Genomic DNA, 54,839 nt, shown 5'->3' with positions numbered 1-54,839 from the left:
AGAGGATACACCTGTTCCCATTCCGAACACAGAAGTTAAGCTCTTTAGCGCTGATGGTACTTGGTGGGCAACTGCCTGGGAGAGTAAGACGTAGCCACGTAATCTTTTTTTGTGCAAATTATTATTTAACTAAACTCATATTTATTTAAAAAAATTATAATATATTGTCAAAATAAGAAGGAAATTTATAATAAATGTAGAATATATTATAATGAAATAATTATTTAGTTAAAAATATAGTTACTTTATATAATAAAAAATAAAAGTATTATAGGTTCTTAAAGTAAGATTAATAGGGAAAGAGGTTAAAAGCCTCTGCAGCCCCCGCTACTGTAAAGCTGACGAAATTTCAACTTAACCACTATGACTTAGTCATGGGAAGGTAAAATAGTAGGATGAAGCTAAGCCAGGAGACCTGCCTAATAATATTCAAGTGATTTCTTCGGGGAGGAGAATAATTCTTATGATACTTATATATAATTAGTATTGATAAAGAAAGTCTAATCCCAAGGTTAGGCTTTTTAGAGTTGTTAAAAAATAAAATTATCTTATGGATATTATTTATTTTTGATTCATAGAATATGGTTTGTATAGTAGGAGGAGAGAGTAAAATGCTTTTAATTGACAAATATGCATATACAAATAACTTAACAAATGTAAATCCTAAGATAAAAACTGGAGTAGGACTATTTTTTTTAATTGCATCGATGATAACAAAAAATATTCTATTTTTAATAGCTATAATGATGTTAATGAGCATATCTGTAGTTTGTATAGCTAAAATTGATATTAAGAGTTATATAAAATTACTGAGGATTCCTATGTATTTTTTAATTATGGGAATAATAGTAAATTTAATTAACATATCGTTTGATTCAAGTGCTTTAATTTATAGCTTAAATATTGCAAATATATATGTAGGTATATCGAAAGAATCGTTAATTACATCAACATATTTACTATTTAGATCTATTTCTTGTTTAATGTGTGTGTATTTTTTTATATTAACAACACCGTTTAATCAAATTATATATTTATTAAAAAATCTTCATATATCAGATACAGTAATAGAGTTAACAATGCTAGTTTATAGATTTATATTTATATTTTTAGAGGAAGTAGAAGATATTAGAAAATCACAACAATTAAGATTTGGATATATAAATTTAAAAACCTCATATAAATCAATTGGTCTTCTTGGAAACATGTTGTTTAAAAGAATGATGAAAAGATATGATGATATGTGTATATCTTTAGATATGAAACTATATGATGGTAAATTTCACATAGTAGGTGATGAGAATGTTTAAAATTAGTAATTTAAATTATCAATATGAAAAAAAATCTTTAGCTTTGTCTAATATTAATATGGATTTTTCAAAAGGAAATATAATCGGAATAATAGGATCTAATGGTTCTGGAAAATCAACATTATTTATGAATTTAATGGGGATATTACAACCTACATCTGGAGATATATTATTTAAGGATAAGGAAATTAAATATACTAAGAAGGGCTTGTATGCTCTTAGAAAAGATGTTGGAATAGTGTTTCAAGATCCAGAAAAACAAATTTTTTATTCAAGAGTATATGATGATATCGCATTTTCTTTAAGAAATATTGGAATAGAAGAAAAAATAATAAAAGAAAAAGTAAAAGAAGCCTTAACGGCAGTTAATGGAATAGAATTTATAAATAAACCTGTACATTTTCTAAGTTATGGACAGAAAAAAAGAGTAGCCATAGCATCAGTAATAGCTATGGAAAACGAAATTGTTCTACTAGATGAACCAACAGCAGGGTTAGATCCAATTAGTACAAAATTAATTATAGATATAATTAAAAATCTAAAAGATAAAGGTGTAAAAATAGTTATATCAAGTCATGATATGAATCTAATATATGAAATATGCGATTATATATATGTTTTAAATAAAGGTGAGATAACAGACTATGGATTAACAGAGGATGTATTTATTAATGAAGATAAAATTGATAAAGCAGGGCTAGAATTACCTTGGTTAGTAAAGCTTCATAAAAACATGAAGCTACCTTTATTTAGGAGTGAGGATGACTTATATCAATATTGGAATAGTAGTAATTTAAATAGTAATAATTAATAAAAATGATTAAGATATAAAATATATAGTTATAAACTATTATTTTATATCTTTTTTTAATTACTGATAAGTTATATACTATAGACTAGTGATGATATATTTAAAATTTATTTGTATATATATGTTAGATTTCTATTATATTGGAAAAAATTATAATATAGCTTTCTTAAATTTGAATAAATCTTTGATATAGATTAATATAGAGTATATCACTGTTAATAGGAGGAAAAATATGAATTTAGATACATTAAATCCGGCCCAGAGAGAAGCGGTAGAGAAAACGGAAGGTCCGGTTCTTATATTAGCTGGAGCAGGATCGGGAAAGACTAGAGTTTTAACAACAAGAATTGCACATTTGATAGAAGACAAAGGAGTACAAGCCTCTAATATATTAGCAATAACATTTACTAATAAAGCAGCAAATGAAATGAGAGAAAGAGTAGAAGAGACATTAGGTTCTGATACTAAGGATATGTGGATAAGTACTTTCCATTCTTGCTGTGTTCGTATACTTAGAAAAGATATAAATAGAATTGGATATAACAGAAGTTTTGTTATATATGATAGTTCAGACCAGGTTACTTTAGTAAAGGACTGTTTAAAAGAACTAAACTTAAGCGATAAAGTATTTGAACCAAAGGTTGTTATAAGCGTAATATCAGGCGCTAAGGATAAGCTATATAATCCTAAACAATTTAAGGCAATGAACTTATCAGACAATAGAATGAGTAAAATAGCTGACATATATGCACTGTATCAAGACCGTTTAAAAAGAAATAGTGCATTAGACTTTGATGATTTAATATATAAAACTGTAGAAGTTTTAAAAGAAGACAAAGAAGTACTAGATTTTTATAGAAGCAGATTTAAGTATATAATGGTTGATGAGTATCAAGATACAAGTAAAGCTCAATATGAACTTATAAAAATCTTAGCTAGAGAGCATCAAAATATATGCGTTGTTGGAGACGATGATCAAAGTATATATGGTTGGAGAGGTGCAGATATAAGAAACATACTTGAATTTGAAAAAGATTATGATGATGTACATGTAGTTAAATTAGAACAAAACTATAGATCGACTCAAGTTATATTAGATGCTGCAAATACTGTGATATCTAATAATATAGAAAGAAAAAGAAAAAGCCTTTGGAGTGAGAAAAAAGAAGGCGATTTAATAAAAATACAATTATGTGAAAATGAAATAGATGAATCTGATTTTGTTTCAGATATGATAGCAAAAATACGCAGAGAGCAAAATAGATCTTATAAGGATTTTGCAATACTTTATAGAGCAAATGCACAAGCTCGTCCAATTGAAGATGCTTTAAATAGAAGCCAGACTCCATATAATATATATGGTGGAACTAAGTTTTATGAAAGAAAAGAAATAAAAGACTTAGTAGCGTATTTAAGAATAATTCAAAATCCTCAAGATGATATATCTTTAAAGAGGGTAATAAATGTTCCAAGAAGAGGTATAGGTCTTAGAACTATAGAAAAGATAGAAGATAGAGCTAGTTTAAAGCAAGAAAGTATATATTCAGTACTTATAGATATAGAAACAAATTCAGATATATCAACTAAAGCAAGAAACAGTATAAGTGGGTTTGTTGATATAATAGGAACATTAAGAACAATAAAAGAAGTATATCCTGTTAGTAAGTTAATAGAAAAGGTATTAGAGACTACTGGATATTTAGATGAATTATCTAAAGATAAAAACGAAGAAGCTCAAGATAGGATAGACAACTTAAAAGAATTTATATCTATAGCTTTAGAGTTTGAACAAAATAGTGAAGAACAAGATTTACAAAGTTTCTTAACTGGAGTTGCACTTACATCTGAAACTAGTAGTGATGAAGAAAATGACAAAGTATCTCTTATGACAATTCATACATCAAAAGGATTAGAGTTCCCTGTTGTATTCTTAATAGGTATGGAAGAAGGTTTATTCCCTATATCTAGGGCAATAAGATCTATGAAGGATTCTGATATAGAAGAAGAAAGAAGACTTTGTTATGTTGGTATAACAAGAGCAAAAGACACATTGTATATGAATTTAACTAAAAAAAGAACTTTATATGGTAAAACTAATCCATCTATAGCATCTAGATTTATGGAAGAATTGCCTAAAGAGTGTATAGAGAAACTTAATAAAGTTGAAAAGGAGTTAAGTTATTCAAAGGCAAATTATAATGTATTAGATAAGTATAAACAAAAATACATGAAAAATGTTAATAAGTCAGCAGTAGCTCATAATGTAAATGCAACAATTAAAGATTCTAAAAAGGAAACTAATATAGATGATATAAAACCAGGAACAAGAGTGCATCATCCTAAATTTGGAGTGGGTACTGTTGTAGGTATGATGGGTACAGAGGTTACAATAGCATTTGTACAGCAAGGTATAAAGAAAATAAATAAAGAATATACAACATTAGATATATTATAAAATTAACTTTTGATATTAAATATTGTGGCTAGAAGTTATCAACAAAATATAGCTTTTAGTCACAGTTATAATAAAAAAATTAAAAAATAGAGGGGGCTACACCATGGAACAAAATAAATTTGCAAAAAATCTTATAGATTTTATTTATGAAAGTCCAACATCTTTTCAAGCTGTAGAAACATCAAAAAATCTTTTATTACAAAATGGATTTAAAGAACTTCAATTAAACGAAAAGTGGAAGATAGATGTAAATGGGAAATACTATATAACTAAAAACTCATCAGCAATAGTTGCGTTTGAAGTTAACTCTAATAATATAGACAAAGAAGGATTTAGAATAATTGGATCTCATTCAGATTCGCCTACATTTAGAATAAAGCCAAATGCAGAGATGTCTGTAGAAGATACATATTTAAAATTAAACACAGAATGCTACGGAGGCCCTATACTAAATACATGGTTAGATAGACCGTTAGGAATAGCTGGAAGAGTAGTACTAAAAAGTGATAACATATTAAATCCTATAGAGAAAACTATAAATATAAATAAACCAGTTTGTATAATACCAAACATAGCAATACATATGAACAGAACTATAAATGAAGGATATGCACTAAACAAGCAAAAGGATATGCTACCTTTAGTTGGTCTTTTAAATGATAGTTTAGAAAAAGATAATTTTTTATTAAATCAAATATCAGAAAAATTAAATGTAGAAGTAGAAGACATAATAGATTTTGATTTATTCTTATATGAATTTGAAAAAGGAAGTTTAATAGGTCCTAATGAAGAATTTATATCAACTGGAAGATTAGATAATTTAGCTATGACTCATGCTAGTTTACATGCTCTTATAAATGCAAAAGGTAATAAAGGTGTAAATTTAGTATCTGTATTTGATAATGAAGAAGTAGGAAGCTCAACTAAGCAAGGAGCAGATTCAAATATGCTATTAAATATATTAGAAAAAATATGTTTATCTTTAGGAAAATCAAGAGAAGAATTCTTTAATGCAATGTATTCTTCATTTATAATATCAGCGGATTTAGCACATGCAGTTCATCCTAATATGGTTGATAAGCATGATCCAACAAGTAGACCAGTCATGGGAAAAGGTCCAGTTATAAAAATAAATGCAAATCAAGCTTATACAAGTGATGCTCATTCTATATCTATCTATAAATCTATTTGTAAAGAAGCTAATGTTAAATATCAAGAGTTTGTAAATAGATCAGATGAAAGAGGAGGAAGTACTATAGGACCGATATCTTCTACTCATATAGACATACCTTCTGTAGATGTAGGAAGCCCTATACTTGCAATGCATTCTATAAGAGAATTAGGAAGTGTAGAGGACCATTATAGTATTTATCAAACATTTAATAAGTTTTATGAAATATAGATAGGAGATGAGATTGTGAGAATAGGACTATGTCTTTCTGGCGGAGGTGCTAAAGGTTCATACCAAGCCGGAGTTATAAAAGGTCTTTATGACAGAGGAATAAATAAATTTGAAGCTATAACAGGAACATCTATAGGTGCTATAAATGGATATTACATATTCACAGGAAATGTTGACAACCTAGAGAGAATGTGGACAAATATAGAAACTAGTTCTGAAAATAATATTGAAATAGTGGATAATACTGTGGATAATTCGTCTGTAATTGATGAATTAAAGCAACTTATTAATAAAAATACACAGGAAATAGATTTCCATGTGAACTATATAGACATAAAAGATAAAAATGTTAGTGAAAAAGTAGTTAATGTACTTAATGTAGATAAAGAAGAAGGTTTAAATGCAGTTAAGTACAGTGCTTTGCTACCATGTAATCCAAATGCAACGCTACCTTTTAAGAAGCAATTTAATAAAGATATAAGTGAAGGTTTATATGATGGATATAGCCTTGATGGTGGGTTAGTTAATAACACTTTAATAGAACCATTGCTTAAAAAAGATGTGGATAAAATTATAATTATATCCACAGTTCATGATTATGTTTTACCAGAAGAAATAAAAAGTAAATATAACATAGATAATATAATAATTGCTAGACCTAAAACTATATTTGGTAAAAATGATACTTTAAGATTTGAGAAAGAGTTTTGTAATAATATATTTAAAGAAGGATATGAAATAGGAAAATCTTTAAATATATAACTTTAAATTATCTATATTTAATAAAAAACGAATATTTTGCTTTGAAAAATTACAATTATATCAAAATCGTTGAATAAACTGCTAAATGTTAGTATAATATAAAGGTTCTTTAAACTGAGAAAATAATATATGGAGTTGATATAAATTATGGCAACTAAGAGAATCGCAGTATTAGGTGGTCCTAGATGTGGAAAAACTACATTAATACAACATTTATATGTAGAAATGAAAATAGCAGGATTAAATGTAGGATATGCATTAGAATATTCAACAGAATATTTGAAAGATAAAGGAATGATAGAAACTATATCAGAGCAATATGGAATCTATTTAGGTCAGAAAAAAATAGAAGATGAATTAGAAGTATTTGATTATGCTCTTACAGATTACGCTACTTTTGTACCTTATATATATGGAAGATTTATGTTAGGGAATAAAGCTAGAAGTAAAAAAGAAATACAAATACTTAAAGATTTATACTGCTTAGCAATAGAAGATATACAAAATTATGATATGATAGTGTATGTACCAAGAGAATTTGGATATATACAAGATGGGGTAAGATGGCAAGATGAAGATATAGCTATTCAAATAGATGAATCTATATTAAATTTCTTAAAATCAGAAAATGTTAATTATGTGGAAGTTAAAGGTTCAACAAAAGAAAGATCTAAACAAATCCTAGATTTATTAGATGTTGAATATGAACAAGCAGCACAATTAGTTAATGAAGCAAAATAATTATATATTAATTTAAAATAAGGAAGGTATATCAAAATGGAAACTAAAAACCCAATAGTAACTATAGAAATGGAAAACGGAAAGAAAATGGTAGCAGAGTTATATCCTCATATAGCTCCTAACACAGTAAAGAACTTTGTAACATTAATAAACGAAGGATTCTACAATGGAATAGCATTCCACAGAGTTATAGAAGGATTCATGATACAAGGTGGATGCCCTAATGGAAATGGAATGGGTGGACCAGGACATTCTATAAAGGGAGAATTCAGTGGAAATGGATTCACTAACAACTTAAAGCATGAACCAGGTGTATTATCTATGGCTAGAACTATGGCTCCTAACTCAGCTGGATCTCAATTCTTCTTAATGCACAAGAATTCTCCACATTTAGATGGACAATACGCTGGATTTGGTAGAGTTATAGAAGGAATGGATGTAGTTAATGAAATAGCTACAACACCAACTGGTAGAGGTGATGTACCTAAGACTCCACAAGTTATGAAAAACGTAACAGTTGAAACTTTCGGAGTAGATTACTCAGACGTAGAAAAAATGTAATTTAATTTAAACACCCTATAGAGTAGACTATTTTGTAGTCACTTTATAGGGTGTTTTTTGTTAAATGAAAACATTATATACTAATATAATGTTTTATGTTAAAATTTAAATAAATGAATCGAGAATTGAAGAACAAAATAGCTAGGGAATATAAGTTTTGGCTTACTTACTCCTTTGTTTTTAGTAGTACTAAAAGCAAGGAGCATTTTTTATGTAAAGAAGAGGGGGATTTTATGTATAGAGTGGTTATATGTGAAGATGAGGATAATCAAAGGGAGATTTTAAAAGATTTTATATGTAAATCTTTTAAAGATATATCAGATCAAATAGAGATATTAGAATTTAGTTCAGGGGAAGAGTTGTTAGCACATCAAAACTTAGACGGAATTGATATTTTCTTTTTAGATATTCAAATGGATAAATTAACAGGTATGGATGTGGCTAAAAAAATAAGAGAAAGTAATGATACGTCTGAAATTATATTTATAACATCATTATTAGAGTATGTACAAGAAGGCTATAAAGTTAGAGCCTATAGATATTTACTAAAACCTGTAAAATATGAGGATTTAAAAGAAAATATTCTAAGTTGTGTATCTGATATTATAAAAAAAAGAGAAAATTTTATAATCATAGAGCACAAAGGCATTACAAATAAGATACCTGTTAGCACTATTACATATATAGATATTATAAAACGAGATATAACAATACATACAACTCAAGGGGCATATCATACAATAAGCAGTTTATCTAAAATAGAAAAGGAACTTGAAAAATATAATTTTTTTAGATGTCATAAAAGCTATCTAATTAATGTTGGCTATATACAGTTTATATCTAAAAATTCAGTGACAGTGAATTGTGAAGAAATACCTGTTACTAAATATAAAATGAACAATTTAAAAACTAAGTTAACAAACACGCTAGGGGCGATAATATGTTAGATACACATTTATTTAGGATGATTTTGATGACAGTATCAGCGATAATAGAATGTTGTGTATTAAAAATTGTATTAGATGAAATAAGTAAGCTTAGGAGTAGTAAGATATTCTCAAATATTTCATTATTAATTATTTTTGGTATAGTTATTATAATGAAATTTAGTAATGTTAATTTGGTTTTAAGCTTGATTATATGTATAGCAATTATGTATATATATTGTATATATAACTATGATATAAGCATATTAAAAGGTTTATTTGCAAGTTTAGGTTATTGGCTTACAGTAAAGGGTTTTGATATTTTAAGTTCTAAATTAATATATCTTATATCTAATAAATTGGTCCTATTTAGAGAAATGAATGAATTAAAGCTATTTTACGACAATATAATGATGTTGGAACTAGTTATTTTATCCAAGTTATTTTTAATATCAATAATACCTATAATTAAATCTCTAAATGTAGATTCAGAAAAGACCAAAAAAGACTACATATATAGCACCATAATTATATTAGTTAATATAGTATGTATAATAACTTTTTTTGGATTCATATTACATGCATATTCTCTTATAACTAACTTTACATTAGATGTTATTATTGTTAGTGTTTCAGCTATGATATTTTTATCAAATATATTATTGATAAGTCTAACAAATAGAATAATAAATGACAATAGATTAAGAGCTGAAAATAAAGCTATAAGACAAAATATAGACAATCAGTATAAGTATTATTTAAGCATAAAAGAATCACAGTTAAAAGTTAGAAAATTATATCATGATATGAAGAATCATATGATATGTATAGAGAATATTTATGGAAATAATAGTTATACAAAAGAGATAAATAGTAAGTTAGAAGAATGTAATTATATATATAATACTGGTAATATGATTTTAGATGTTATTTTAAATGATAAAAAAAATATTTGTGATAAAGAGAATATTAATTTATTTGTAGATATAAATTTTTCTAAGTGTGATTTTATAGATGTATCAGATGTGTGTAGTATATTTTCAAATATGATAGATAATGCAATACAAGCATGTAATAAAATCGATGATGAAAAAATAAATAAAAACATTAAAATTAGAGGTACTATTGTAAATAGAATTTTTGTAATACAATGTGAAAATACAAAAACTAATATAATAAAATTTAAAGGAAAATTTATTATAACAGATAAAAAGGATTCATTTTTACATGGGATTGGAATAAATAGTATAAAAAATTCAGTAAAAATATATAATGGAAATTTAGAAATAGATACATCTGTTAATAAATTTATAATGACTATATATATACCTTTGATCGAAAAAATGACCTGTTAGAACATTAAAATGACCTGTTGTGACAACTATATTGAAAAAAATTATATAAAATGTTATTTTTTAAGCACAGAATTCTTGAGAGGGATATAAATATCCAACTCAGTGCTTAGAAGATAACATTTTTTATTGTTATTAAATTTAAAATAAAGGGGAATTAGTATGCCAATATTAAAAACACAAAGTTTAACTAAGATATATGGAAAAGATGAAACAGAAGTAAAAGCACTAAATAACATAAACCTAGAAATAAACAAGGGGGAATTTGTTGTAATAGTAGGAAAAAGTGGAAGTGGCAAAAGTACATTACTGCATATAATGGCAGGGCTTGAAACTCCAACAAGTGGAGATATAATTATAGACAATATAAATATTTCATCTCTTGATGAAAAACAAAGATCACTTTTGCGTAAAGAGAAAATAGGCCTAATATTTCAATCATACAACTTAATACCTGTATTAACTGTTGAAGAAAATATAAAACTACCAACAATAAATACAAATAACAAAGATGATATATATGTTAATGAACTAATGGAACTACTTAGTATAACAGATAGAAAAACACATCTACCAAGTCAATTATCAGGTGGTCAGCAACAAAGGGTAGCAATAGGAAGAGCACTTGTAAACAAGCCAGCAATTATATTTGCAGATGAGCCTACGGGTAATCTAGATACAAAAACAGAAGGTGAAGTTTTAAATCTCTTAAAAGAATCTCAAAAAAAATATAATCAAACAATAATAATGATAACTCACAATATGGAGATTGCAAAATATGCAGATAAGATTATAAAAATCGAAGATGGATTTATAAGAGAGTAGGTGAAATTGTGAAACTTAATGATATAGTAAAAAGATATATTTTTGAAAATAAGAAAAACACATTGTTAATAATAACAAGTATTATAATTTCAACTGCTTTATTTTTAGTAATGAACATAATAAGTGAAGATGCTAGAAGTTTGATGGTTGACCAATCTAAAAAAGAGTTAGGCGCAAAACATGCATCATATGCTGACCCAACTAATAAAGAATTAGAATATATAGAAAACAACCCTAATATAGACAAAATTGGAAAATCAATGCTCCTAGGGCTTCATGATATAGGAAAGGGGCAAACGTTACAAATATTATGGGATGATAAAGCTGCTAAAGAAATAAATACTCCAGACATATTGAAAAATGGAAAATTTCCAATTAGTGAAAATGACATTGCAGTAGATACATGGTATATTGAGCAAAATAATATAAAGGATCCAATAGGTAAAATTATAAAGTTAAAGTATAGTAGACCAGATGAGAAGGGACATGAGTTATATAATGGAGAAAAAGAGTTTAAGATAGTAGGCGTTTTTAAAAATAATCCCATTTCAAAAGCTCAAGGAATGTCTATAGGGGTTATAAGCAAAGAATGTGCTATTAAAAATATACCTCTTGAGGATAAATACAATCAAGCTATACTGGTATTTAAAGAAGAAAAAAATATACCAAAACAAGTTGAAAAGCTTGTTAAAGATGGAAATTTAGATAAAGATAATTTCCACTTAAACAATCCATTAATACTAGCAATGTCTGATAGTTTGAGTTTGAAAATACCGTATATTATAGTTAATATGGTACTTGCTTTAGCTACCATATTATTGATTTACAATATCTTTTATATATTGGTATATAATAGAACTAAAGATTTTGGAACATTAAGGGCATTAGGCTTTGTACCGTCTGACGTTTCTAAAATAATGATTTTAGAGGTATTTATATATTCAATTATAAGTATTCCGATTGGATTAATAGTAGGTGGATTAATAGCTGATTTGTGTAGTGAATATGTTATAGGTGTAATATATGATATTAATTATGTAAATTCAATTAAAAGTAATAGTTATATAAGTACATATTTAACTTCTATGATATTAAGTATATTAACAATAATAATATCAGTAGCCAAGCCACTTATAATAACATCTAAAATTGATCCTATGATTTGTATGAGAAGAAATGAAGAAAAGATTAAAATAAACCAAAAATCATTTATAAATAAAATTATGACTAGATTTTTCAAGGATTATGGAAACATAGCATCAAAAAATATTCAAAGAAATAAAAAACGTACTAGCCTAGCTATAGCATCAATGACGCTAGTAATTTTTTTAATGGCAACGGTATATACAAAGTCTACTAGTAATTTCTTGAATGATGGTGGAATGAGGTTGTGGATTCCAGGAGATTATTCTATTCAAAACATTGATACATCATCTGTTGATGAAAATGAAAAAAGCTATGATTCAAAAATATTAAAAGAGATAGAAAGTATAGATGGCGTTAAAAAAGTAAATACATTGAGAGATAAACATTTTAATATAAAAACAGATGATAATAATATAAATAAAAAATCAGACTACTGGAAAAGTGAGAAGCATATTCTTGAACAAAATGCTGAAATAAGAAATGGCGTAAAATTGTACAAAAATAGCTTTGAAGTTTTAGGTATTGAAGATAATGAGATATTAGATGATGTATTGACACAAGGAAAAGAAAATTTAAGTAAATTAAATAAAGAACCATATATATATATAGATAATCAAACATGTGAATCAATTAATATAAAAATGGGAGATAAAGTTAATATAAACTTTGATACTGTAGATTCTAAAACAGGGAATTTTGCAAAATCAATTTCTAAAAAGTTTATTGTTGGAGGTATTCTAAAAAATTTACCTATATTTTCTCAAGGTGGAGGATCAAGCTTTGGTGCTGTTATGTCAGCAAATCAAATGAATAAATTTACTGGAGTTTCATCATATGAAAGATTTGATATATGGACTAGTAAACTTGCCAATGATAAAAAAGTTGAAAGTGAATTAAATAAAATAATAGATAAATCAGGGAAAGGTATCTTAATACCATATAAAAGTGAGGCGGCTGGACTTGAAAAAAGTGATAATCAAAAAACTATGGTTATGACATTAGTTGTTGGGGTTATAGTTATATTATCTCTATTCAATTGCTGCAACACTATAGTTACTAGTATAAATAGCAGAAGCAGAGAATTTGCACTATTTAGAGGTATAGGAATATCAAAAGATGAAATAAAAAAAATTGTTAAGTTAGAAGGTTTAATATATATAGCTGTTAGCTTTGTGATAGCTGTAGTTCCGACCTTAATAACAAGAGCTATAATAATAAAAGACTTTGAAAATATTAATTTGATAAGTCTAAAATTTGTAGGGGCAATTGTTCTAATTATAGCATTCTTAATAGTTATAACTATGATAACAACAGTAAAGACCTTAAAACAAATACAAAATGAAGATTTTATAGAACAGATAAAAACGTTAGAATAAATCTAAATAAAAGTGTATGTAACTTAATAATCCACCGTTTTATGAAAGTATGGTGTTTTGAGAGGAGCTAAATAAAATAATTATTTAGCTCCTCTTTCATTGTAACAATAAATAACTATTTTTCATATAAATAATATATTAGATCTATTTATTATAAAAAAGAAGGTAGATGATATATGTGAAAAAAGTAATAGCTATAATACAAGCTAGAGTTGGTTCAACAAGGTTGCCTAACAAGGTACTAAAGAATATACAGGGCAAAACTATTTTAAATCATGTTATAGAAAGAGTGTCTAAATCTAAATATATAGATGAAATAATAGTAGCTACTACAGATTTAAAAAGAGATGATGAAATAATTAAAGAGTGCAAGAGGCTAAGGGTGAAAAATTTTAGAGGAAGTGAAGATGATGTTTTATCAAGATATTATTATAGTGCAAAAAAATATGGGGCAGATATAATAATTAGAATAACTTCAGATTGCCCTCTTATAGACCCTGTAGTAATAGATGAATTGGTAAAGTTTTATATAGAAAATGACTATGAAGTAGTGACTAACGCTATAGAAAGAACTTACCCAAGAGGATTAGATACTGAGGTATTTTCATTTAATTTATTAGAAGATGCATTTTACAATGCAAAAGAAAAATATCAACGAGAACATGTTACTCCATACATATATGAAAAAAGTAAATTTACATTTAATTATAAAAATATAGAAGATTATTCAAAATATAGAATTACAGTAGATACAAAAGAAGACTTTGAATTAATAGAAGCTATATACAAAGAATTATATAAAGGAGAGCATAATTTTTATATGAGTGAAATAATAAAGTTATTAGAAAATAATAATACTTTAGTCAATATAAATAGCAATATTAAACAAAAATCTATTAAGTGAAAATAAAAAATTAAGAGTAGGTGAAAAATGATTATTGGAATAAGAGCGGATGGTAGCAAATCAAAAGGAATGGGTCATATAATGAGATGCATTGCCATTGCAACGGAATTTGAAAATAGAGATATTGATATTATATTTATAACGAAAGAAGATAAAAGTGTAAAAGATATTTTGATAAATAACAAGATAAAGAATGTAACTATAAACTCAAATGATTTAGATGATGAGATTGAAGAAGTAGTAAGTATAATAAAAAAATATAATATAAATTATATAATGACAGATTCGTATTGGCTTAATTATAAATATTTATTAGAACTAAGAATGAATGTAGAGAAACTTATATGCATAGATGATAATAATATATGCACATACCCAAGCAATTTTATAATAAATGGAAATATATATGCACAGGATTTAAATTATGATGTGATTTATAAAGATACCAAGTTATTATTAGGAAGTAAATATACTATACTCAGAGAAGAATTTAGAAACAATAATGAGTATAAAATTATAAAAAAAAGTGTAGAAAATATATTAATAACAATGGGCGGTTCTGATATAAATAATTTCACTCCTATAGTTATAGAATCATTAATAGATTTAAATTTAAAATTAAATGTTATCATAGGACCCTCATTTAGCGATATAAGCGAGTTAGAAAATATATATTCAAATAATCCAAAAGTAAATTTCATAAATAATCCTAAAAATTTAAAAGAAATAATGATAAAGTGTGATATTGCTATATGTGCAGCAGGATCAACTTCATATGAATTAGCATCTCTAGGCATACCAACTATACTAATACAACAAGCTAAAAATCAAGCTAACATATGCTCTAAAATGAGCGAACTAGGGATAGCAATATCTTTAGGGGATTTTTCTGATATTACAAAAGAAATGATATCAAAAGAGGTAATCAGCTTAATTGAAAATTATGACTTAAGAATAAAAATGAATAGTATTTCGAAAAAGCATATATTTAAAGATGGTATTAAAAACATAGTGGATGAAATATTAAATAATTTTGAATTTAAATAATAACTAGATGGAGGAATATATGAATATTGATAATATAAAGCTAGATGAAGATAATAGATGTTTTATAATAGCAGAACTATCAGCTAATCATGGAAATAATATAAATATAGCCAAGCGTACTATAAAAGCTGCTAAAGAAAGTGGTGCAGATGCCATAAAGATACAGACCTATACGCCTGATACTATGACAATAGATTGTGATAATGAGTATTTCAAAATAAATCAAGGTACTATATGGGATGGAAGGTATTTATATGATTTATATAAAGAAGCTTATACACCTTGGGAATGGCATATGGAATTAAAAGAGTATGCAAATAATATTGGATTAGTATTTTTTTCAACACCATTTGATAAAAGTGCAGTAGATTTTTTAGAAACTATGAATGTTCCTGCATATAAGGTAGCTTCTTTTGAGATTACTGACATACCTTTAATAGAGTATATAGCATCAAAACAAAGACCTGTAATTATATCTACGGGGATAGCAACTATAGATGATATACAGGAAGCTATAGATGCGTGTAGAAGAATGAACAATAACAATATAGTTTTATTAAAGTGTACATCATCATACCCAGCTAAACTAGAAGATTCAAACTTAAAAACAATAGAAGATTTAAAAGAAAAATTTAATGTGATAGTTGGGTTATCAGATCATAGTATAGATATAGAAGTTTCTTTAGCTGCAATAGCTTTAGGTGCTAAGGTAATTGAAAAGCATTTTATTTTAGATAGAGATATAGGAGGACCTGATTCGTTATTTTCATTAGAACCTAATCAGTTTAGAGAGATGGTAGAGGGAGTTAGAAAAATAGAAAGAGCTATAGGTAAGGTAGATTATGAGTTAGATGAAAAGAAAATTAAAAATAGAGAGCTATCGAGGTCATTATTTATAGTAGAAGATATGGAACCAGGAGATACATTTACAAGTGACAATATAAGATCTATAAGACCTGGATTTGGATTACATCCAAAATACTACAATCAAGTAATAGGTAAAACAGTAAACGATAGGGTTAAAAGAGGAACACCTTTAAGTTTTGACTTAATAAATCAATAAATATAAAAGAGGGTGATAGATAAGCAATGATAAGTTTAAGAGATGCTAATAAAGGTGATTGTGATTTATTATTTAGTTGGGTAAATGATGAGACCGTTAGAAAAAATTCTTTAAACACAAGTATAGTTGACTTAGATAGTCATATAAAATGGTTTAATTCTAAGATAGAAAGTAGTAATTGTAAGATGTTTATAATAGTAAAAGATGATATAGAAGTAGGTCAAATAAGAATAGATATAGATGGCAATATAGGTACAATAAATTATAGTATAGATTGTAGATATAGAAAAATGGGGATAGGTGAATTTGCACTAAATGAAATAAAAAATAAACTTCCAAAATTAAAATTATCAGGTACTGTGAAAAAAGAAAATATTGCTTCAATAAGAGCTTTTCAAAAAGCTAATTATAAACAATATGATAGTGGTGATATTATTAAGTTTTTATGGAATTAAAAATAGAGGAACTATATGTTCCTCTATTTTAGTATAAATATAATTACATATTTTTAATAGCAGTAGTTAAATTAGGAACTAACTGTTTTTTTCTAGAAACAACACCTTCAGCAAATACACCTTGGGCTGCATCTACATTAAATGCATCAGCTACTAATTTATCATCAGCTTTGTATATTAAGTAAGAACCTTCTTTGATTATATCTGTTATAGCAAGGATTAACATATCATAGTCAGTAGAATTTATATAAGCTAAGAATTCGTCTTTTTTAGCAAATATAGAATCTATGTCTAGAGTAAATACTTGTCCTATACCAACTCTCTTTGAGCTCATATTAAATTCTTTAAAGTCCATATTAACTATTTCTTCTATACTGTATTCATCTAAAGATGTACCAGTTTTAAACATTTCCATAGCATAGCTTTCCATATCAACTTTAGCTATTTTACTTAATTCTTCACAAGCTATTTTATCCATGTTTGTAGTAGTTGGAGATTTAAATAATAATGTATCTGATAATATAGCAGATAATAAAAGACCAGCTATATGATAAGGTACTTCAATATTGTTTTCTTTGTACATTTGGTATATTACAGTACAACTACATCCAACAGGCATAACTCTAAATGATATAGGTAAGTCAGTAGCTATACCACCTATTTTATGATGATCAACTATTTCAACTATATTAGCTTGTTCTATACCATCTGCACTTTGAGCGTACTCATTGTGATCAACTAAAACAACATTTTTCTTAGTTGGGTTTAAAAGATGTATTCTAGAAACTAATCCTAAGAATTTATTATTGCTATCTACAACAGGATAAGCTCTAAAGTTTGTGCTTAGCATAGATTCTTTAATATCATCAGCATAATCATTTTCGTTGAAAGTAACTAAATTATCTGTAGCAACTAAATTGCTTATATAGTTGCATTGGTTTATTATATTAGAAGCTTTATAAGTATCTAATTTAACAGAAATTATAGACACTCCATTTTGCTTAGCAACAGTTAATAAGTCTTCACTTATCTTAGTGTCTCCAGTTAAAACTAAAAGCTTAACTTTAGTATCTATAGCATATTCTATTATGTCATATCTATCCCCAACTATTGCGATATCTCCTTCGTTAAGTATATCCATAACGCTATCCATACCGAATGATAAAGTTACTACTCTACCTTTTATATCATCGTTACAATTTACAAGTACTGAACCATCAAGGCTTTTGCATATATTAGATATAGATGTATGAATAGTATTGAAATGTTGGTGAAGAAGACTTTTAGCTATTTCTTGCATAGTAATTATTCCTACAAATGTATTATCTTCAGATACTATAGGTAATGTTTTTACTTGCATTCTTTCCATAAGGTTGTAAGCCTCTAATATAGAAGCATTAGCTGTTAAAGCTTCAACTTTATCGTATCCTAAATCTTTAACTTGAATTTTAACATCTTTTAATATTTGAGGTGCGTCAACTTTAAAGTAGTCAAGCGCATACTGAGCCTCTTTTCTTATATCTCCTAAAGCGTAAGGTATTGCATTTTCACCTAATTGATTTTTTAGGTGAGCAAGTGAAATTGAAGAGCATATTGAATCTGTATCTGGATTCTTATGCCCGAAAACTAATAACGTCATGTTTTAATACTCCTTTCATGAAAAAACTTATATTTAAATTAATAATAGTCTAAGAATATATTGATTAAGTGCAAGTAAAATATCACATTTAAAATTTAATATGTAATATTTTACTTACTATTATAAATATATTTGTTAATAACACAAAAATATTATATCAAAAGGGGGGGCAAATTTGTGGCAAAAAGCAAAAAAAATTAAGAAAATAGTTATATTGCTATTTATTTTGATAGTAGTTACAACAGGTTCATATTTTATATATAAGTTTAAAACTAATCAAAACATATATAAAGATAATACCAAGGTAATGGATACTATAAGTCAGGTCCTTAATTTAAGTACAGTAAAATACAGTTATAGTAATGTAGTTACAGTGAAAAAAGATAAAAGTATAAATGATATTAAAATACCATTTACAGAAAAATCGTTTATTATAAAGTACAATGGCGTAATAAATGGGGGAGTAAAGCCAGAAGATATAAATATATCTAAAAATACAGGAGATAAGATTTTTATAGAAATAGAGAGATGTGAAATATTAGACCATTATATAGATGACGATAATATATATGTGTATGATGTAAAGAGTTCAATATTTAATAAACTAGAGATTCAAGATGTGTTAGAAGACATAAGTAAATATAAAAAAGAATATGAAGAAAAAGCCCTAAAAGAAGGTTTGATGGATGAAATAAAAAATAGCACAAAATCAAGTATAAAAAATATGCTAAAAAATATGGGATATAAAGAAATAGTTATAACATTTAAATAAAGGTTGATAGCATAAATATAAAAATGTATTTAAATTAAAACAAAAAAAGGTTTTAAATTATGAAAAGTATAATTTTAAAATCTTTTTTTATGCCTTGGTATATTGTATACAATATTGACTAAAATTTAACTATGTATTTTGAAAATTAAAATACGCACATAAACAAAGTTTTAAATTATATTAAAAGACTTAAAAACAAGGTAATTAAGGACGGAATAAAATAAAAACGTTTTCATAAATTTGAATAGATAAAAAAATAACAAAAAATATTGACACATTTAGACAGTTGAGGTATTATCTAAATATAGAAAGTTTGTTAAATAACTAACGCAATTTAATATAAATTATAATTATTGGGAGGAACAACACATGAGTAAAGATGCAAAAAAAGCTAAAGAAGTAGAAATGAAACAAGAATTCAGTGTAGAAAACATGATCAATGATTTAGTAGCAAAAGCTAACGTAGCAAAAGAAGCTATGTTAAAGTTAGACCAAGAAGCAATTGATAAAATAGTAGGGGCTATGGCTAAAGCAGGTCTTGATAAACATATAGAGCTTGCTCAAATGGCAATAGATGAAACTCAAAGAGGAATATTTGAAGATAAAGTAACTAAAAATATATTCGCGACAGAATATGTTTATAATAGTATAAAATATACAAAAACAGTTGGAGTTATAGAAGAAAACGAAGAAGAAGCATATATGATGGTTGCAGAACCAATAGGTGTTGTAGCTGGAGTTACTCCTGTTACTAATCCAACTTCAACAGCAATGTTTAAATCATTAATATCAATAAAAGGAAGAAATCCAATAATATTCAGTTTCCATCCATCAGCTCAAAAATGTTCAGCAGAGGCTGCTAGAATATTAAGAGATGCAGCTATTCAAGCAGGTGCTCCAGAAAGTTGTATCCAATGGATAGAAGTACCATCATTAGAAGCTTCAAGTGCACTTATGAATAACAAAGGAGTTTCTTTAATATTAGCAACTGGAGGTCCTGGAATGGTTAAGACAGCTTACTCAGCAGGAAAACCAGCACTAGGAGTTGGAGCAGGTAACGTACCTTGTTTCATAGAAAAAACTGCAGATATTAAACAAGCTGTAAATGATTTAATATTATCTAAAACATTTGATAACGGAATGATATGTGCTTCAGAGCAAGCAGTTATAGTAGAAGAAGGTATATATGATGAAGTAGTTGGTTTAATGAAAGGATATAACTGTTACTTTGTAAATGCAAAGGAAAAAACATTATTAGAAAAAACAGTTATAAATCCAGAAACTAATTCATTAAATCCTAACATAGTTGGACAAAGTCCATACAAAATAGCACAAATGGCAGGATTTGAAGTTCCTAAAGATGCTAAAATGTTAGTCGCTGAAATAGGTGGAGTAGGACATGATCATCCACTATCTAAAGAAAAATTAAGTCCAGTACTTGCTTGTATAAAAGTTAAGGATGCTAAAGAAGGGGTACAAAGATGTGTAGATATGACTGAGTTTGGCGGATTAGGTCACTCAGCTGTTATACATTCAAATGATGATGCTGTAATATTAGAATTCAGTAATAGAGTAAGAACAGGAAGATTATTAGTAAATGCTCCATCAACTCATGGTGCAATAGGAGATATATATAACGTAAATACTCCATCATTAACTTTAGGATGCGGATCTATGGGTAACAACTCAACAACAGATAATGTATCAGCTGTAAACTTAATAAACGTTAAGAAAGTTACTAAGAGGAGAGTTAATATGCAATGGTTTAAAGTACCTGAAAGAATATATCATGAAGCTGGTTCAATACAATACTTAGAAAAGTTACCAAACGTTGAAAGAGTAATGATAGTAACTGACAGAATGATGGTTCAATTAGGATATGTTGAAAAATTAGAATATCACTTAAGAAAAAGAAGAAACCCAGTTATGATAGATGTGTTTGCTGATGTAGAACCAGATCCATCTGTAGATACAGTATTAAATGGTGCTGAAGCTATGAGAAAATTCAAGCCAGACACTATAATATCTTTAGGTGGAGGATCTGCAATGGATGCTGCTAAAGGTATGTGGTTATTCTATGAAAACCCAGAAGCAGACTTTGAAGATTTAAGACTTAAGTTTATGGATATAAGAAAAAGAATATTTAAGTTCCCTAAATTAGGAAAACAAGCTAAAATGGTAGCTGTACCAACTACTTCAGGAACTGGATCAGAAGTTACATCTTTCGCAGTTATAACTGATAAAGTAAACAATGTTAAATATCCTTTAGCTGATTATGAGTTAACTCCAGACGTAGCTATAATAGACCCAAGTTTTGTAATGTCTGTACCAGCAGCAGTTACTGCAGATACAGGATTAGATGTATTAACTCATGCTATAGAAGCTTATGTTTCTGTAATGGCAACTGATTATACAGATGCATTGGCTATGAAAGCTGTGCAAATGGTATTTGATTACTTACCAAAATCATATAAAGGGGCTAATACTGCAGAAGGTAAAGAAGCTAGAGAAAAAATGCACAATGCTTCATGTATGGCTGGTATGGCATTTGCCAATTCTTTCTTAGGAGTAAACCACTCGTTAGCTCATAAGTTAGGATCAGAGTTCCATATACCTCATGGTAGAGCAAATGCAATATTATTACCACATGTAATAGAGTACAATGCGGCTATGCCAAGTAAGTTTGCTGCATTCCCAAGATACAAATCATTTGTAGCTGACAAAAAATATGCAGAAATAGCTAAGGTGTTAGGGTTAAAAGCTAATACTACAGAAGAAGGCGTTAAGAGTTTAGCACAAGCTGTTAGAAGCTTAATGAAAGAAGTAAATGTACCAATGACTATAAAAGATTGCGGAATAGAAGAAAACACTTATTTTGCAGCAATAGAAAAATTAGCATTAGATGCATTTGATGATCAATGTACAGGAGCTAATCCAAGATTACCATTAGTATCTGAGTTAAAAGAAATATACACAACAATATATGGACAAAGAAAAGAAAAATAAGTTATATAAATATTCAGAAAATTGTGTTGACTATGAATTTAAAGCGTAATATAATTAAAATATAAATAAATATAATTAAGGGGCCTATTAAGGCCCCCTTCTTATTACGAAAAACTATAATGCTGATTTATATATAGATACTTTTTCAAGGTTATTTTTTATATTTATTGTGCAATCAGTATAATCAACTTCAAAGTTTGCAAAAGCTGAAAATAAATCTATGTCTCTCATTAAATGTATTGTCATTGTATGGGTTTGTTTATTTAACCTTAATATAATAGACCTAACAAAAGGAAATTGGATTCTAGAGCTAAATAAGTTTGACCCGCTATTATCTATATCTAAGCTACGATAGTTTATATCTATAAATAAATCTAAATCGTCATCCTCTTCTCTTATTATTCTATGTTCAAAATCTGTATCTAAATTTAAATTACCTACTGTTATCATTTATATACCCCATTTCACAATTGATATTTATATTAAGTTATTATAACCTATAAGATAATTATTAACTAGGATTATAAATTAAACGTAAAAAGAGCTTTCGTTGGGGGAACGAAAGCTCAAATTGGGGGAGATTGAGTTAAATATTTAATTTTATATTACTATTATGGGCAGACAAATTAATTTTATACATTTAATTTTGAAAACTATTATAAAAAAATATATTGTTATAAAATAAATGGATTGGATATATTAATTATCCAACCCATTTATATTTAAAATTATTTTCTTTTGATTATAAACTTAGAACCTAGGTATTTTTTTATATCATCATCAGATGAAAAATCATCTATAAGAATTTCTTTACCAGTTTCTTCGAATACTACTAAAACTTCACAGTCACCTTGTAAGAAGAACTTTCTAACAGTTTCTTCTCTAACTTCTCTGACTTTAGTTATGTTTTTTTTAGTTTTCTCATAATCTTTAGTAAAATAACTATCCATCATATTTATTATCTTTGTATATCTATTCATAAAATTTGCCTCCTGTAATTAATCGTAAAAAATGTGTTATAATAATTGTTTGTATTAACTTAATAATTATAACAAGGAGTAATAATAATGACTAGTATAAAAAAGAAAGATATTTTAAATTGTATAGATTATTGTAAACAAAACAAGTTATTTGATAAATTAAATAAAGTATATTCAAATGTACCAAGTGGAGACTGTGCAGGGTGTGGGAACTGTTGTATGGAGTCTGTTGGAATAAATTTAATTGAATTTATAAATATATTTGAATATTTAAATGAGAATAAAGAATTAAGAAAAAAATCTTTAAGTAACGTTATAGATTATTATTTTTTAGAATTTACTAAAAAAAGTGCATGCCCATTTAAAGATGAAGACAATAGATGTTTAATATATGAAGTAAGACCACTAAATTGTCGGTTATTTGGACATTGGAAAAAAGAAGACTATAATAAAAATTTATCCAATGTGACTCAAAGAAATATAGAATACAATAAAATAGTAAAGTCAAAATATGGATTTGATATAAGTAATGAAGTTGTTAATTATAAAATCAAATATTGTGAAGATTTTATTCCTCAAAATGATTACTTAAGTAAATCTGATAGGTTAGGATTTGCAGATGAATTGATGACATTGGATTCAAATATATATTCTAAAGGTATCATCGATATAGAATTTAAAGATAGAGGTATAGTTGAATACTTTATAGACTATTTTTTCAATGAAGATGTATCATATAGTATAAAAATAAGAGTAACCAAAGATGAGGATGTAAGAGAGATAGCTATTAATAGATTAAAAAAAATATTATTATAATTAGGTGATTATATGGATTTAATAAATATAAAGGGAAATACTTTTTATATAAAAGGTGGAACAAATACAGGTGTATATATATATAATGATAATACAGCGTTAATTATAGATCCAGGATTAAGTGGTCTTAGGCCTAAAAGAATAATAAATATATTAGAAAATGATAATATTAACTTGAAATTTATTATAAATACTCATGAACATAATGACCATTATGGTGCATGTAATCAATTCAGAGAGTTTTATAAAGATGTGAATATATTATGCTCGCAGTATGCAAAATTATATATAGAACATCCAAGCTTATTTTCTAAATACATCATAGGTGGAAAAAGTAATGAATTTATGGATGAAAGATTGAGAAGTAAGTGTTTAGAACAAACATATATAGATGAAGTATTAAATGAGGGAATCGTAAATTTAAACAATGAAGATTTTAAAGTGATAGATTTTAAAGGACATACACCTGGTAGTATAGGTATCTTAACTAAAGATAAAGTATTGTTTGTAGGAGACTTGCTAATAGGTTTAAATATGTTTGAAAAATATGATTTTCTGTTTTTGTATGACTTAAAAGAATACATAAATTCTTTAGACAAGCTTAGAAATATAGATTTTGAATATATAGTAGCTAGTCATAGTAAAGATTTGATTACTAAAAAAGAAAGTGAAAAAATTATAAAAAATCATGAGGCTGCTGTATATAAATATGTCAATCAAATAAAAGAAGAACTAAATACTCCTATGGGTGTAGAGGTGTTGTTAAAAAATATAATATTAAAAAATAGCTTAAAGTGCAATTATAAAGAATATCACTTCTTTAAATCGTCACTTATTTCCGTAATTAGCTATTTAGCAAGTTTACAAGAAATCGATTATATATTATCACAAGGAGAATTGCTTTATTATACCAAAAGAAAATGAATTATGTTAAAATAGATATGACTGTAAAAATAGAACAAAGGGTGAGTGAGATGGAATACGAAAAATGGGATGAAGTATTAGCTCCTTATGACCATGCTGTTGAAGAGTTAAAGGTGAAATTTAAAAATATAAGAAAAGAATTTATGGCAAAGGGAGAATATTCTCCAATCGAATTTGTAACAGGAAGAACTAAAAAAATAGCATCTATAATATCAAAGTCACAGAGACTTAATATTGTAGATATTGAATCTGAAATGGAAGATATAGCTGGGATAAGAATAATGTGCCAGTTTGTTGAAGATATATACACTATAATAGAGCTTATCGAAAATAGAACAGATATGTCGATTGTTTACTCAAAAGACTATATACAAAATTTTAAGGATAGTGGATATAGAAGTTATCACGTTATAATTAAATACCCTATAAACTCAATCGCAGGTTCAAAAGAAATTTTATGTGAAATACAGATAAGAACACTTGCTATGAACTTTTGGGCAACAATAGAGCATTCTTTAAAATATAAATATGAACACTATATACCAGAAGATCTAGCAGTTAGATTAAGAAGAGCAGCTGATGCAGCATTCTTATTAGATCAAGAGATGAGTGAAATAAGAGAAGATATAATGAAAGCTCAAGTTATGTGCCAAGTGAAATCTGTGACAGTAAGAGACGTACTAAATAAAATACAAGAACTATATAATTTGGGAGAGACACATAAAGCGCTTGTATATCAAAGAAGATTAGATAAAATAGATAATGAAAGAGATATAGCAGAAATAATACATCTTAAAAGAGAAATAGATAATTTATTACAACAATATAATAGTAATAATAAAAATGATTAGACAGTTATCCATACTATTGGGTAACTTTCTTTTTTAAATTATAGAAAATAATATTAAAATAAAGACATAAAAGAAAGGAATATATATATGAGTTTATATGCAATAGGAGATTTACATTTTTCAACGGCGGTTAATAAACCTATGAATGTATTTGGAGACAATTGGACAGGCCATGAATCTAAAATAATAGAAAGTTGGGAAAGTAATGTAGTAGATGATGATTTAGTATTAGTTCTAGGAGATACTTCTTGGGGTATAAACTTAAGTGAAGCAAAAGAAGATTTAGACATAATAAATAAACTTCCAGGAAAAAAAGTATTTATAAAAGGAAATCATGATTATTGGTGGACTACAGTAACTGGATTAAATAAATTATATGATAATATGAATTTTTTACAAACTAATTTTTATGAATATAAAGATTATGCTATTTGTGGTGGAAGAGGTTGGATGTGTCCAAATGATGTTAAGTTTGATGAAAATGATGCAAAGATATACAAAAGAGAAGAAAATAGATTGAGATTATCGTTAGAATCAGCTCGTAAAAAAGGATACACTAAGTTAATAGTAATAACTCATTATCCACCGACTAATGACAGACTTGAAGAGTCGCTATTTACTAAACTATTTGAAGAATATAATGTAGAAAAAGTAATATATGGCCATTTACATGGAAAAGAATCTTTTAAAATGGGATTGAAAGGGTTTAGAAATGGAGTAGAGTATATATTAGCTTCATGTGATTATATAGATTTTAAATTAAATAAAATATTGGATTAATAAGTTATAAAGTTGTAAATACTATAAACTAAATGGTTAAAAAAGGTACATTGGGGCATTTTGTTTTAATATACAAAAGAAGGAGATGTTTATTAATGAGATGGATATTAGTATTCTTATTTCTATACCTTATTCCCTTGATAGCTTTATTTAGGAATTATAGTAACTTTAAAAGATCTTGTATATATAGTAGTATTTATGTTGTATTAGTAAGTACAATAGTTATAACTAATATTTATATGAGTGGATTAAATAAAATTAAAGAAGCGATGTATTATCATAATTATGTATCTGAAGAAAGTGATGATAATAGCTATGCATCTAATTTTAGTGAAAATCCTAATCCAAAAAATAAAGAAGATATATATCAAGACAAGGATGAAAATAAGATAGTAGATGATCAAGAACAGTTTAGTCAAGATGATAAATCAGAAATAAAAGAAGTTAATGAAAATAGTATAGATAATGTAGAAGAAACAGAGATTAATCAAAAAAATGATAAAGAAATAATATTTGAATTTAAAAAACAAATCTATGATATAGAAACAGTAGCACTAATGCCAATGAGAGATTGTATGCCTTATACTAAAAATATATCACAGAACATAAAAAATTTATCTAACATAAAAAAAGATTTAGAATATGCACATGAAAAATGTGAAGAAGTTATATCCATGTACAAAAAAATGGAGATACCAACTCTTTTTAAGGATGAATACATTAAAGAATTAGATAATGCAAGAAATGATGTTAAAAAAGCATATGAGTTAAGATCTATGGCAATGGAGTCAGCAATTCAATTGGTAGATACTAAAAACCCTAAATATGTAGGTAAAATAACTCAATATCTAGATTTATCAGATAAGCAAATATCATCATTTAAAGAAAGAATAAGTGACTTAAATGTTAAAATAGATAGCAATTAAAGTATATATAATTAATTTATTAAAGCTTATCTTTTTAGGTAAGCTTTTTGGTATTATATACATATACTTAAAGTGCGAACTTTGATTTATAATTTAACCTGTGATAGAATATCTTATTATGAAGTTTAACAGGTAATTAGGGAGGATAATATGGATAAATTAAATATATGTATTGATATAGATGGGACTATTACTAGTCCATATCATTTTATTCCGTACTTAAATGAAATTTTCAGTAAAAATATAACACAAGATGAGTGTAATACTTATAATTGGAACGAGTTATATGGAGTAGATATGGACACAATATTAAATGAATTCCATACAAATTATATGTATTCTTATTCAGAAGCAGAAGTTGTAGAAGGTGCAAAAGATATTATAGATGAACTATATTCTAAGCACAATTTGTATTTTGTTACAGCTAGAAATCCAAAGCTAACAGATGTAACTACAAATTGGTTAACTGAAAAAGGACTTTCGCATATAGATGTACATTTATTAGGTAGTGACTATAAGATAGATAAAGCCAAAGAATTACAGTGTAATATATTTATAGAGGATAATCCTAGTAACGCTATGCAGTTAGCTGCTGAGGGCATGAAAGTTTTATTGATAGATACTAACTACAATAAAGAAATTGAACATGAGAATATAACTAGAGTTAATAACTGGAATGATATAAAAGAAGCTATAGAATCGTATAGCTAAAGTATCATCGAGTGGGGAAGGTGATCTTATGATAGAGTTAAAAATCAAAAATCAAAAAAATAGCATTATTATAAATAGTAATAAAGTAAAAGATATTATAGGATTACGTGAAGACATTGAGGACATAAAGGATATATCAAATACTATAAAAGAAGAAAATATAATGGCATTTGACTGTCAATTAGCAGAAGATGTATTTGATATGGAAGATATAGAAGAACTAATAGAAGAAATGGGAGAAGATATAGACGAATCATACTTTCAAGTGTTCTTTGAAGATGTAAGAGCGTATCTAAAGGATGCTACAGATGAAATAGAAGACGAACTACAGGATAAGTATTTATCTGATAATATAAGGTGTTTCTTTGACGTATACAATATAGATGAATCATTTACTGATTTTAAATTTGTATTTTTAATAAGTTTTAAAGAAATAAAAATAGCATCTCTTACTAATTTATGCAAATTAGTTGGGAGAAGACAATTAACAGGTGGATCTAAATTTTATAGTTAAAACAAAAGACCTTATTATTTAGTAGGAACTAAACAACAAGGTCTCATTTGTTTTGTAAAAATTTAAATTTTATAAAGAATTACAATTCTGAATAAAACTAATTAAGCTTTATTTACAGAACCGAATAATTCCATTTTTTCTTTAACAGTAGCTTTTATAGCTTCAAAACCTGGAGCTAAAACTTTACGAGGGTCGAATCCCTTAGCTTGTAAGTCTTTACCAGCTTCGATGTATTCACGAGTCGCAGCAGCGAAAGCTAATTGACATTCAGTGTTAACATTTATTTTAGAAACACCTAAAGATATAGCTTTTTGTATCATATCAGCAGGAATACCAGTTCCACCGTGTAATACTAATGGCATAGTTCCTGTAAGATTATTTATAGCTTCTAGAGCATCAAAACTTAATCCTGCCCAGTTTTCTGGATATTGACCATGTATGTTACCTATACCAGCAGCTAACATATCAACACCTAAATCTGCTATTAATTTACATTCAGCTGGGTCTGCAACTTCTCCAGCTCCAACAACACCATCTTCTTCTCCACCTATAGAACCAACTTCTGCTTCTACAGATATTCCTTTAGCGTGAGCTATTTCAACTATTTCTTTAGTCTTAGCTATATTTTCCTCTATAGCATAGTGAGAACCATCAAACATAACAGAAGAGAATCCTGCTTCTATTACTTTTAAAGCTCCATCATAACTACCATGGTCTAAGTGTAGAGCAACTGGAACTGTTATTTTTAATTCTTCTAACATTCCGTTAACCATACCAACTATAGTTTTGTAACCACCCATGTATTTTCCAGCACCTTCAGATACCCCTAAGATAACTGGAGAATTGTTTTCCTGAGCAGTTAATAAAACTGCTTTTGTCCATTCTAAGTTGTTGATGTTGAATTGACCTACTGCATATTTTCCTTCTCTAGCCTTATTTAACATTTCTGTAGCTGAAACTAACATAGTGAAACCTCCATATAAGTTAATTTGTTAAAAAATTATTAAATTTAAAATTTACCCATCATCTAATATTATAACGTTTCTACAAAAAAAGTACATAGTAAATTGTAATAACATCAAATTAAAAGTATAATAATATCTATAACAAGTATAAATAAAGTAATGAACAGATAAAAAAGAAAGGAAATAGATTATGCCACAAATAAAAATAAGAGGTATACATGAAAATGATATATGCAAAATAAGTGAAAAAATGATAGATGAATTAGTAGAAGCTGTAAAGTGTCCAAGAGATTATTTTGAAATAGAATGTATAAAATCAATTGCTATAAGAAATGGTAAACTAGATTCAGTTTATCCATTTGTAGAAGTAGCGTGGTTTGATAGAGGACAAGAAGTTCAAAATATAGTAGCAGACATAATAACTAATAGTATAAGAAATAATTTAGATGTAGAAGATATGGATTTAGCATTTACAGTATTTGAAAAAGAAAAATACTATGAGAACGGAGATCATTTTTAATGGCTAAGAAATTAAGGGTAGATAAAGTACTTTCAACTATAGGGTGTGGAAGTAGAGCAGATTTGAAAAGATATTGTAAGTATAAAATGATAAGTGTAAACGGAGAAGTTGTAAATAATCCTGGATTTCAAGTAGACCCAGAAGTTGATGAAATAGTATTTGATGGTGAAAAAGTAACTTATAGAGAATTTATTTATATAATGTTAAATAAGCCAGACGGTTATATATCAGCTACATTTGATAAACATGATCCAATAGTATTAGATTTAATAGATCCATCATATCTTATTTATGAACCGTTTCCAGTTGGTAGATTAGATAAAGATACAGAAGGATTATTAATTTTAACTAATGATGGTAAACTTTCTCATAGAGTATTATCTCCTAAAAAGCATGTTCCTAAGACTTATTATGCTAAAGTAGATGGAATAGTAAATGATGATGATATAATAGCTTTTGAAAAAGGTGTAACACTTGATGATGGATATGAAACTATGCCAGCTCAACTTAAAATACTAAAAAGTGATGAAATATCAGAAATAGAACTTACTATACATGAAGGAAAGTATCATCAAGTAAAAAGAATGTTTGAGAGCGTAGGTAAAAGAGTAGTTTATTTAAAAAGACTTTCTATGGGTAAATTAAACTTAGATGAAAGTTTAGAATTAGGTGAATACAGAGAATTAACAATAGAAGAAATAAAATTAATGGAAGAAAGATAGAAAAGCGGAGGTAATTTTAAGTGAAGAAAAAAGACATTATAGAATTTGAAGTAGATAAGATGGAGTTTGGTGGAACTTCTGTAACTTTAATAGGAAACAGAGAAGTACACATGAAGGGTGGAATAAGCGGTCAAAGAGTAAAAGCGGCTGTTAAGAGAACTAGAAGTGGTAAAGCGGATGTTAAGATAATAGAATTACTAGAAAATTCACCAATAGAAACAGAAGAAACATGTAAACATTTTAACGAATGTGGTGGATGCACTATACTATCTGTTCCTTACGAAAAACAATTAGAAATAAAAGAAAAACAAGTTATGGATTTATTTTTAAAGCAAGATTTGTTTGGATTCCAATTTTTAGGAATACAAGGAAGCCCAGAAGATAAATTATATAGAAATAAAATGGAGTATACTTTTGGTGATGAAATGAAAGATGGACCATTAACTTTAGGTCTTCACAAAAAAGGAAAACACATAGATATATTAACAGTTGATGGATGTGTTTTAGTAGACCAAGATTTTACAACAGTATTAACTTCAAGTGTTGAGTTCTTTAATGAAAAACAGCTTCCTTATTATAAAGGTATGAACCATAAAGGATATTTAAGAAATCTTGTAGTTAGAAAAGGTGTAAATACTAAAGAACTTATGGTAAATATAGTAACTTCTTCTCAAGTTGATTTTGATATGAATGAATACAAAGAAATGTTACTAAAACTTGAAACCGAAGCTGAAATAGTAAGCATACTACACACTGTAAATGATGGATTAGCAGATGCTGTTCAATGTGACGAATTAAGAGTTTTACATGGAAGAGACTATATACAAGAAGAGATATTAGGTCTTAAATTTAAAATATCTCCATTCTCATTCTTCCAAACTAACACTAAAGGAGCAGAAGAACTATATACTATGACGAGAGAATTTATAGGCGATCATGCAGATAAAGTTGTTTTTGATTTATATAGTGGAACTGGTACTATAGGACAAGTTATGGCAGGAGCTGCGTCTAAAGTTTACGGAATTGAAATAATAGAAGAAGCTGTAGTTGCAGCTAATGAAAATGCTAAATTAAATGGATTAACTAATTGTGAGTTTGTTGCAGGAGATGTTACAAAAACAGTTAAAAAATTAAAACATAAACCAGATTTAATAATAGTAGATCCACCAAGACCAGGTGTACACAAAGATGCTATAAGAGATATATCTGGATTTGGTTCTAAGGAAATAGTTTATATATCTTGTAATCCTAAAACTTTAGTACTTGATTTAGTTGAATTTAGAAACTATGGTTATGAAGTAGAAAAAGTTAAGTGTATGGATATGTTCCCAAATACACCTCATGTAGAAACAGTAGTAAAATTAAAAAAAGTCAGATAAATATAAAAAAATGAAAGCTGCTCTTATATATTAGAGTGGCTTTTATTTTTTTATTTGCTATTTTAAAAACAAAAATTACAAAATTTGATTAGGATAAAAATATGAAAAATCCAAAATATAATAAGTGAACTATATTTTGGAGGAATTTAATATGAAAAATAAAAATAAGCTTTTAAAATATATAATGCCATTAGTATTAATTGTTTCAGTAATAACCTTAATAAATTTAAAAGACGAATTTAATATTAAAGATGCAATACAGACTAATTTATCTCAAGGGCTTAGAACAGTAAAAATAACTGAAGAAAAAACAAAAATAGATTATAAAAACGTAGCGATAAGTGTAAAAATGCCTCAAATACATTTTTCAAATAGTGAGGTTCAACGATATATAAATACATATATAAGAAGAAATATAAATGAATATATAAATCATCAAAGACAGGAGAGTGAGTTAAACAATAATAATGAAAAGAAGAATATAGCTATAAATTATAATGTAGCATTTGAAGATGGAAATTTAATAAATATAGTAATATACAAAAATATAAATAAAGGCAAAAAAGAATTTGTATTAGAAAAAGATAGTTACTTATTTGATTTAAAAACAGGGCAAAGAATTTATCTAGATAATTTATTAAAGGGGAATATAGACTATGAAAAGATTATAACTAAATATATATATAATTATGCTAAAAAACAAAACTTAAAAATTGATAAACAAAAAATAGTTGTAAATAAATACACTGACTTTATTATTGCAGATGGAGGAATAATAGTTTATTTCAATCCTTATAGAGAAAATAATAGTAATATAAGTTATGAATTTAAAATACCTATAGAGATTTTTAAAAATAAAATAAAAGCACTTACTACTAGTAATATTGTCGCAAATATAGATACTCAAACAATAACTAAAGATAATAAGTATATTAATAGTGTAATAAATATACCAATAATAATGACATCAAATAAAGAAATTGAAAAATATATAAATGACGAGATAAGAAAAGATATAATGGAATTTTATAATGAATCTCAAGCAGAAGCAAAAAAATATTTGGATAATTTAGCTGATATAGAAAATAAATTTGTTGCTAATGTTGATTTTGAAGTTGAAAAAAATAGTGATGATTTATTAAGCATAAATGTAAGATACTATAAATACAGTGGTGGTGCACATGGATATTATGAAACTGTATCATATAATATTGATATGAAAGATGGAAAACTATTAACATTAAGTGATTTATTTAAACCAAATATAGATTATAAGAAAGTAATAGATAATGAGATAAGAAATAAGATAGAAAATATAGTTAAAAACGATAAAGAATATGAAGGAGTATATCAATTTAATGGAATAAAATTAAATAATAAATTTTATATACAAGATGATAATTTAGTTATTTATTTTGATTTATATGAAATAGCACCTTATGCAGCTGGAGAACCAGAGTTTTCAATAAATAAAAGTATAATAAATCATATGTTAAAAGATAAGTATGTAGAAATATTTAAATAAAGATAATTAGTTTAAAAAACCTATAAATTTAGTTATAGTACGCCTAAATTTATAGGTTTTTAATATTTAAGTTGAATTATATAGTTGGATTTAAAGAAGCTATTTTAGTTACAGCAACATATACTCTAGATATTTCATACCATGTTTTAAAATCTACTACTCCAGATTGAGGTAATCCAAATATACCTTGGAAAGTTTTTACAGATTCAGCAGTAGAATCACCATATATTCCATCTTCTCTTACTTTAGGAATTGCTGGATATCCTTTGGCTATAGCATTAAGTTGGTTTTGAACAGTTTTAACATATTTATTATTAGATCCAACCTGTAGTGTCTCGCCAGGGAATGATACAGGAACGCCACTTACTATTGGAGCTTTTTCAAATACTATTTCATCTCCGTAGAAATATCTAAGTATGGCTTCAAAGTCTTTACCTTGAGCACCTAAATCTTTACTTCCCCATTGAGTCATTTGATTAGGGCACTGAGATTTTTTACCATCACAATATTGAGCTAGTAAAGGCTGTCTTGAAGTAGGTGGACGTTTTATATATGTGTTAAATATAGCATCTACAACCACATTTATTGTATCAAAAAAATTCCTATTATTTATGAATTTATGGTCATATACAGTAGTAGAAGTTATTGTAAAGTTATAACCTTTATTTCTATACCATTCAGTAAAAACTCTATTTAATGTAAATGAAATTATAGCTATTACATTAGAGTAAATAGTTTGAGTAGGCCAAGTAGAATATATCTCAGAAGAAGCAACATTTTTAATATAGTCTTTAAATGGAACCCAATATTCTTTTGCAGATTTATTTTCAGGTAATCCGTCATGTACTACTATAAATTCAGGCACAACAGGGTTATCTAAAACAACAAACCCTGTAGGTGGAGGCAGTGGTTTTAAGCTACTTTCAGGTATCTTAGGTGGATAAGTTCCATATAAAGTATTATCTCCAATATCATATATTTCCTCATTTTGCCTAGAATAGGATCCTCTACATCTAGTTTTAGCTATGAGAGGAACATTTTGCCTAGCTTCTACAGTTGGAAATAATTGAGTTCCTTCTATAATTATGGTTTCATAACCATCAACAATAGTCTCTACAGAGTATTGGCTATAGGGTCTTACATCAGAAGGTTGCTGCGAAAACTTAATGTCCGGAGCAGGAAGATTTAATCCAGTTACTTGACCAGAGGAATTAGTTTTTAAATTTTCTAAAACTAATGTTGCACGCTCACCATCTTGTGGAATTGAATATATATTTACAGTAGCATTTTCAATAGGTCTGTTAGTAGCTTTATCTAAAACACTAACTGTTAAAAAGCCATCTTGCATAGAATCACCCTTTCTTTGAGATAATTTAATAATATCTTGTATTTTATAGTATGAAGATAGTTCTTATTTTGTTAAGGTAATTGGAAATAATATAAATGAAAATATAAATAAGGGATGTGTTTTGATGAAGATAGATTTATTAATATTGGCTATTGCACCTACTATAGCTTGTATGTTATGGATATACTTAAAAGATAAATATGATAGAGAGCCTATACGGTTATTAGGTAAGTTTTTTATAATGGGAGTTTTTATAAGTATAATAGCAATTATAATAGAAGGAATTTTAATTAAAATAAAAATATTTGAAGGATATTCTAATTACATTTTTATGTCATTTATAGTAGCAGGATTAACAGAAGAAGGCTTAAAATATATAGTTTTATTACCTAATTTAGTAAAGGAAAAAAAATTCGATGAAAAATTAGATGGAATTATTTACTCTATATTTTTATCTCTTGGATTTGCGACAATAGAAAACATAATATATATATTGTTTGAAAATAGAAACTTAGCTTTTGAAGTGGGTATTATAAGAGCAGTAATATCTATACCAGCACATGTTATGTTTGCAATAACAATGGGATATTATATATCTAAATATAAATTTAGTAATGAAAAAATAAAAAAAAGAGAGTACCTTATTTTATCTATATTAGTACCAGTATTGCTTCATGGAATTTTTGATTTTATATTGATGATAGAATATAGATGGTCTGTTGTATTGTTTATAATTTATATTATATTTTTATGGAAAATAAATTTAGACAAGCTAGATCATTATATAGATAAATCTAAAATACGATTTTTAAAAAAGAGAAAAAAGAAATAGATATTTAAATAAATATAACTAATCATACAATACAAAAAATGTATATTTAAATATAATATAGTTCAATAATAAAAGAAGGTCAATTTTATAAATATAATATAGGAGGTATATTATGAGCTCATTAGATAAAAACCAAGAGTACGTTATATCTAAATTTTTACAAAGATATGACTATGATGCAGTTTTAGATATATTAGAAGAAGCGGGAATTATAGAAGGAGATTTATATTTACTAATGGAGTCATCTAAATATGCCGTTAACTTTGACTTTAAAAAAGCATTGAAAAGTATAAATAGTATGAGTGAAGAAATGTTATCAAGAAGGCAAATAAATAAATTAATAACTAATTTAGAGAACTTGAATATAGGAGAACCTGAAGATATACTATCTGAACTAGTAGAGAATATGAAAATTCAAATTGTGAATGAAGAGTATATAGATTTTCTAGGAAGGCTATATAGATTAAAAGAAGCTTTGTTTAAATACATTTTTATTAGTACTAAAGAATCAAAAACATATAAAGTATGTATGCATGGTTATATGGTATCTAAGAAAAATATTTTATATACTTTAAAAAAGAAGTATAATATATATAATGGAAATTTAATACATGGGGTAACTCAATATATAAACAAGCACATAAAAAAAACTAAAAGAATGGACAAAGTAGTAGAAATATTAAATAGTGACAGACTAGAGAGTTTAATTAGATTAAGAAATGAAAGCCCAGTGGGACATGGTTTTAAAGGTGTAAGTAAAGAAGATATTGAAGAGCTATATGGCAACCCAATGGAGGTAGTACAAGATTTAATTAAAGCTTGCGAATTGTTAGATATTGGAATCAAGATGGATAAATATGATAATATTAATGAGATGGCAATACACATGATAGGTAGCTTAAAAAAATCAAATTAATATATTGAGTAACCTAATTTTAGAGGAGATGGTACGGATGAATGAAAAAGTAAAGAAAGAGGCGATAGAGTGGATGAAGATAATTGCGACAGCTCTTATATTTGCCGTTATAATAACTCAATTTATAAAGCCTACATTGGTAAGAGGGGAATCAATGTATCCGACCCTAGAGGAAAATGATTATTTAATAATTAATAGAATGGCGTATAAAATTGGCGATCCAAAAGATGGAGATATAATAGTATTTAGCACAGAACTATTACAAGAAGATGGGGATCGAAAAGATCTAGTAAAAAGAATTATTGGAGTTTCAGGCGACCATATAAAAATAGAAAACTCAAAAGTATATGTAAATGATAAATTAACAAATGAACCATATATACATGATAATTATACTGAAGGAAATATAGATATTGTTGTACCAAAAGGAAAAATATTTGCTATGGGAGATAATAGAGAAAAAAGCTTAGATAGTAGATATGAAGATGTTGGATTAGTTAATGAAAAAGATGTAATGGGTAAAGTTATGATAAGATTGTTCCCATTTAATAAAATAGGAAAAGTTAATTAGAGGTTTGTTATGAGAATAGGGATATCAGCACTTTTATTTAATATTGAAGAAGCTTTAAATTTATGTGAAAAAATAGAAGATATAAAACATATAGAAGTTGGTATTGATAACTTAGATGAATGCGAAAAATTATGTGATTATAAAGATAGAATCAAAGAATTAGATTTATCACTTGGGATTCATTTACCTATGGAATTAAATACTTGTGAAAATGTGGATTATATAAGAAATTCATGGATAAAATTTGTGGGAAAATTATATGATAATTTAAAAGAAATAGATATAAAATACATAAACCTTCACTTAGGATATGTAATGAGTAACAGACTTAAAAAAAATAGAAATAAATATTTAAATATTAGTAGTGATTTTTTAAAAGTATTGTCAGATAGAATAGACACCAATATTTCTATAGAGAATGTGTATTCAGAGAATGGAGATTTTTCAAATGTTGGAAACATAGCATATGATTTTGAATATATATTTGAGAGAGTAAAAAATAGTAGATTATGGTTTTGCTATGATACAGGACATAATTTAATAAATAAAGATAATTATATAAAACAACTAAGCAAAAAAACAAAAGTAATTCATTTAAGTGATAATGATGGCATCAATGATAAACATATTGGTATTGGTAAAGGAATATTATCAAAGGAGCATATAAAAGAGGTTGTTAATTTAGATACCAATTATATGGTATTAGAAATTAACTATAAAGACATTGAGGATAGTATCAAAAATTTAGATTTTATTATGAAAGAGGTGTAAATACCTCTTTTTCCTGTATGTAGGAGAAGGGAGAAATATGAGGAATATAAATTTAAACATTGATGGGAAAGCGATGCAATATAGTATTAAAGACGGATACTCTTCTATATTGTTAGAGGATATAGCAAAAGAAATCAGTGAAAGTTATAAAGGGTACATAACTATTGCTATTGTAGAAAATAAATTAAGAGAATTAAGCCATCAAATTAATGAAGGCTCTGAAATAAGATTTTTAGATACAAGTACACCAGATGGGATGAGAGTATATTCAAGAACAATGTCATTTGTGTTTATAATGGCTTGTAATGAACTATTTAAAGAAAGTAGAGTTACAATAGAGCATTCTTTATCTAATGGTTTGTATTGTGAAGTTCACATAGATAAAAAAATAGATGAAGATGATATTTATAACATAAAGCAAAGAATGAATGAGATAGTAAAAAGTAATTATAAAATAGAAAAAATATCAACTAATGTAGGTGAAGCAATAGATATATTTGAAAGTTGTGGTCTCCATGAAAAGGCAGAACTATTAAAATATAAAGAATATGATGATGTAAAACTTTATAAATGTAACAATTATATAGATCATTTTTATGGATACATGTTACCATCAACAGGATATATAAAAACATTTGATTTGAAATTATATAATGATGGAGTTATTCTTTTAGGACCAAGTGAATTTAACAAAAATTTATGTGTGGAATTCAAGCAACAGCCAAAGCTTGCAAATATATATAAAGAAGCAGAAAAATGGTCAAAACTTATAGGTGTAGACAAAGTAACAACGCTTAACAAAATAATAGGAAACGATGAGTATGGAGAGGTAATAAGAATAGTTGAAGCACTACATGAGAAAAAACTTTCTCAAATAGCAGATATAATAAAAGAAAAAGATAAAAGAGTAGTATTAATTGCAGCACCATCTTCATCAGGAAAAACTAGTTTTGCCAACCGACTATCAATACATCTTAGAGTTAACAACTTAAATCCTGTTTCGATATCTTTAGATGATTATTTTGTCAATAGAGAAGATACTCCTTTAGATGAGTTTGGAAATTTGGATTTTGAATGTATAGAAGCTATAGATTTAAAAAGATTTAATAAAGATCTAAAAGATTTATTAGATGGGAAAGAAATAAGCTTACCAAAGTTTAATTTTAAGCTAGGTATAAGAGAAGAAACTGGTAAAAAACTAAAAATAAATCAAAATCAGCCAATAATCTTAGAGGGAATACATGGATTAAATCCTATGTTAACTAAATCTATACCAGATAGTGATAAATTCAAGATATATATAAGTGCTCTTACTCAAATAAATTTAGATGACCATAATAGAATTCCAACAACTGACTTAAGGTTAATAAGAAGAATGGTTAGAGATTATAATTTTAGAGGTTATAGCGCAGAAAAAACAATAATGCAATGGGAATCTGTAAGACGTGGTGAAAAGAAAAATATATTCCCTTATCAAGAAGAAGCAGATATAATATTTAACTCTGCATGTGTTTATGAATTATCTATTTTAAAAACATATGCAAAACCATTATTAGAAGAAATCTCAATAGAAAATCCATCATATATAGAAGCGAATAGATTGCTTAAGTTTCTTCAATATTTTACTGAATTGAAAGACACATCAGATATACCTTTCACATCTATATTGAGAGAGTTTATAGGCGGTAGTAAAATAGTAGACTAGAGATATATAAAAGTCCTGATATTGACAGAATGTCAGGACCTTTTGTATTATATAACTAGCATATATTTAGAAATATAACTAAATAAGGAGGTAAATATGGAAAGAATACTTAAAGAAGTGTTAGATACAAATAGAAAATACGTGAATTATGGTCAAGTGGCTAGTTATATACCTGAATTAAAAAATGCACATAGAGATGATTTGGGAATATGTATAATAGATAAAGATAATAATGTATATAAAGTGGGAGACTGTGAAACTAAATTTACAATACAGAGTATATCAAAAACTATAGTACTTGCAATGGCTTTAATGGATAATGATTGGATTGATGTCTTTTCAAAAGTTGGGATGGAACCAAGTGGGGACCCATTTAATTCTATAATGAAGCTAGAAACAAATGATACAAAAAAACCGTGCAATCCTATGATAAATGCTGGAGCTATAGTGACAACATCATTAATAAAAGGAGCTACTCCTCAAGAAAAAGAAGAGAGAATGTTAAAGTTTTTTAGACGATTAGCTAAAAATGACAATATAGGGATTAATTATGATGTTTATGAGTCAGAAAAAGTGAGCGGAGATAGAAATAGAGCAATGGCATACCTTCTTAAAAATGATGGATTCATTGATGGTGATGTAGAAGAAGTATTAGATTTGTATTTTAAACAGTGTTCTTTAGAAATAGATGCAGTAGATTTAGCAAGAATAGGTATGAATCTTGCATCTTATGGTATTGATGTAGAAAATGGTGAAAGATTAATAAGTGAGAGAGTTTCTAGAATGGTTAAAACTTTCATGGTTACATGTGGTATGTATGATGCATCTGGAGAGTTTGCTATAAAGGTTGGAATACCTGCTAAATCTGGTGTTGGAGGGGGCATAATGGCATCAGTTCCAAATAGCATGGGTATTGGAGTTTATGGACCATCTTTAGACAAAAAAGGAAACAGTGTTGCAGGAGTAAAAATATTAGAAGACCTATCTAAAAAATTAAATTTGAATATATTCTAAAAGATAGAATTTTTTGACAACTACATATAGGTAATATATAATTAAATTAAAATAACATAAAATCTTTTTTTTAGGGGTGGGGGAATGAAACAAGTACTTGTGTTAAGAGATTTAGAATGTATAAAAGCTATTGCGCATCCTCGAAGAATAGATATTCTAAAAACATTTAATAAATCGCCTTTATCAGCGAAACAATTATCACAATTATTAGATGAGCCTCATGCTAAGATTAACTATCACATAAAAACTCTTTATAAGGTGGGTATATTAGAGTTAGTAGAGGAAAAAGTAAAATCAGGAATAGTAGAAAAGTATTATTACCCAAAAGCAAAAAACATAGTAATAGGAAAAAAAGTGCTAGATTTTTCATTAGAGAATGAACAAAAATCGGAAAAATTATGCATATCTAAATTTGAAAACATAAGTGAATTATTTTATCATGCAGCGGAGGAAGAACAATTGTCAAATGATAGCATCATTGACTACAATGAACTTTCTTTAAGCTTAGATGAAGTTAATGATTTAAAGAATACTATGAAATCAAAAATAGATGAAATTTTAAAATCGAGAGAAAAGATGGATATAGATCAAGGATATAAAATAGCAGTTTTAACTATACCTATGTTAGAGAAAAAAATATTTAATATGTAATAAGTGTCAACTTTTGTTGATACTTATTTTTTTGGGTATAATTAAATAATATAAACAATTAATAAAACATAAAAGGAGAATATACATGTTAGTAATAGGACCACACATATCGATATCAAAAGGATATAAAAAAGCAGCAGAAGTTGCAATAGAAATAGGAGCAAATACATTTCAGTTTTTTAGCAGAAATCCAAGAGGAGGAAATGCTAAAGCATTTGACGAAAAAGATATAGCTAAATTTCAAGAAATAAGAAAAATAAACAACTTTGGACCTTTATTAGCTCATGCACCTTACACTATGAATTTAGGTGGAGCAAAAGATGAAGTATATGAGTTTGCTAGAAAAGTTATAAAAGAAGATATAGAGAGAATGGAGTTTTTAGGAGTTGAGTATCTATGTTTCCATCCAGGAAGTCATGTTGGAGGAGGAGTTGATTTTGGAATCGATAGAATAGTTAATGCGCTTAATGAATCTATAAAGGGTGATGAGAAAATAACTATACTTCTTGAAACTATGTCTGGAAAAGGAACTGAAATCGGATTTAAATTTGAACATCTTAAAAGAATAATAGATGGAGTAGAACATAGTGAAAGAATGGGTGTATGCTTAGATACATGTCATATTTTTTCAGCAGGATATGATATAGTAAATGATTTGGATGGAGTTTTAGAAGAATTTGATAAGATAGTTGGATTAGATAAATTAAAAGCAATACACCTTAATGATAGTATGATGCCATTTGGAGATAAAAAGGATAGACATTCGGTAATAGGAGAAGGTAAAATAGGATTAGATGCAATAATTAACTTTATGACGCATCCAAGCATAAGTCATCTTCCATTTTTCTTAGAAACACCACTTGAAGAAGAAGGTCATAAAAGAGAAATAAAAATGATAAAAGATATATTAAAAAGCAAGTAAAAATATATTTCAAATAGTTAGGTGGGGAAATAATGAGATTATTAGGAAAAACTAATATGAATATTAAAAGAGTAGGATTTGGTGGAATACCTATACAAAGAATTACTCAAGATGATACATTTAAAGTAATTGACGAACTAGAAAAGCAAGGAATAAATTTTATAGATACAGCAAGAGGATATACTGTAAGTGAAGAGTATATAGGTAATGCGCTAAAGGGAAAAAGAGATAAATTCTTTATAGCTACTAAAAGTATGTCTAGGGATTATGAAGGTATGAAAAATGATATACAAATAAGTTTATCAAATCTTAAAACTGATTGTATTGATTTATATCAAATTCATAACCTTAAAAGTGAAGAATATGATACTATATTTGATGATAATAAGGCATATAAAGCGTTATTAGAAGCTAAAAATTCTGGAAAAATAAAACACATAGGAATAACTAGTCATAGCTTAGAAACAATGCAAAAAGCAGTAGAAGATGATAAATTTGCTACAATTCAATTTCCATACAATATAGTAGAAGACCAAGCAGATGAAGTATTTAGAAAAGCGAATGAAAGAGGCATAGGAGTTATTGTTATGAAGCCTTTAGCAGGAGGGGCACTAGATGATGCTACTTTAGCTATAAAATATATACTTTCAAAAGATTATATAGATGTTGCTATACCAGGTATGGACAGTATTGAACAAGTAAATCAAAATGTTTCTGTATTAGAAGACTTACAACTAACAAAGTCCGATAATGATAAAATACAACAGATAAGAAATAGCTTAGGAAAAAGATTTTGTAGAAGATGTGAATATTGCCTACCATGTCCTGTAGGAGTAAATATACCTACAAACTTTTTATTAGAAGGATATTATACCAGATATAATTTAAAAGAATGGGCAGTAGAAAGATATGAAGCTATAAGCGGAAAAGCAAATGAATGTATAAATTGTGGATTATGTGAGACTAAATGTCCATATGAACTTCCTATTAGAGATATGTTAAAAGATGTATCAGTAAAACTTGGATAGTGTAGAATTATAAAAATAAAAAAAGACAATAATAAATAGAACTTAATAATTACATATGTAATTATTAAGTTCTATTTATTTGAAAATGTCACGCTAGCGTGACATAAAATACAAAGAAAACTAATTATATTGGGTCGATACTATAAGATACATTATATTTAGAAAGTGGATAAAGCTCTATTTCAACACGTGGATTTTCTTTATCTATGAAATCAAACAATAAAACAGGTTTGAGCTGTTTATCATTTTTTATAATGCCACTTTTTTCAATACCATCACATATACTTTTAGGGTAATTGTGTAAATCTCCCATGCGTTTATCAGGGAAATATAATTTTAGTATCATAATTAAATCTTCTGTAATAGTATCACCATCATATTGCTGATTTATAAAACCGGCAATCATATTTTCATAAGCTAAATATTTAGAATGTTTACCGCTTGATGGCATCCATGCCTGACCGTGAATATTATGAAGTTTGAAATTGGATTTACTTATAGGTCTACCTGGTATTACTAATTTAATCAAATTATCACCATCCTTACACCTTAGTTATTATAAATCTAATGAGAGATTAATGAAAGGATATTTTATGAACAAAAATAAATTAAAAGAATTTTGTGCATCACTAGGATTGAAATGTGTAGGCATAGCAAGTGTTGAAGTAGATAAGAATTTAGAAAGAGTAGTAAAGCGTAGATTATCAAATGGACATGTAACTGGGATGGAAGAGAAAATGATCGAAAAAAGAATGAATCCAAAATATACAATGGAAAATGCAGAATCTATAATAGTATGCGCATTTCCATATTATATAGGAGAAAAAGAAAATTCTAATTTATCTAAGTATTGTTATGGAAAAGATTATCATATTGTAGCAAAGAATAGCCTTCAAAAAATATGTGATTTTTTAGAATCAAATATTAAAGGTTTTGAGTATAAAATATTTGTAGATAATGGGCCATTGGTAGACAGAAATTTGGCGTATAAAGCAGGTATAGGATATTTTGGGATAAATAATAACATAATAACAGACGAATATGGTTCATATGTTTTTATAGGATATATTATAAATAATTATGCATTTTACCCTGATGAACCCTTACTAAAAACATGTATAAAATGTGGTAAGTGTGTAGAATATTGTCCGGGAAATGCTCTTTTAGGAAATTTTGAGATGAATCCTAAGAGATGTTTATCTTATTTGACACAAAAGAAAGAAGAATTGAGTGATGAAGAAATAAAAATATTAACAAGTAGTAATAGTATATTTGGATGTGATATATGCCAAGATGTATGTCCTCATAATAAAAATATATCTAAGACTGATATAGCAGACTTTATGGATGATATAATATATAGATTAGATTATGAAGAAATTAATGATATATCAAATAAAGAATTTAAGAGAAGATACGGAGATAGAGCTTTTAGCTGGAGAGGGAAAAATATAATTAAGAGAAATTTAGAATTACTAAAAGAGAAGTCTGATGACTAATAAGTCAAAAGGCTTCTTTTTTATATTATCAATAAAACAATAATTTAGTGAAGTACAATAACATTTTATTTTTATTCTATCAACATATACAAGCTATTACACATAGAATGTAAAAAAGAAAAGAAGGGGGAGAGGTTTATGTTAACGTATAAAAATACATCTGAAATAGAACCTCTAGAAAGCATATTAGGTCAAAAAAGGGCTATTGATGCAATGGAGATAGGATTAAAAATTGATAACCCTGCCTATAACATATACTTAGCTGGAGAATCAGGAACAGGTAAAACAACATACGCTATTAAAGCATTGAAAAAATATGCATCCCAAAAAAGTGCACATAAAGATTGGTGCTATGTATATAATTTTGAACACCCTAGAGAGCCTTCTGTGATTGGCCTTGAAAAAGGATTAGGAAAAGTATTTAAAAAAGACATAGAAAAACTTATAGAAACACTCCTAGATGAATTAAAAGATACATTTGAAAGTGAAGATTTTGAGATAGGAAAAAATCAACTTATTGATGATTATGAAATACAAAAAGATGCTTTATTGAAAAAAATAAAAAAATATGGAGAAGAAAAAGGATTTAAATTAAAAAATAGTAAAGTAGGTATGGTGTTTATACCTATAAAAAGTGAAGATAAAGATGACGATGATAGTTATGAAGATAGTGAAGAATTTTATAAAGTAAAACGAGAATTAGAAAATATGGCAATTCAAGTAGTTTATAAAATAAGAGATGTAGAAGATGCAGCAAAAGAAGCATTATTAGAACTAGAAGAAGAAGTTGCTAAATTTGTAATTGACCCATATATACAATCTTTAACTGAAAAATATGAAGAATACGATAAAGTTAAAATATATTTAAATAATATGAAAAAAAATATATTAGAGTATGTGTACTTATTTTATATGGATGAAGACGAATTAAAAGATAAATATGACAAAGATCACTTCTTAAAGTATAAAGTAAATCTGTTTGTTGACAATGATAGCGATAAAAATAATTCAACTGCGCCTATAATTGTTGAAATGAATCCGAATCCATCTAATTTATTTGGTAAAGCAGAATATGATTATTATAATGGAAATGTAAAAACTGATTTTACAAAATTAATACCAGGAGCAGTACACAAGGCTAATGGAGGTTATTTAGTTTTATACGTAGATCAGTTATTAAGATATGGATTATCTTGGGACATATTAAAAAGAACAATTCAATCCAGAAAAATAAGCGTAGATACTCAAACATCTATAAAACCAGAAAGTATACCTATAGATATGAAAGTTATTTTAATAGGAAATAACTATACGTATAATTTATTATACAATTATGATCCTGATTTTAACAAATATTTCAAGATATTTGTTGATTTTGATGATGAAATGGATAAAAATGAATGCAATGAAGAGGGTATAGCTAGATTTATAGCATTACAATGTAATAGAAATAACCTTAAACACTTTACTTACAATGCAGTAAAAGAGGTTATTAAGCTTAGTACAAAAATAACAGGAGATAACTATAAACTTTCAACTCAATTTAACAAGATACTAGAAATTGTTGTAGAAGGAGATGCATATGCAACTATTAGAGGTGTTGAGTATGTTGACAAAGAGGATATAAAAAAGGCAATAGATGAAAGAAGGAAGAGACTAAGTAGAATAGAAAGTAAGATAGATGAATCATTAGAAAAGGGATTTACACTAATGGAAACTCAAGGCCGTAGAGTTGGAGTTATAAACGGATTATCTGTATTAAATATGGGAGAATATTCTTTTGGAAGACCATCAAGAATAACAGTAACAACTAGTCCAGGAAGTAAAGGAATAGTTAATATAGAAAGAGAAGTCAATATGAGTGGCCCTATTCATAATAAAGGTGTATTGATATTAGGTGGATATATATCAGAAAACTTTGCTCAAGAATTTCCTTTATCAATAAATGCTTATATTTGTTTTGAACAAAACTATGGTGGCGTAGATGGAGATAGTGCAACTGGTGCTGAAGTATACGCTTTAATATCATCAATAAGCAAGATACCTCTAAAGCAAAACATAGCAGCAACAGGTTCTATGAATCAAAAAGGAGAGATACAAGTTGTAGGGGGTATAGTTGAAAAAGTAGAAGGTTTTTACTCAACTTGTAAAAGAAAAGGATTAACTGGAAATCAAGGTGTAATAATTCCAAGAAATAATAGCCGAAACTTAGTTTTAAGTGATGAAGTAAATGAAGCTATTGAAAATGGTGAATTTAAAATTTATGAAATTGATAGAATAGAAGAAGCACTTGAAATTTTAACAGATATGAAATTTGAACAAATTAAGAAAATAACAACAGAAAAATTACGTGAATTTAGCAACATTCAAAATAAAATAAAAGAATAGTTTTATTAAATAATTTAATGGGTAAAAATAAAAAGAAAGCAAAAATAATATAATTTTTTGCTTTCTTTTTTTAATTTAATGCACTTTATGTTGAAAAAAATAAATAAGAAAAAATTACATAATTATGATAATAAAATTTGTTATATATTGTTCGATATGAAGGATAATATATTAATAAAAGAATTTTTAAAGGGGGAATTATTATGAAAGAAATTAACAAGATATTAGATGTATTAGAAGATACTTATCCAGATGCAAAATGTGAGTTGAATTACACTACACCATTTGAACTTTTAATAGCAACAATATTATCTGCACAATGTACAGATGTGAGGGTAAATAAAGTAACTAAAAGTTTATTTGAAAAATATAATACACCTAAAGCTTTTGCAAATTTAAGTATAGAAGAAATTAGTGAAGAAATAAAAAGTTGCGGTCTCTATAAAAGTAAATCGCAAAAAATAAAAGAAACATCTCAAATACTATTAAATGATTATAACGAAGAAGTGCCGAATACCTTAGAAGAATTAATAAAATTACCTGGGGTTGGAAGAAAAACTGCTAATGTAGTACTTAGTAATGTATTTAATGTAGATGCTATGGCAGTTGATACCCATGTATTTAGAGTTTCAAATAGAATAGGAATAGTAAATACTAAAACACCAGAAAAAACTGAATTTGAACTAATGGACGCAATACCAAAAATTAGATGGTCTCATGCTCATCATCTTTTGATTTTCCATGGAAGGAGAATTTGTAAAGCAAGAAAGCCTGAATGTGAGATTTGCCCTATAAAAAATGATTGTAATTACTATAAAGAAGGGAATGACAACGGTGAGACGACTTAAAATAATAGCAGTAGTATTGTCAGTAGGAATCTTTTTTTTAGGAAACACAAGTTTAGTACAAGCTACAAATAAAGAAGGCACAATACACAAAAATATTTCAATAGAAAATATTGATGTTTCAGGATTAACTAAAGAAAAAGCGCAAGAAAAAATTGAAACCTTCATAAATAGTAATAGTAAAATTAGTTTTTCTAGCAATGATAAAATTTATAATCTAGATATGAATGACATAGGTGTAGTTTATAAAATAAATGAAAGTGTAGACAAAGCATATAACCTAGATAGAAATAAAAATATAATTTCAAACATCAAAACAAAAATAGACTTGGATTTAGGGGAAAAATTAAATGTTAATATAGAAAAGAAGATTGATGAACATAAAATCAATGAATATATTAAATATATAAAAAATGATATAAAAAAAGATCCTATAGATGCAACTATTAAATTAGATAAAGATATATTAACTTATGGAAAAGAGGAATATGGGTTAGACTTAGATGATAGTAAATTAAAAAATATCATAATAAACAAAATAAATGAAATAACTTATGATAAAGCAGAGATTCCGACAATAGTAGTTAATCCGAAATATAGATATGATGATTTGTGCAAGGTGAATTCAATTTTAGGAACTTATGAGACAAATTTCAATCCTAAATCCTCAAATAGAGTTAATAATATACAAGTTAGTGCAAATACAATAAATAATATATTGTTAAATCCAAATGAAGAATTTTCATTCAATTCATATGTGAAAACAAAAGAAGTTACAAACCAATTTAAGAAGGCTCCAGTTATAATAAATGGAAAATTAGAACCAGGATTAGGGGGAGGTATATGTCAAGTTTCAAGTACTTTATATAATGCAGCACTTTATGCAGGTCTCGAGATAACAAATGTTAGAAACCATAGTATTCCAAGCACATATATACCAAAAGGAAGAGATGCTACTATTACTAATGGAGATGTGGATTTAAGATTTAAAAATAACTTTGAAAGCCCAATATTTATTGTTCAAAAAATAGATGGAAATAAAGTTGTTTCTACAATTTATGGAAGCGAAGAATATAAAAAAGAAATTGAAATAGTAACAGAAATAGTTAAACGTGTACCATATAAAGTAAAAGTGAAAAATAGCAATGAATTGTACAAAGGAGAAAAAGCGCTATATCAAAGAGGAAGAGAAGGTTATACAATAAATACTTTTAGAATGTATAAAGATAAAACAAAAGAACTTATACACGAAAGTTATTATCCTCCTATGGACAAAATAATAATAAATGGAATTAAAGAAAAGAACAATGATGAATTTAAAGAACAAGTTGTATAAGACATAAAGTCTCCTACTGCATAACTTTGGTAGGAGATTTTAATTTTTATATAAATGTATAAATATAAGTTTTTTAAAGTGAGTTTTTAGAAAAGTGATTTTCTGTTATAATTATAAATGAGAAATATTAGAATGTAAAATAATTAAGCTTGATACAATTAAGTTTGATTTAAACAAAATAAATGTAATGATTTATTTACAAAATGATAAGGAGAACAGATATGGCATTAAACGTAGTTTTAGTAGAACCAGAAATACCTCAAAATACTGGAAATATAATAAGAACATGTGCTGCAACAGGAACAACATTGCACTTAGTAAGACCGTTAGGATTTTCACTTGAAGATAAATATTTAAAAAGAAGCGGTCTTGACTATTGGGATATAGCGAATATACAGTACTATGACAGTTTTGAAGAAGTGGTACAAAAAAACCCGAACGGAAAATTCTTCTTTTCAACTACAAAAGTTAATCAATCACATTCAGATGTAGAATTTGTTGAAAATTCATTTATAGTATTTGGAAAAGAAACAAAAGGATTACCGGAGACATTAATAAACGAAAACTTAGAAACTTGTATAAGAATACCTATGATAAATCTTGAAAAAGCTAGATCGTTAAATTTATCAAACTCAGTTGCTATAGTTGTATTTGAAGCATTGAGACAATTAGGTTATCCAAATATGAGATAATCCCAATTATCCTGAATATAGTTTAATAAGGGGGCATGTGTAATGAATAAAATAAAAATAATATGTGATAGTTTATCGGACATACCTAAAGAATTAATAGATAAATATGACATAGAAGTAGTACCATTAACTGTTATATTAGATGATAAAGAATATAAAGATGGTGTTGATATATCTAATGATGAATTCTATAAAATACTTAGAGAACAAAATGCATATCCAAAAACTTCTCAAGTAACTTACCCTCAATTTAAAGAGGTTTTTGAAAAATATGTAAATGAAGGAAGAAAAATACTTTACATAGCAGGATCATCAGTAGCAACAGGAACATATCAAAGTGCAGTGTTAGCTAAAAATGATATAGATGGTGAAATATATACTTATGATTCTCAAACATTTTCTTATGTAATAGGAATTTTAGTTGTTAAAGCGGCTGAACTTGCACAACAAGGAAAAGATATAGATGAAATATTAGATGAAATAAAAAAATTAAGAGAAAAAACTTATGTTTTATTTTCAGTAGATACATTGGAATATCTGCAAAAAGGTGGAAGAATATCTTCTACTAAAGCAGCAATAGGAAGCATATTGAATATAAAACCAATACTAGACATAAAAAATGGATTAGTTTCACCAGTATGTCAAGTTAGAGGAAAGAAACATGTTATATCGAAGATGATAGAATTAATAAAAGAAAACTGTGGAACTGACTTAACAAATCAAGTTATATGTATAGGATATAGTGATGATTTTAAAGAAAAAGATAAATTAACAGAAGCAGTTAAAGAAGAATTTAATCCAAAAGAAATATTATATTTCCAAGTAGGAACATGTGTAGGTTCTCATGCGGGACCTGGCTCAACTGTGATTATATGTCTCAAAAATAAATAGTATGTCACATTAAGAAAGATCTTCATTTTGAAGGTCTTTTTTTATTTTTGAAAAAAATGCAAATGTTTTCTTGTGAAAAATTATAATAATAAATATACACTATTTAACGAAATGTAGTTATATAGTGCCAAAAATATAATATATATTACCATAAAAATAAAATTATATATGGAAAAAAAAATCAACATAGTGTAAAATTAAATCAGTAAACAATAAAAACTAAAAATTAAAGATTACTTGGAGGAAACTTATGAAACTTAAAAAGTTATTATCGTTAGGTTTAGCTTTGGTTATGAGTACAAGCATGCTAGTTGGGTGTAGCCCAAAGTCTGGTTCAGAGAAAGATAAAAAGGCTGAAGGTGAAAAGGTATTCAAAATAGGTATGGTAACTGATACAGGTGGAGTAAATGATGAGTCATTTAATCAATCTGCTTGGGCAGGCCTAGAAAAATTACAAAAAGAATATGGAAAAGAAAAAGTTCAAGTTAAATATTTAGAATCTAAGCAAGATGCAGATTATGTACCAAATGTTGAAACATTAGTTGATGAAGACACAGACCTAATAATAGGTGTAGGATTTAAATTAGCAGATGCAATAGAAGAAGCTGCTAAAAGTTACAGTGACAAACAATTCGCTCTTATAGATGCTGCTTATGAAAAGCAACCTGAAAATGTAACTTCTTTATTATTTGAAGATAACGTATCAGCATACTTAACAGGATTAATAGCTGGTAGAATGACAGAAACTAAAAAAGTTGGATTTATAGGTGGAATCTCTGGAGAGGTTATAGATAGATTTGACTATGGATTTAGAGCTGGAGTTGAAGCTGCTAATCCAAATGCTGAAGTGACAGTACAATATGCTAACAGCTTCACAGATGCTGCTTTAGGAAAATCTATAGCTAACCAAATGCATAAAAATGGAAATGATATAATATTCTCTGCTGCTGGTGCAGTTGGAATAGGAGCTATAGAAGCTGCTAAAGAAAACAATAAAAAAGCTATAGGTGTTGACCAAGATCAAAATAAATTAGCACCAGACAATGTAATAACTTCAGCAATGAAAAATATAGACGTTGCAGTATTAAACTTAGGAAAATCTATAATTGATGGAACTTACAAAGGTGGACAACTTATAGTTAATACATTAGATATGGATGGAGTTGGAATAGCACCAACTAGTAAGAAAAATGTAGCCCCAGACGTATTAGAATATGTTAAAGGTGAAGCTGAAAAGATTAAATCTGGAGATATAAAAGTACCTCAAAATGAAAAAGAATATAAAGAATTAAAAAAATAAATATAAAAAATAATACAAAAAAATAATATGAAAAATAAGAAGCTATCCAAGATACAGGATAGCTTTTTATATGGTTTGATATTTAACATAATTTAGATAGAAATAATGACATAAAAAGTATTATACTCTATATATAAAGTAAACTTATTGTATAAATGTATATATATGGTAAATATAGGTTGCAATATAAAAATAACAGACAATAAAAATTAAATTTTTGCTTAAAAATATATTAAATGGTTTGTTATAGACACTGTATTTTAGTATAATGAAAATACTGAATATTTAAAATTAAGGAGGGTGATGAAGAGCTATGAATAATAGTAATATCGATTACAGTCAAAAAGTTGTAGAAATGAAAAAGATAACTAAGATGTTCGGAAATTTTGTTGCGAATGATAACATAGACTTGACTGTGCACAAAGGTGAAGTACATGCTCTTTTAGGTGAGAATGGAGCTGGAAAATCAACTCTGATGAACATCTTATATGGTTTATATCACCAAACATCGGGTGAGATTCATATAAACGGAAATTTAGTAAATATGGACAATCCTAATGTTGCAATATCTAATGGTATAGGAATGGTTCATCAACATTTTATGTTAGTTCAACCATTTACAGTAGCCCAAAATATAATACTTGGTACAGAGCCAATAAAAGGCATGGGAGCTATAGACATCAAAAAAGCAGTAAAAGATGTTGAAGCATTATCACAAAAGTATGGATTATATGTTGATCCAAACAAAAAAATAGAAGATATAACAGTTGGTATGCAACAAAGAGTTGAAATATTAAAAGCACTATATAGAGGTGCAGAAATATTAATACTTGATGAGCCAACAGCAGTTCTTACACCGCAAGAAATTCAAGAGCTTATGCAAATTATAAGAAACTTAACTAGAGAAGGTAAGTCTGTAATAATAATAACTCATAAATTAAAAGAAATAAAAGCATCAGCTGATTATTGTACTATAATCAGAAGAGGTAAATATATTGATACTGTAAAAGTTTCAGAATCAAGCGAAGATGACTTAGCTGCTAAGATGGTTGGTAGAGAAGTAAACTTTAAAGTAGATAAAATAGAAGCTAAACCACAAGAAGTTGTTTTACAAATAAAAGATTTAACAGTAAAAGACAATAGAAAAATATCTGTAGTAGATGAATTATCACTAGAAGTAAAAGCTGGTGAAATATTAGGTGTTGCAGGTATTGATGGAAATGGACAATCTGAATTAGTTGAAGCTTTAACTGGGCTAAGAAAGTCTGAATCTGGAAGTATAAAAATAAATGGACAAGAAGTGTTTAATAAAAAACCTAAAGAAATGTTTACATCGGGAATAAAAAATATACCTGAAGATAGACATAAAAGAGGTTTAATATTAGATTTCTCTGTAGCTGAAAACATGGTTTTACAAAATTATAAAGATCATAGATTCTCTAAAAATGGAATTTTAAATAAAGATGCTATAGATAAATATGCAGAAGCGATAGTGGAAAGATTTGATGTAAGACCTACAGATCATACAACTAAAGCTAGATCTTTATCAGGAGGTAACCAACAAAAGGTTATAATTGGTAGAGAGGTTGATAATATAGAGATTTCAAGAGCAGCCACACAAAAAGCACAACTATTAATAGCTACTCAACCTACAAGAGGGTTAGATGTTGGAGCTATAGAATTTGTTCATAAATCATTAGTTAAACAAAGAGATGAAGGAAATGCAGTACTTTTAGTATCTTTAGAATTAGATGAAGTTATGAATGTATCAGATAGAATAGCAGTAATATATGAAGGCAAGATAGTAGGAATTATGGACGCAAAAGATGCAGATGAAAATACATTAGGACTTATGATGGCTGGAGGTGAAGAGCATGAGTAGTAATACAAAAAAGAAAAAAATGTCACTAGCCGACAACGCAGTATTGTTTTCTTTAATATCTATAATACTTGGACTTATTGTT

52 protein-coding genes, 1 rRNA gene and 1 riboswitch (1 of these 54 only partly in view) are annotated in these 54,839 nt (G+C 27.1%); of the genes, 47 read left to right on the top strand and 6 right to left on the bottom strand.

The genetic code is table 11. The annotated features are described in order from the left end of the window. From rrf to QOZ84_RS13965, 16 genes are all read left to right on the top strand, one after another. Positions 1 to 100 (top strand): 5S ribosomal RNA (rrf, locus tag QOZ84_RS14040); the annotation flags it as partial. 155 nt (positions 101 to 255) lie between these two features. Then, a riboswitch (cobalamin riboswitch) is annotated at positions 256 to 437 on the top strand. A gap of 174 nt (positions 438 to 611) precedes the next feature. Continuing rightward, positions 612 to 1,310 carry a cobalt ECF transporter T component CbiQ gene (cbiQ, locus tag QOZ84_RS14035; protein WP_284133572.1) on the top strand — a complete coding sequence of 233 codons (699 nt, stop codon included), beginning with the start codon at positions 612 to 614 and terminating at the stop codon, positions 1,308 to 1,310. Beyond that, complete coding sequence (locus QOZ84_RS14030; protein ID WP_284133571.1) at positions 1,303 to 2,121, top strand: energy-coupling factor ABC transporter ATP-binding protein; 819 nt, start codon at positions 1,303 to 1,305, stop codon at positions 2,119 to 2,121. Before cbiQ ends, QOZ84_RS14030 begins: the two co-directional genes overlap by 8 nt. Positions 2,122 to 2,353: 232 nt before the next feature. After that, complete coding sequence (locus tag QOZ84_RS14025) at positions 2,354 to 4,576, top strand: DUF3553 domain-containing protein (RefSeq protein ID WP_284133570.1); 2,223 nt, start codon at positions 2,354 to 2,356, stop codon at positions 4,574 to 4,576. 103 nt (positions 4,577 to 4,679) lie between these two features. Next, on the top strand, positions 4,680 to 5,978 hold the full coding sequence (locus tag QOZ84_RS14020; protein ID WP_284133569.1) for a M18 family aminopeptidase: 1,299 nt from the start codon (positions 4,680 to 4,682) through the stop codon (positions 5,976 to 5,978). 15 nt (positions 5,979 to 5,993) lie between these two features. Continuing rightward, the gene (locus tag QOZ84_RS14015) at positions 5,994 to 6,740 is read left to right on the top strand and encodes a patatin-like phospholipase family protein (RefSeq protein ID WP_284133568.1); all 747 of its coding nucleotides are present in this window, start codon (positions 5,994 to 5,996) and stop codon (positions 6,738 to 6,740) included. Positions 6,741 to 6,887: 147 nt separating this feature from the next. Next, positions 6,888 to 7,481: an ATP-binding protein gene (locus QOZ84_RS14010; RefSeq protein ID WP_284133567.1), complete on the top strand. Its 594-nt coding sequence runs from the start codon at positions 6,888 to 6,890 to the stop codon at positions 7,479 to 7,481. A 36-nt stretch (positions 7,482 to 7,517) separates the two neighbouring features. Further along, positions 7,518 to 8,042: a peptidylprolyl isomerase gene (locus QOZ84_RS14005; RefSeq protein WP_284133566.1), complete on the top strand. Its 525-nt coding sequence runs from the start codon at positions 7,518 to 7,520 to the stop codon at positions 8,040 to 8,042. Positions 8,043 to 8,275: 233 nt separating this feature from the next. Continuing rightward, positions 8,276 to 8,989: a LytR/AlgR family response regulator transcription factor gene (locus QOZ84_RS14000; protein ID WP_284133565.1), complete on the top strand. Its 714-nt coding sequence runs from the start codon at positions 8,276 to 8,278 to the stop codon at positions 8,987 to 8,989. Then, positions 8,983 to 10,323 carry an ATP-binding protein gene (locus tag QOZ84_RS13995; RefSeq protein ID WP_284133564.1) on the top strand — a complete coding sequence of 447 codons (1,341 nt, stop codon included), beginning with the start codon at positions 8,983 to 8,985 and terminating at the stop codon, positions 10,321 to 10,323. Before QOZ84_RS14000 ends, QOZ84_RS13995 begins: the two co-directional genes overlap by 7 nt. Before the next feature lie 159 nt (positions 10,324 to 10,482). Beyond that, positions 10,483 to 11,145 carry an ABC transporter ATP-binding protein gene (locus tag QOZ84_RS13990; protein ID WP_284133563.1) on the top strand — a complete coding sequence of 221 codons (663 nt, stop codon included), beginning with the start codon at positions 10,483 to 10,485 and terminating at the stop codon, positions 11,143 to 11,145. 8 nt (positions 11,146 to 11,153) lie between these two features. Next, positions 11,154 to 13,667 carry an ABC transporter permease gene (locus tag QOZ84_RS13985; RefSeq protein WP_284133562.1) on the top strand — a complete coding sequence of 838 codons (2,514 nt, stop codon included), beginning with the start codon at positions 11,154 to 11,156 and terminating at the stop codon, positions 13,665 to 13,667. A gap of 178 nt (positions 13,668 to 13,845) precedes the next feature. After that, entirely contained in the window at positions 13,846 to 14,571 is a 726-nt protein-coding gene (locus QOZ84_RS13980) for a glycosyltransferase family protein (protein ID WP_284133561.1), read from the top strand. A 27-nt stretch (positions 14,572 to 14,598) separates the two neighbouring features. Next, complete coding sequence (gene pseG, locus QOZ84_RS13975; protein ID WP_284133560.1) at positions 14,599 to 15,618, top strand: UDP-2,4-diacetamido-2,4,6-trideoxy-beta-L-altropyranose hydrolase; 1,020 nt, start codon at positions 14,599 to 14,601, stop codon at positions 15,616 to 15,618. A gap of 19 nt (positions 15,619 to 15,637) precedes the next feature. Then, positions 15,638 to 16,681, top strand: a complete 1,044-nt coding sequence (gene pseI / locus QOZ84_RS13970; RefSeq protein ID WP_331496596.1) for a pseudaminic acid synthase — start codon at positions 15,638 to 15,640, stop codon at positions 16,679 to 16,681. A gap of 26 nt (positions 16,682 to 16,707) precedes the next feature. Beyond that, complete coding sequence (locus QOZ84_RS13965) at positions 16,708 to 17,136, top strand: GNAT family N-acetyltransferase (protein WP_284133558.1); 429 nt, start codon at positions 16,708 to 16,710, stop codon at positions 17,134 to 17,136. 43 nt (positions 17,137 to 17,179) lie between these two features. Here the strand turns inward: QOZ84_RS13965 and QOZ84_RS13960 are convergent, their stop codons facing one another. Beyond that, positions 17,180 to 18,775: a putative manganese-dependent inorganic diphosphatase gene (locus QOZ84_RS13960; RefSeq protein ID WP_284133557.1), complete on the bottom strand. Its 1,596-nt coding sequence runs from the start codon at positions 18,773 to 18,775 to the stop codon at positions 17,180 to 17,182. Positions 18,776 to 18,950: 175 nt separating this feature from the next. Here QOZ84_RS13960 and QOZ84_RS13955 point away from each other — a divergent pair, with 175 nt between their 5' ends. Next, the gene (locus QOZ84_RS13955; RefSeq protein ID WP_284133556.1) at positions 18,951 to 19,547 is read left to right on the top strand and encodes a DUF4230 domain-containing protein; all 597 of its coding nucleotides are present in this window, start codon (positions 18,951 to 18,953) and stop codon (positions 19,545 to 19,547) included. Positions 19,548 to 19,916: 369 nt separating this feature from the next. After that, positions 19,917 to 22,553 carry a bifunctional acetaldehyde-CoA/alcohol dehydrogenase gene (gene adhE, locus QOZ84_RS13950; protein ID WP_284133555.1) on the top strand — a complete coding sequence of 879 codons (2,637 nt, stop codon included), beginning with the start codon at positions 19,917 to 19,919 and terminating at the stop codon, positions 22,551 to 22,553. A 114-nt stretch (positions 22,554 to 22,667) separates the two neighbouring features. Here adhE and QOZ84_RS13945 read toward each other — a convergent pair whose 3' ends face one another. Both QOZ84_RS13945 and QOZ84_RS13940 read right to left on the bottom strand, forming a co-directional pair. Then, complete coding sequence (locus QOZ84_RS13945; RefSeq protein ID WP_284133554.1) at positions 22,668 to 23,003, bottom strand: hypothetical protein; 336 nt, start codon at positions 23,001 to 23,003, stop codon at positions 22,668 to 22,670. Positions 23,004 to 23,281: 278 nt separating this feature from the next. Next, entirely contained in the window at positions 23,282 to 23,533 is a 252-nt protein-coding gene (locus QOZ84_RS13940; protein ID WP_284133553.1) for a hypothetical protein, read from the bottom strand. A gap of 87 nt (positions 23,534 to 23,620) precedes the next feature. On the opposite strand from QOZ84_RS13940, the gene QOZ84_RS13935 reads away from it, so the two are divergent. The 7 genes from QOZ84_RS13935 to QOZ84_RS13905 all read left to right on the top strand — a co-directional run bounded on the left by QOZ84_RS13935 (position 23,621) and on the right by QOZ84_RS13905 (position 29,055). Further along, on the top strand, positions 23,621 to 24,349 hold the full coding sequence (locus QOZ84_RS13935) for a YkgJ family cysteine cluster protein (RefSeq protein ID WP_284133552.1): 729 nt from the start codon (positions 23,621 to 23,623) through the stop codon (positions 24,347 to 24,349). Positions 24,350 to 24,361: 12 nt separating this feature from the next. Then, positions 24,362 to 25,273, top strand: coding sequence for an MBL fold metallo-hydrolase (locus tag QOZ84_RS13930; protein ID WP_284133551.1), 912 nt, complete (start codon positions 24,362 to 24,364; stop codon positions 25,271 to 25,273). A 50-nt stretch (positions 25,274 to 25,323) separates the two neighbouring features. Continuing rightward, positions 25,324 to 26,124, top strand: a complete 801-nt coding sequence (locus tag QOZ84_RS13925; RefSeq protein ID WP_284133550.1) for a GTP pyrophosphokinase — start codon at positions 25,324 to 25,326, stop codon at positions 26,122 to 26,124. Between the two features lie 87 nt (positions 26,125 to 26,211). Continuing rightward, entirely contained in the window at positions 26,212 to 26,904 is a 693-nt protein-coding gene (locus tag QOZ84_RS13920) for a metallophosphoesterase (RefSeq protein WP_284133549.1), read from the top strand. A gap of 95 nt (positions 26,905 to 26,999) precedes the next feature. Next, positions 27,000 to 27,830: a hypothetical protein gene (locus QOZ84_RS13915; RefSeq protein ID WP_284133548.1), complete on the top strand. Its 831-nt coding sequence runs from the start codon at positions 27,000 to 27,002 to the stop codon at positions 27,828 to 27,830. 150 nt (positions 27,831 to 27,980) lie between these two features. Then, positions 27,981 to 28,541 carry a 5' nucleotidase, NT5C type gene (locus QOZ84_RS13910; RefSeq protein WP_284133547.1) on the top strand — a complete coding sequence of 187 codons (561 nt, stop codon included), beginning with the start codon at positions 27,981 to 27,983 and terminating at the stop codon, positions 28,539 to 28,541. Between the two features lie 28 nt (positions 28,542 to 28,569). Beyond that, a complete protein-coding gene (locus QOZ84_RS13905) occupies positions 28,570 to 29,055 on the top strand; it encodes a hypothetical protein (RefSeq protein WP_284133546.1) in 486 nt (161 codons plus the stop codon). 101 nt (positions 29,056 to 29,156) lie between these two features. Here the strand turns inward: QOZ84_RS13905 and fba are convergent, their stop codons facing one another. Continuing rightward, on the bottom strand, positions 29,157 to 30,020 hold the full coding sequence (fba, locus tag QOZ84_RS13900) for a class II fructose-1,6-bisphosphate aldolase (RefSeq protein WP_284133545.1): 864 nt from the start codon (positions 30,018 to 30,020) through the stop codon (positions 29,157 to 29,159). A gap of 190 nt (positions 30,021 to 30,210) precedes the next feature. Here fba and QOZ84_RS13895 point away from each other — a divergent pair, with 190 nt between their 5' ends. The 4 genes from QOZ84_RS13895 (at position 30,211) to QOZ84_RS13880 (ending at position 34,166) form a co-directional block, all read left to right on the top strand. After that, the gene (locus QOZ84_RS13895; protein ID WP_284133544.1) at positions 30,211 to 30,540 is read left to right on the top strand and encodes a DUF1904 domain-containing protein; all 330 of its coding nucleotides are present in this window, start codon (positions 30,211 to 30,213) and stop codon (positions 30,538 to 30,540) included. Then, positions 30,540 to 31,262 carry a pseudouridine synthase gene (locus QOZ84_RS13890; protein WP_284133543.1) on the top strand — a complete coding sequence of 241 codons (723 nt, stop codon included), beginning with the start codon at positions 30,540 to 30,542 and terminating at the stop codon, positions 31,260 to 31,262. Before QOZ84_RS13895 ends, QOZ84_RS13890 begins: the two co-directional genes overlap by 1 nt. Positions 31,263 to 31,282: 20 nt before the next feature. After that, a complete protein-coding gene (gene rlmD, locus QOZ84_RS13885) occupies positions 31,283 to 32,641 on the top strand; it encodes a 23S rRNA (uracil(1939)-C(5))-methyltransferase RlmD (RefSeq protein ID WP_284133542.1) in 1,359 nt (452 codons plus the stop codon). A 151-nt stretch (positions 32,642 to 32,792) separates the two neighbouring features. Beyond that, on the top strand, positions 32,793 to 34,166 hold the full coding sequence (locus QOZ84_RS13880; protein ID WP_284133541.1) for a DUF3298 domain-containing protein: 1,374 nt from the start codon (positions 32,793 to 32,795) through the stop codon (positions 34,164 to 34,166). A 76-nt stretch (positions 34,167 to 34,242) separates the two neighbouring features. Here QOZ84_RS13880 and sleC read toward each other — a convergent pair whose 3' ends face one another. Then, positions 34,243 to 35,514 carry a spore cortex-lytic germination protein SleC gene (gene sleC, locus QOZ84_RS13875; RefSeq protein WP_284133540.1) on the bottom strand — a complete coding sequence of 424 codons (1,272 nt, stop codon included), beginning with the start codon at positions 35,512 to 35,514 and terminating at the stop codon, positions 34,243 to 34,245. A 124-nt stretch (positions 35,515 to 35,638) separates the two neighbouring features. Between sleC and QOZ84_RS13870 the strand changes: the two genes are divergently transcribed. The 9 genes from QOZ84_RS13870 (at position 35,639) to QOZ84_RS13830 (ending at position 43,924) form a co-directional block, all read left to right on the top strand. Beyond that, positions 35,639 to 36,346 (top strand): PrsW family intramembrane metalloprotease, encoded by a 708-nt coding sequence (locus QOZ84_RS13870; protein ID WP_284133539.1) that lies wholly within the window; start codon positions 35,639 to 35,641, stop codon positions 36,344 to 36,346. Between the two features lie 112 nt (positions 36,347 to 36,458). Then, a complete protein-coding gene (locus QOZ84_RS13865) occupies positions 36,459 to 37,262 on the top strand; it encodes a hypothetical protein (protein ID WP_284133538.1) in 804 nt (267 codons plus the stop codon). A 37-nt stretch (positions 37,263 to 37,299) separates the two neighbouring features. Continuing rightward, entirely contained in the window at positions 37,300 to 37,833 is a 534-nt protein-coding gene (gene lepB / locus QOZ84_RS13860) for a signal peptidase I (protein ID WP_284133537.1), read from the top strand. Positions 37,834 to 37,842: 9 nt separating this feature from the next. Then, the gene (locus QOZ84_RS13855; protein ID WP_284133536.1) at positions 37,843 to 38,604 is read left to right on the top strand and encodes a sugar phosphate isomerase/epimerase family protein; all 762 of its coding nucleotides are present in this window, start codon (positions 37,843 to 37,845) and stop codon (positions 38,602 to 38,604) included. Positions 38,605 to 38,641: 37 nt separating this feature from the next. Then, a complete protein-coding gene (locus QOZ84_RS13850; RefSeq protein WP_284133535.1) occupies positions 38,642 to 40,309 on the top strand; it encodes a nucleoside kinase in 1,668 nt (555 codons plus the stop codon). 96 nt (positions 40,310 to 40,405) lie between these two features. Then, entirely contained in the window at positions 40,406 to 41,323 is a 918-nt protein-coding gene (glsA, locus tag QOZ84_RS13845) for a glutaminase A (RefSeq protein ID WP_284133534.1), read from the top strand. An 84-nt stretch (positions 41,324 to 41,407) separates the two neighbouring features. Continuing rightward, positions 41,408 to 41,974 carry an ArsR/SmtB family transcription factor gene (locus QOZ84_RS13840; RefSeq protein ID WP_284133533.1) on the top strand — a complete coding sequence of 189 codons (567 nt, stop codon included), beginning with the start codon at positions 41,408 to 41,410 and terminating at the stop codon, positions 41,972 to 41,974. Positions 41,975 to 42,059: 85 nt separating this feature from the next. Then, the gene (locus QOZ84_RS13835) at positions 42,060 to 42,896 is read left to right on the top strand and encodes a deoxyribonuclease IV (RefSeq protein ID WP_284133532.1); all 837 of its coding nucleotides are present in this window, start codon (positions 42,060 to 42,062) and stop codon (positions 42,894 to 42,896) included. A gap of 32 nt (positions 42,897 to 42,928) precedes the next feature. Further along, entirely contained in the window at positions 42,929 to 43,924 is a 996-nt protein-coding gene (locus QOZ84_RS13830; protein ID WP_284133531.1) for an aldo/keto reductase, read from the top strand. A 124-nt stretch (positions 43,925 to 44,048) separates the two neighbouring features. On the opposite strand, the gene QOZ84_RS13825 is transcribed toward QOZ84_RS13830, so the two are convergent. Next, positions 44,049 to 44,453 (bottom strand): RusA family crossover junction endodeoxyribonuclease, encoded by a 405-nt coding sequence (locus QOZ84_RS13825; RefSeq protein ID WP_026900076.1) that lies wholly within the window; start codon positions 44,451 to 44,453, stop codon positions 44,049 to 44,051. A gap of 64 nt (positions 44,454 to 44,517) precedes the next feature. Between QOZ84_RS13825 and queG the strand changes: the two genes are divergently transcribed. From queG to QOZ84_RS13780, 9 genes are all read left to right on the top strand, one after another. Further along, positions 44,518 to 45,423 carry a tRNA epoxyqueuosine(34) reductase QueG gene (queG, locus tag QOZ84_RS13820; protein ID WP_284133530.1) on the top strand — a complete coding sequence of 302 codons (906 nt, stop codon included), beginning with the start codon at positions 44,518 to 44,520 and terminating at the stop codon, positions 45,421 to 45,423. Between the two features lie 138 nt (positions 45,424 to 45,561). Further along, positions 45,562 to 47,811: a Lon protease family protein gene (locus QOZ84_RS13815; protein WP_284133529.1), complete on the top strand. Its 2,250-nt coding sequence runs from the start codon at positions 45,562 to 45,564 to the stop codon at positions 47,809 to 47,811. 203 nt (positions 47,812 to 48,014) lie between these two features. Continuing rightward, positions 48,015 to 48,659: an endonuclease III gene (gene nth, locus QOZ84_RS13810; protein WP_284133528.1), complete on the top strand. Its 645-nt coding sequence runs from the start codon at positions 48,015 to 48,017 to the stop codon at positions 48,657 to 48,659. After that, positions 48,646 to 49,992, top strand: a complete 1,347-nt coding sequence (locus tag QOZ84_RS13805; RefSeq protein WP_284133527.1) for a VanW family protein — start codon at positions 48,646 to 48,648, stop codon at positions 49,990 to 49,992. Before nth ends, QOZ84_RS13805 begins: the two co-directional genes overlap by 14 nt. 221 nt (positions 49,993 to 50,213) lie before the next feature. After that, positions 50,214 to 50,684, top strand: coding sequence for a tRNA (uridine(34)/cytosine(34)/5-carboxymethylaminomethyluridine(34)-2'-O)-methyltransferase TrmL (trmL, locus tag QOZ84_RS13800; protein WP_284133526.1), 471 nt, complete (start codon positions 50,214 to 50,216; stop codon positions 50,682 to 50,684). Between the two features lie 42 nt (positions 50,685 to 50,726). Beyond that, complete coding sequence (locus QOZ84_RS13795; protein ID WP_284133525.1) at positions 50,727 to 51,575, top strand: DegV family protein; 849 nt, start codon at positions 50,727 to 50,729, stop codon at positions 51,573 to 51,575. A gap of 250 nt (positions 51,576 to 51,825) precedes the next feature. Beyond that, entirely contained in the window at positions 51,826 to 52,875 is a 1,050-nt protein-coding gene (locus QOZ84_RS13790) for a BMP family lipoprotein (RefSeq protein ID WP_284133524.1), read from the top strand. Between the two features lie 313 nt (positions 52,876 to 53,188). After that, positions 53,189 to 54,757: an ABC transporter ATP-binding protein gene (locus QOZ84_RS13785; protein ID WP_284133523.1), complete on the top strand. Its 1,569-nt coding sequence runs from the start codon at positions 53,189 to 53,191 to the stop codon at positions 54,755 to 54,757. After that, positions 54,750 to 54,839, top strand: the 5' portion of a protein-coding gene (locus QOZ84_RS13780; protein ID WP_284133522.1) for an ABC transporter permease. The gene runs 1,002 nt beyond the window's last position; the window shows 90 of its 1,092 coding nt (coding positions 1–90); its start codon is at positions 54,750 to 54,752; its stop codon lies beyond the right edge, outside the window. The genes QOZ84_RS13785 and QOZ84_RS13780 overlap by 8 nt, the downstream gene beginning before the upstream one ends.

The organism is Romboutsia sedimentorum, from assembly GCF_030131845.1.
In the GTDB taxonomy this organism is placed as follows: domain Bacteria; phylum Bacillota; class Clostridia; order Peptostreptococcales; family Peptostreptococcaceae; genus Romboutsia_D; species Romboutsia_D sedimentorum.
This window is presented reverse-complemented; position numbering and strand designations above follow the sequence as displayed.

Excerpts from the sequence above, each read along its gene's own strand:
- QOZ84_RS13880 (WP_284133541.1), top strand. The coding sequence starts at position 32,793 with ATGAAAAATAAAAATAAGCTTTTAAAATATATAATGCCATTAGTATTA.
- QOZ84_RS13990 (WP_284133563.1), top strand. The coding sequence starts at position 10,483 with ATGCCAATATTAAAAACACAAAGTTTAACTAAGATATATGGAAAAGAT.
- QOZ84_RS13930 (WP_284133551.1), top strand. The coding sequence starts at position 24,362 with ATGGATTTAATAAATATAAAGGGAAATACTTTTTATATAAAAGGTGGA.
- lepB (WP_284133537.1), top strand. The coding sequence starts at position 37,300 with ATGAATGAAAAAGTAAAGAAAGAGGCGATAGAGTGGATGAAGATAATT.
- pseI (WP_331496596.1), top strand. The coding sequence starts at position 15,638 with ATGAATATTGATAATATAAAGCTAGATGAAGATAATAGATGTTTTATA.
- QOZ84_RS13790 (WP_284133524.1), top strand. The coding sequence starts at position 51,826 with ATGAAACTTAAAAAGTTATTATCGTTAGGTTTAGCTTTGGTTATGAGT.
- QOZ84_RS14000 (WP_284133565.1), top strand. The coding sequence starts at position 8,276 with ATGTATAGAGTGGTTATATGTGAAGATGAGGATAATCAAAGGGAGATT.
- QOZ84_RS13940 (WP_284133553.1), bottom strand. The coding sequence starts at position 23,533 with ATGAATAGATATACAAAGATAATAAATATGATGGATAGTTATTTTACT.
- QOZ84_RS14010 (WP_284133567.1), top strand. The coding sequence starts at position 6,888 with ATGGCAACTAAGAGAATCGCAGTATTAGGTGGTCCTAGATGTGGAAAA.
- QOZ84_RS13960 (WP_284133557.1), bottom strand. The coding sequence starts at position 18,775 with ATGACGTTATTAGTTTTCGGGCATAAGAATCCAGATACAGATTCAATA.
- QOZ84_RS13815 (WP_284133529.1), top strand. The coding sequence starts at position 45,562 with ATGTTAACGTATAAAAATACATCTGAAATAGAACCTCTAGAAAGCATA.
- QOZ84_RS14020 (WP_284133569.1), top strand. The coding sequence starts at position 4,680 with ATGGAACAAAATAAATTTGCAAAAAATCTTATAGATTTTATTTATGAA.
- QOZ84_RS13905 (WP_284133546.1), top strand. The coding sequence starts at position 28,570 with ATGATAGAGTTAAAAATCAAAAATCAAAAAAATAGCATTATTATAAAT.
- QOZ84_RS13945 (WP_284133554.1), bottom strand. The coding sequence starts at position 23,003 with ATGATAACAGTAGGTAATTTAAATTTAGATACAGATTTTGAACATAGA.
- QOZ84_RS13995 (WP_284133564.1), top strand. The coding sequence starts at position 8,983 with ATGTTAGATACACATTTATTTAGGATGATTTTGATGACAGTATCAGCG.
- QOZ84_RS13785 (WP_284133523.1), top strand. The coding sequence starts at position 53,189 with ATGAATAATAGTAATATCGATTACAGTCAAAAAGTTGTAGAAATGAAA.
- adhE (WP_284133555.1), top strand. The coding sequence starts at position 19,917 with ATGAGTAAAGATGCAAAAAAAGCTAAAGAAGTAGAAATGAAACAAGAA.
- QOZ84_RS13850 (WP_284133535.1), top strand. The coding sequence starts at position 38,642 with ATGAGGAATATAAATTTAAACATTGATGGGAAAGCGATGCAATATAGT.
- nth (WP_284133528.1), top strand. The coding sequence starts at position 48,015 with ATGAAAGAAATTAACAAGATATTAGATGTATTAGAAGATACTTATCCA.
- glsA (WP_284133534.1), top strand. The coding sequence starts at position 40,406 with ATGGAAAGAATACTTAAAGAAGTGTTAGATACAAATAGAAAATACGTG.
- QOZ84_RS13895 (WP_284133544.1), top strand. The coding sequence starts at position 30,211 with ATGCCACAAATAAAAATAAGAGGTATACATGAAAATGATATATGCAAA.
- QOZ84_RS13920 (WP_284133549.1), top strand. The coding sequence starts at position 26,212 with ATGAGTTTATATGCAATAGGAGATTTACATTTTTCAACGGCGGTTAAT.
- QOZ84_RS13870 (WP_284133539.1), top strand. The coding sequence starts at position 35,639 with ATGAAGATAGATTTATTAATATTGGCTATTGCACCTACTATAGCTTGT.
- trmL (WP_284133526.1), top strand. The coding sequence starts at position 50,214 with ATGGCATTAAACGTAGTTTTAGTAGAACCAGAAATACCTCAAAATACT.
- QOZ84_RS13935 (WP_284133552.1), top strand. The coding sequence starts at position 23,621 with ATGACTAGTATAAAAAAGAAAGATATTTTAAATTGTATAGATTATTGT.
- QOZ84_RS13965 (WP_284133558.1), top strand. The coding sequence starts at position 16,708 with ATGATAAGTTTAAGAGATGCTAATAAAGGTGATTGTGATTTATTATTT.
- pseG (WP_284133560.1), top strand. The coding sequence starts at position 14,599 with ATGATTATTGGAATAAGAGCGGATGGTAGCAAATCAAAAGGAATGGGT.
- QOZ84_RS13915 (WP_284133548.1), top strand. The coding sequence starts at position 27,000 with ATGAGATGGATATTAGTATTCTTATTTCTATACCTTATTCCCTTGATA.
- QOZ84_RS13890 (WP_284133543.1), top strand. The coding sequence starts at position 30,540 with ATGGCTAAGAAATTAAGGGTAGATAAAGTACTTTCAACTATAGGGTGT.
- sleC (WP_284133540.1), bottom strand. The coding sequence starts at position 35,514 with ATGCAAGATGGCTTTTTAACAGTTAGTGTTTTAGATAAAGCTACTAAC.
- QOZ84_RS13855 (WP_284133536.1), top strand. The coding sequence starts at position 37,843 with ATGAGAATAGGGATATCAGCACTTTTATTTAATATTGAAGAAGCTTTA.
- QOZ84_RS13925 (WP_284133550.1), top strand. The coding sequence starts at position 25,324 with ATGGAATACGAAAAATGGGATGAAGTATTAGCTCCTTATGACCATGCT.
- QOZ84_RS13910 (WP_284133547.1), top strand. The coding sequence starts at position 27,981 with ATGGATAAATTAAATATATGTATTGATATAGATGGGACTATTACTAGT.
- QOZ84_RS14030 (WP_284133571.1), top strand. The coding sequence starts at position 1,303 with ATGTTTAAAATTAGTAATTTAAATTATCAATATGAAAAAAAATCTTTA.
- QOZ84_RS14005 (WP_284133566.1), top strand. The coding sequence starts at position 7,518 with ATGGAAACTAAAAACCCAATAGTAACTATAGAAATGGAAAACGGAAAG.
- QOZ84_RS13840 (WP_284133533.1), top strand. The coding sequence starts at position 41,408 with ATGAAACAAGTACTTGTGTTAAGAGATTTAGAATGTATAAAAGCTATT.
- QOZ84_RS13795 (WP_284133525.1), top strand. The coding sequence starts at position 50,727 with ATGAATAAAATAAAAATAATATGTGATAGTTTATCGGACATACCTAAA.
- QOZ84_RS13830 (WP_284133531.1), top strand. The coding sequence starts at position 42,929 with ATGAGATTATTAGGAAAAACTAATATGAATATTAAAAGAGTAGGATTT.
- QOZ84_RS14025 (WP_284133570.1), top strand. The coding sequence starts at position 2,354 with ATGAATTTAGATACATTAAATCCGGCCCAGAGAGAAGCGGTAGAGAAA.
- QOZ84_RS13865 (WP_284133538.1), top strand. The coding sequence starts at position 36,459 with ATGAGCTCATTAGATAAAAACCAAGAGTACGTTATATCTAAATTTTTA.
- cbiQ (WP_284133572.1), top strand. The coding sequence starts at position 612 with ATGCTTTTAATTGACAAATATGCATATACAAATAACTTAACAAATGTA.
- fba (WP_284133545.1), bottom strand. The coding sequence starts at position 30,020 with ATGTTAGTTTCAGCTACAGAAATGTTAAATAAGGCTAGAGAAGGAAAA.
- QOZ84_RS13835 (WP_284133532.1), top strand. The coding sequence starts at position 42,060 with ATGTTAGTAATAGGACCACACATATCGATATCAAAAGGATATAAAAAA.
- queG (WP_284133530.1), top strand. The coding sequence starts at position 44,518 with ATGAACAAAAATAAATTAAAAGAATTTTGTGCATCACTAGGATTGAAA.